General features: G+C 71.2%; 53 protein-coding genes (1 of these 53 only partly in view). 35 read left to right on the forward strand and 18 right to left on the reverse strand.

Going from position 1 to position 56448, the window contains the following annotated elements; genetic code table 11:
* From ACFY1E_RS19550 to ACFY1E_RS19560, 3 genes are all read left to right on the forward strand, one after another.
* Positions 1–867 carry the 3' portion of an alpha/beta hydrolase gene (locus tag ACFY1E_RS19550; protein WP_389077417.1) on the forward strand. It extends 729 nt beyond the left edge of the window, so only the last 867 of its 1596 coding nucleotides appear in the window; the start codon falls outside the window, past its left edge; it ends in the stop codon at positions 865–867.
* 62 nt (positions 868–929) lie between these two features.
* Positions 930–1328, forward strand: a complete 399-nt coding sequence (locus ACFY1E_RS19555) for a RidA family protein (protein WP_389077419.1) — start codon at positions 930–932, stop codon at positions 1326–1328.
* Positions 1329–1348: 20 nt separating this feature from the next.
* Positions 1349–1849 carry a GNAT family N-acetyltransferase gene (locus ACFY1E_RS19560; protein ID WP_389077816.1) on the forward strand — a complete coding sequence of 167 codons (501 nt, stop codon included), beginning with the start codon at positions 1349–1351 and terminating at the stop codon, positions 1847–1849.
* A gap of 7 nt (positions 1850–1856) precedes the next feature.
* Here the strand turns inward: ACFY1E_RS19560 and ACFY1E_RS19565 are convergent, their stop codons facing one another.
* Positions 1857–2432, reverse strand: a complete 576-nt coding sequence (locus ACFY1E_RS19565; RefSeq protein ID WP_389077421.1) for an adenylosuccinate lyase — start codon at positions 2430–2432, stop codon at positions 1857–1859.
* A gap of 402 nt (positions 2433–2834) precedes the next feature.
* Between ACFY1E_RS19565 and ACFY1E_RS19570 the strand changes: the two genes are divergently transcribed.
* The 9 genes from ACFY1E_RS19570 (at position 2835) to pssA (ending at position 13748) form a co-directional block, all read left to right on the forward strand.
* A complete protein-coding gene (locus ACFY1E_RS19570) occupies positions 2835–4640 on the forward strand; it encodes a 3-hydroxyacyl-CoA dehydrogenase family protein (protein ID WP_389077423.1) in 1806 nt (601 codons plus the stop codon).
* 136 nt (positions 4641–4776) lie between these two features.
* A complete protein-coding gene (locus tag ACFY1E_RS19575; protein ID WP_389077426.1) occupies positions 4777–5595 on the forward strand; it encodes a TetR family transcriptional regulator in 819 nt (272 codons plus the stop codon).
* A 390-nt stretch (positions 5596–5985) separates the two neighbouring features.
* Positions 5986–7329 carry a crotonyl-CoA carboxylase/reductase gene (ccrA, locus tag ACFY1E_RS19580; protein ID WP_389077428.1) on the forward strand — a complete coding sequence of 448 codons (1344 nt, stop codon included), beginning with the start codon at positions 5986–5988 and terminating at the stop codon, positions 7327–7329.
* Positions 7330–7346: 17 nt separating this feature from the next.
* Positions 7347–9395: a protein meaA gene (locus tag ACFY1E_RS19585; RefSeq protein ID WP_389077430.1), complete on the forward strand. Its 2049-nt coding sequence runs from the start codon at positions 7347–7349 to the stop codon at positions 9393–9395.
* Entirely contained in the window at positions 9392–10357 is a 966-nt protein-coding gene (locus tag ACFY1E_RS19590) for a CoA ester lyase (RefSeq protein WP_115910143.1), read from the forward strand. Before ACFY1E_RS19585 ends, ACFY1E_RS19590 begins: the two co-directional genes overlap by 4 nt.
* 5 nt (positions 10358–10362) lie before the next feature.
* On the forward strand, positions 10363–10869 hold the full coding sequence (locus ACFY1E_RS19595) for a MaoC family dehydratase (RefSeq protein ID WP_389077432.1): 507 nt from the start codon (positions 10363–10365) through the stop codon (positions 10867–10869).
* Positions 10870–10874: 5 nt separating this feature from the next.
* Positions 10875–12080, forward strand: coding sequence for an acyl-CoA dehydrogenase family protein (locus ACFY1E_RS19600; protein WP_389077434.1), 1206 nt, complete (start codon positions 10875–10877; stop codon positions 12078–12080).
* 170 nt (positions 12081–12250) lie between these two features.
* Entirely contained in the window at positions 12251–12907 is a 657-nt protein-coding gene (locus ACFY1E_RS19605; protein WP_115910141.1) for a phosphatidylserine decarboxylase, read from the forward strand.
* 22 nt (positions 12908–12929) lie between these two features.
* A complete protein-coding gene (gene pssA, locus ACFY1E_RS19610; RefSeq protein WP_389077819.1) occupies positions 12930–13748 on the forward strand; it encodes a CDP-diacylglycerol--serine O-phosphatidyltransferase in 819 nt (272 codons plus the stop codon).
* Between the two features lie 212 nt (positions 13749–13960).
* Here the strand turns inward: pssA and ACFY1E_RS19615 are convergent, their stop codons facing one another.
* Complete coding sequence (locus tag ACFY1E_RS19615; RefSeq protein ID WP_389077821.1) at positions 13961–15079, reverse strand: glycerate kinase; 1119 nt, start codon at positions 15077–15079, stop codon at positions 13961–13963.
* Between the two features lie 204 nt (positions 15080–15283).
* Here ACFY1E_RS19615 and ACFY1E_RS19620 point away from each other — a divergent pair, with 204 nt between their 5' ends.
* Positions 15284–16357 carry an ADP-ribosylglycohydrolase family protein gene (locus tag ACFY1E_RS19620; protein WP_389077436.1) on the forward strand — a complete coding sequence of 358 codons (1074 nt, stop codon included), beginning with the start codon at positions 15284–15286 and terminating at the stop codon, positions 16355–16357.
* A gap of 35 nt (positions 16358–16392) precedes the next feature.
* Positions 16393–16887, forward strand: a complete 495-nt coding sequence (locus tag ACFY1E_RS19625) for an NUDIX hydrolase (RefSeq protein WP_344398031.1) — start codon at positions 16393–16395, stop codon at positions 16885–16887.
* Between the two features lie 12 nt (positions 16888–16899).
* Here ACFY1E_RS19625 and ACFY1E_RS19630 read toward each other — a convergent pair whose 3' ends face one another.
* Positions 16900–17100, reverse strand: a complete 201-nt coding sequence (locus tag ACFY1E_RS19630; RefSeq protein ID WP_389077440.1) for a type II toxin-antitoxin system VapB family antitoxin — start codon at positions 17098–17100, stop codon at positions 16900–16902.
* Between the two features lie 76 nt (positions 17101–17176).
* On the opposite strand from ACFY1E_RS19630, the gene ACFY1E_RS19635 reads away from it, so the two are divergent.
* Positions 17177–17914, forward strand: a complete 738-nt coding sequence (locus ACFY1E_RS19635) for an NAD-dependent deacetylase (RefSeq protein WP_389077442.1) — start codon at positions 17177–17179, stop codon at positions 17912–17914.
* 38 nt (positions 17915–17952) lie between these two features.
* Here ACFY1E_RS19635 and ACFY1E_RS19640 read toward each other — a convergent pair whose 3' ends face one another.
* The 3 genes from ACFY1E_RS19640 to ACFY1E_RS19650 all read right to left on the reverse strand — a co-directional run bounded on the left by ACFY1E_RS19640 (position 17953) and on the right by ACFY1E_RS19650 (position 21333).
* The gene (locus tag ACFY1E_RS19640) at positions 17953–19200 is read right to left on the reverse strand and encodes a serine hydrolase domain-containing protein (protein ID WP_389077443.1); all 1248 of its coding nucleotides are present in this window, start codon (positions 19198–19200) and stop codon (positions 17953–17955) included.
* Between the two features lie 143 nt (positions 19201–19343).
* Positions 19344–19832, reverse strand: a complete 489-nt coding sequence (locus ACFY1E_RS19645) for a methylated-DNA--[protein]-cysteine S-methyltransferase (protein WP_389077823.1) — start codon at positions 19830–19832, stop codon at positions 19344–19346.
* 19 nt (positions 19833–19851) lie between these two features.
* Positions 19852–21333, reverse strand: a complete 1482-nt coding sequence (locus ACFY1E_RS19650) for an AlkA N-terminal domain-containing protein (protein WP_389077446.1) — start codon at positions 21331–21333, stop codon at positions 19852–19854.
* Positions 21334–21480: 147 nt separating this feature from the next.
* Here ACFY1E_RS19650 and ACFY1E_RS19655 point away from each other — a divergent pair, with 147 nt between their 5' ends.
* A complete protein-coding gene (locus ACFY1E_RS19655; RefSeq protein WP_389077826.1) occupies positions 21481–22614 on the forward strand; it encodes an MFS transporter in 1134 nt (377 codons plus the stop codon).
* Between the two features lie 358 nt (positions 22615–22972).
* Here ACFY1E_RS19655 and ACFY1E_RS19660 read toward each other — a convergent pair whose 3' ends face one another.
* Together ACFY1E_RS19660 and ACFY1E_RS19665 are read right to left on the reverse strand one after the other, a co-directional pair.
* Complete coding sequence (locus ACFY1E_RS19660) at positions 22973–23860, reverse strand: M56 family metallopeptidase (RefSeq protein ID WP_389077448.1); 888 nt, start codon at positions 23858–23860, stop codon at positions 22973–22975.
* A 60-nt stretch (positions 23861–23920) separates the two neighbouring features.
* On the reverse strand, positions 23921–24304 hold the full coding sequence (locus tag ACFY1E_RS19665; RefSeq protein WP_351478424.1) for a BlaI/MecI/CopY family transcriptional regulator: 384 nt from the start codon (positions 24302–24304) through the stop codon (positions 23921–23923).
* A gap of 138 nt (positions 24305–24442) precedes the next feature.
* Between ACFY1E_RS19665 and ACFY1E_RS19670 the strand changes: the two genes are divergently transcribed.
* The gene (locus ACFY1E_RS19670) at positions 24443–25951 is read left to right on the forward strand and encodes a hypothetical protein (protein ID WP_389077451.1); all 1509 of its coding nucleotides are present in this window, start codon (positions 24443–24445) and stop codon (positions 25949–25951) included.
* A gap of 197 nt (positions 25952–26148) precedes the next feature.
* Positions 26149–27039: a lysylphosphatidylglycerol synthase domain-containing protein gene (locus tag ACFY1E_RS19675; RefSeq protein ID WP_389077453.1), complete on the forward strand. Its 891-nt coding sequence runs from the start codon at positions 26149–26151 to the stop codon at positions 27037–27039.
* On the opposite strand, the gene ACFY1E_RS19680 is transcribed toward ACFY1E_RS19675, so the two are convergent.
* The 5 genes from ACFY1E_RS19680 to ACFY1E_RS19700 are packed head-to-tail and all read right to left on the reverse strand — an operon-like array spanning position 26958 to position 30165.
* Positions 26958–27875 carry a phosphatase PAP2 family protein gene (locus tag ACFY1E_RS19680; protein WP_389077828.1) on the reverse strand — a complete coding sequence of 306 codons (918 nt, stop codon included), beginning with the start codon at positions 27873–27875 and terminating at the stop codon, positions 26958–26960. The genes ACFY1E_RS19675 and ACFY1E_RS19680 overlap by 82 nt on opposite strands.
* Positions 27778–28470 (reverse strand): DUF4573 domain-containing protein, encoded by a 693-nt coding sequence (locus ACFY1E_RS19685; RefSeq protein WP_389077830.1) that lies wholly within the window; start codon positions 28468–28470, stop codon positions 27778–27780. Before ACFY1E_RS19685 ends, ACFY1E_RS19680 begins: the two co-directional genes overlap by 98 nt.
* Entirely contained in the window at positions 28439–28831 is a 393-nt protein-coding gene (locus ACFY1E_RS19690; RefSeq protein WP_389077455.1) for a hypothetical protein, read from the reverse strand. Before ACFY1E_RS19690 ends, ACFY1E_RS19685 begins: the two co-directional genes overlap by 32 nt.
* Before the next feature lie 48 nt (positions 28832–28879).
* The gene (locus ACFY1E_RS19695; RefSeq protein WP_389077457.1) at positions 28880–29485 is read right to left on the reverse strand and encodes a phosphatase PAP2 family protein; all 606 of its coding nucleotides are present in this window, start codon (positions 29483–29485) and stop codon (positions 28880–28882) included.
* Positions 29482–30165, reverse strand: coding sequence for a DedA family protein (locus ACFY1E_RS19700; RefSeq protein WP_389077459.1), 684 nt, complete (start codon positions 30163–30165; stop codon positions 29482–29484). Before ACFY1E_RS19700 ends, ACFY1E_RS19695 begins: the two co-directional genes overlap by 4 nt.
* Before the next feature lie 96 nt (positions 30166–30261).
* On the opposite strand from ACFY1E_RS19700, the gene ACFY1E_RS19705 reads away from it, so the two are divergent.
* The 7 genes from ACFY1E_RS19705 to ACFY1E_RS19735 all read left to right on the forward strand — a co-directional run bounded on the left by ACFY1E_RS19705 (position 30262) and on the right by ACFY1E_RS19735 (position 37111).
* Positions 30262–30687 carry a BlaI/MecI/CopY family transcriptional regulator gene (locus ACFY1E_RS19705; RefSeq protein WP_389077462.1) on the forward strand — a complete coding sequence of 142 codons (426 nt, stop codon included), beginning with the start codon at positions 30262–30264 and terminating at the stop codon, positions 30685–30687.
* Between the two features lie 79 nt (positions 30688–30766).
* Positions 30767–31699 carry a M56 family metallopeptidase gene (locus tag ACFY1E_RS19710; protein ID WP_389077463.1) on the forward strand — a complete coding sequence of 311 codons (933 nt, stop codon included), beginning with the start codon at positions 30767–30769 and terminating at the stop codon, positions 31697–31699.
* Positions 31700–32200: 501 nt separating this feature from the next.
* Positions 32201–34051: a M1 family aminopeptidase gene (locus ACFY1E_RS19715; RefSeq protein ID WP_389077465.1), complete on the forward strand. Its 1851-nt coding sequence runs from the start codon at positions 32201–32203 to the stop codon at positions 34049–34051.
* A 584-nt stretch (positions 34052–34635) separates the two neighbouring features.
* Entirely contained in the window at positions 34636–35394 is a 759-nt protein-coding gene (locus ACFY1E_RS19720) for a hypothetical protein (RefSeq protein ID WP_389077466.1), read from the forward strand.
* 47 nt (positions 35395–35441) lie between these two features.
* Entirely contained in the window at positions 35442–35726 is a 285-nt protein-coding gene (locus ACFY1E_RS19725) for a hypothetical protein (protein WP_389077468.1), read from the forward strand.
* A gap of 16 nt (positions 35727–35742) precedes the next feature.
* Positions 35743–36285 (forward strand): hypothetical protein, encoded by a 543-nt coding sequence (locus ACFY1E_RS19730; RefSeq protein WP_389077471.1) that lies wholly within the window; start codon positions 35743–35745, stop codon positions 36283–36285.
* Positions 36286–36505: 220 nt separating this feature from the next.
* Positions 36506–37111: a dihydrofolate reductase family protein gene (locus ACFY1E_RS19735; RefSeq protein ID WP_389077473.1), complete on the forward strand. Its 606-nt coding sequence runs from the start codon at positions 36506–36508 to the stop codon at positions 37109–37111.
* A gap of 29 nt (positions 37112–37140) precedes the next feature.
* Here the strand turns inward: ACFY1E_RS19735 and ACFY1E_RS19740 are convergent, their stop codons facing one another.
* From ACFY1E_RS19740 to ACFY1E_RS19755, 4 genes are all read right to left on the reverse strand, one after another.
* A complete protein-coding gene (locus ACFY1E_RS19740) occupies positions 37141–37653 on the reverse strand; it encodes an O-acetyl-ADP-ribose deacetylase (RefSeq protein ID WP_389077475.1) in 513 nt (170 codons plus the stop codon).
* Entirely contained in the window at positions 37650–39059 is a 1410-nt protein-coding gene (locus tag ACFY1E_RS19745; protein ID WP_389077477.1) for a phytoene desaturase family protein, read from the reverse strand. The genes ACFY1E_RS19740 and ACFY1E_RS19745 overlap by 4 nt, the downstream gene beginning before the upstream one ends.
* Positions 39060–39156: 97 nt before the next feature.
* A complete protein-coding gene (locus ACFY1E_RS19750) occupies positions 39157–40002 on the reverse strand; it encodes an inositol monophosphatase family protein (protein ID WP_389077480.1) in 846 nt (281 codons plus the stop codon).
* A 105-nt stretch (positions 40003–40107) separates the two neighbouring features.
* Positions 40108–41958 carry a gamma-glutamyltransferase family protein gene (locus tag ACFY1E_RS19755; RefSeq protein ID WP_389077482.1) on the reverse strand — a complete coding sequence of 617 codons (1851 nt, stop codon included), beginning with the start codon at positions 41956–41958 and terminating at the stop codon, positions 40108–40110.
* Between the two features lie 247 nt (positions 41959–42205).
* Between ACFY1E_RS19755 and ACFY1E_RS19760 the strand changes: the two genes are divergently transcribed.
* The 5 genes from ACFY1E_RS19760 (at position 42206) to efeB (ending at position 49428) form a co-directional block, all read left to right on the forward strand.
* Positions 42206–42835: a DUF6230 family protein gene (locus ACFY1E_RS19760; protein ID WP_389077484.1), complete on the forward strand. Its 630-nt coding sequence runs from the start codon at positions 42206–42208 to the stop codon at positions 42833–42835.
* Between the two features lie 193 nt (positions 42836–43028).
* Positions 43029–43892: a DUF6230 family protein gene (locus ACFY1E_RS19765; protein ID WP_389077486.1), complete on the forward strand. Its 864-nt coding sequence runs from the start codon at positions 43029–43031 to the stop codon at positions 43890–43892.
* Positions 43885–45906 carry a DUF6114 domain-containing protein gene (locus ACFY1E_RS19770; protein WP_389077489.1) on the forward strand — a complete coding sequence of 674 codons (2022 nt, stop codon included), beginning with the start codon at positions 43885–43887 and terminating at the stop codon, positions 45904–45906. The genes ACFY1E_RS19765 and ACFY1E_RS19770 overlap by 8 nt, the downstream gene beginning before the upstream one ends.
* Before the next feature lie 142 nt (positions 45907–46048).
* Positions 46049–48088, forward strand: a complete 2040-nt coding sequence (gene efeU, locus ACFY1E_RS19775) for an iron uptake transporter permease EfeU (RefSeq protein ID WP_389077491.1) — start codon at positions 46049–46051, stop codon at positions 48086–48088.
* 59 nt (positions 48089–48147) lie between these two features.
* A complete protein-coding gene (efeB, locus tag ACFY1E_RS19780; RefSeq protein WP_389077493.1) occupies positions 48148–49428 on the forward strand; it encodes an iron uptake transporter deferrochelatase/peroxidase subunit in 1281 nt (426 codons plus the stop codon).
* An 11-nt stretch (positions 49429–49439) separates the two neighbouring features.
* Here the strand turns inward: efeB and ACFY1E_RS19785 are convergent, their stop codons facing one another.
* On the reverse strand, positions 49440–49763 hold the full coding sequence (locus ACFY1E_RS19785; protein ID WP_389077495.1) for a hypothetical protein: 324 nt from the start codon (positions 49761–49763) through the stop codon (positions 49440–49442).
* Positions 49764–50029: 266 nt separating this feature from the next.
* On the opposite strand from ACFY1E_RS19785, the gene ACFY1E_RS19790 reads away from it, so the two are divergent.
* The 5 genes from ACFY1E_RS19790 (at position 50030) to ACFY1E_RS19810 (ending at position 56321) form a co-directional block, all read left to right on the forward strand.
* On the forward strand, positions 50030–51088 hold the full coding sequence (locus ACFY1E_RS19790; protein ID WP_389077497.1) for a LacI family DNA-binding transcriptional regulator: 1059 nt from the start codon (positions 50030–50032) through the stop codon (positions 51086–51088).
* A gap of 409 nt (positions 51089–51497) precedes the next feature.
* Positions 51498–52964 (forward strand): glycoside hydrolase family 32 protein, encoded by a 1467-nt coding sequence (locus tag ACFY1E_RS19795; protein WP_389077499.1) that lies wholly within the window; start codon positions 51498–51500, stop codon positions 52962–52964.
* Between the two features lie 53 nt (positions 52965–53017).
* Entirely contained in the window at positions 53018–54415 is a 1398-nt protein-coding gene (locus ACFY1E_RS19800) for an ABC transporter substrate-binding protein (RefSeq protein ID WP_389077502.1), read from the forward strand.
* 76 nt (positions 54416–54491) lie between these two features.
* Positions 54492–55481: a carbohydrate ABC transporter permease gene (locus tag ACFY1E_RS19805; protein WP_389077503.1), complete on the forward strand. Its 990-nt coding sequence runs from the start codon at positions 54492–54494 to the stop codon at positions 55479–55481.
* A 3-nt stretch (positions 55482–55484) separates the two neighbouring features.
* Positions 55485–56321: a carbohydrate ABC transporter permease gene (locus ACFY1E_RS19810; RefSeq protein WP_389077505.1), complete on the forward strand. Its 837-nt coding sequence runs from the start codon at positions 55485–55487 to the stop codon at positions 56319–56321.
* Positions 56322–56448 lie beyond the last annotated feature (127 nt).

A 56448-nucleotide genomic window follows, 5' to 3' on the forward strand; every position in this document is an offset into this window, starting at 1 on the left:
TACGACGACAACCTCGCGCAGGACTACGCCTTCGACGCCCGCCACAAGGCCCTGATGGCCTGGATCGCCAAGTACGACTCGACGTACAGACTCGGCACCGATCCGGCCCGGGTCGAGGCCAAGTGGTACGCGATGCGCAAGGCGGTCGCCAAGAAGCCGGCCGGCGGCAAGGTGGGGGCCTCCGAACTGGAGGACACGTTCATCCCGGGCGGCTACTACAACGGCTACTGGCCGTCCCTGGCCGAGGCGTTCGCGGCGTACGTGAACGACAAGAAATCCGACCCCCTGGTCGAGGCTTACCAGAGTCTGGGCGCCGTCGACGCGTCCGGGGACAACGGCTACAGCGTCTACACCTCGGTGCAGTGCCGTGACGCCTCCTGGCCGCGCGACTGGAACCAGTGGCGCAAGGACAACTGGGCGGTCTACGACAAGGCGCCGTTCATGGCCTGGAGCAACGCCTGGTACAACGCGCCGTGCGCGTTCTGGCCGACGGACTCGCTGAAGCCGCTGCACGTCGCCAACGACAAGCTGCCGCCGGTGCTGCTGTTCCAGGCGACCGACGACGCGGCGACCCCGTACGAGGGCGGCGCGACGGTCCACCGTCTGCTGGCCGGCTCGAGCTTCGTGGTCGAGCAGGGCGGCGGGAACCACGGCATCACGCTGAGCGGGAACGCCTGCCTGGACAAGTACCTGGCGGCATACCTGTCCGACGGCACGGTGCCGCGCGGCGGCGGCCCGATCGACGCGGTGTGCCCGAAGACGCCCGACCCCAAACCGCTGAGCGCCAAGGCGCCGATGAGCACCAAGGCGGCGGACACGTCCGACGGCGGCGCCACGCTGCACGAGCTGATCGGCTTCCGTGGCTGAGCACGACCCGAAGGTGAGGTCCCGTCGGGGGCGTTGTCAGACCCATGGTCCACGATGGACGCATGAGTGAGCTGACCAGGATCACCGCCCCCGACGGGGTCTTCCCCGCCGCGCAGTACAGCCACGTCGTCATGGGCACGGGCCGTTTCGTCGCGATCGCCGGCCAGCTCGCGCTGGACGAGGACGGCAGGCTCGTCGGCGAGGGCGACGCCGAGGCCCAGGCCCGCCAGGTGTTCGAGAACCTCCGCCGCTGCCTCGCCGCCGCCGGGGCGACCTTCGACGACGTCGTCAAACTCACCTACTTCGTCACGGACACGGCGCACCTGCCCGCGATCCGCACGGCCCGCGCCGCCCACATACCCGACGACCGCCTCCCCGCCGCCTCCGCGGTACAGGTCGCCGCCCTGGTCCGACCCGAGTTCCTGATGGAGATCGAAGCCTTCGCGGTGGTGGGCGGGTGAGTGCGCTCCTGGTCCGCGAAATGGCCCTGACGGACTGCGAGCGCGTGGCAGAGATCCGCGTCGGCGGCTGGCAGAAGGCCTACCGGGGGATCATCCCGCAGTCCTACCTCGACAGGATGAGCGTGCAGGAGGACGCCGAGCGCCGCCGCACCCACTTCCTGGAGCGCAGCGCCGAGGTGGTGAACCTGGTCGCCGAGCAGGACGGGGAGATCGTCGGCTGGGTCTGCCACGGCCCGTACCGGGCCGGTGAAGTGCGCACCACGGAGCTCGAGTTGTACGCGCTGTACGTGGCCCCCGAGTCGTACGGCGTGGGCGTCGGGCGGGCACTGACCGAGGAGTCGGTACGGCGGTGCACTGCCGCCGGGCACGCGCGCATGTACCTGTGGGTGCTCAAGGAGAACGCGCGCGCCCGCCGCTTCTACGAGCGGTCGGGCTTCCGCCCGGACGGCGCCGAGGAACCCTTCGAAGTGGACGGGGTCGAGGTTCCGGAGGTGCGGTACGTCAGGGAGCTCGCCGGCTGACGCGGCCTCATCTCTGTCTCGGAATCCGTGCCAGTGCCCGCACCGCCGCCTCCGCCAGGGCCGGATGGGCCAGCGCCTCGTTGAGTACGGGTCTGGCGCGGGCGTCCTCCAGGGCGCCGAGCCCCTCCACACAGGCGAGCGCCACCCGGCGGTACGGGTCGTGCGGGCGCAGCCTGCGCTCCAGGGTGGTGATCAGCGCGGGCACGGACTCGGGGGCGCGCAGCTCCGCGAGGAGCCGCACGGGGTGCAGGGCATAGGCGACACGGAGTTCGTTGGTGGCGAGGGCGGCCGCCGCGCGGGCGGTGCGCGGGTCGTCGAGGCGGGCGAGGGCGTGGGCGGCGGAGGCGCAGCGCTGCGGATCGCGGTGGTTCAGAAACAGGACGAGGGACTCGAAGGCACGCCGGTCACCCGCGAGCCCCAGCCGGAACGCGGCCAGCTCCCTGGCCCACAGCGGCTGCCCGGGCTCGGTGAGCACCCGCGCCAGCTCGTCGGGATCCTCGGTGGCCACGAGACGGTCGAATGCGGCCGTCGCCCCCGACTCCGCCCGTAAACGCTCCGTGAGTGATCGCAACTCTTCGTCCATGACACCGAAGATTAGAGGGGACGCCGATCTCTCGGGACGTACATCACAAACACGGGGACTGGCGCGCTCGTTACCCGCCGGTTAAGCTCAGACGAGCGAGTTACCCACTCGCATCTGCTTACGGCGGCCTGGTGACGCAGCTGCCGTAAGAGCAAGTCGGTTCGGTACATCAGGTACCGCAGCACGACCCGGCCACGGGACAGGGCCGGTCGAATTCACCCACCGTTCGCTCCAGGCGTGTGCACGCCCACGGCGACGGCAGGCACCGGGCGTGTGCGCTTGCAGCCCGGCAACACCCGCATCTCTTTCCCGCACCCGGTGCGCCAGGTCCGGCTTCGGCCGACTTCCCTCGGCGCACCCGGGCGCTCTCCCAGTCGTCACCCTCATGCCTGGAGTCCCGCGATGGCCACTCCCCTGTCCCACACCCCTTCCGCTTCGCTCACGACCATTGCCGTCGTCGGCCTCGGCACCATGGGCACCGGTATCACCGAGGTCCTCGCCAAGGCCGGCCGCGAGGTCGTCGGCATCGACATCAGCGAGGCCGCGGCCGCCAAGGCCGTCGCCACCCTGGAGGCGGCCACCGCCCGCGCCGTGGAGAAGGGCCGGCTGACCGAGCAGGAGCGCGCGGACGTCCTCGCCCGCGTGAGCACCTCCACCGATCTGCGGGCCGCGGCCGACGCCGACCTCGTCATCGAGGTGGCTCCGGAGTCGTACGAGATCAAGCACCAGATCTTCCGCGAGCTCGACGGGATCGTCCGCCCGGAGACCATCCTGGCGACCGGCACGAACGCCCTGTCCGTGACCCGTCTCGCCGCCGACTCGGCCCGTCCGGAGCGCGTCCTCGGCCTGCACTTCTTCAACCCGGCGCCGGCGATGAAGCTCGTCGAGGTCGTCTCTTCCGTCCTCACCGCGCCGACCGCCGTCACCGCGGTCACCAACCTCGCCCTCGACCTCGGCAAGGAGCCCGTGGCGGTCGGCGACCGGCCGGGGTTCGTCGCCGACGGGCTGCTGTTCGGCTACCTCAACCAGGCCGCCGCGATGTACGAGGCCAAGTACGCCTCCCGCGAGGACATCGACGCGGCGATGCGGCTCGGCTGCGGTCTGCCGATGGGTCCGCTCGCGCTGCTCGACCTGATCGGTGTCGACACCGCCCGCACGGTCCTGGAGGCCATGTACGCCGAGTCCCACGACCGGCTGCACGCCCCCGCCCCGATCCTCAAGCAGCTCAGCGAGGCGGGTCTGACCGGCCGCAAGTCGGGCCGCGGCTTCTACACCTACGAGGCCCCCGGCAGCGCCACCGTCGTGCGGGACGCGCTGACGCCGCTGGACGGCGCCGCCCTCACCCCGGGCCGCGAGGTCCGCTCCGTCGGCGTCGCCGGCTCCGGCACCATGGCCTCCGGCATCGCGGAGGTCTTCGCCAAGGCCGGGTACGAGGTCGTCCTCGCCGCCCGCAGCGAGGAGAAGGCGCAGGCCGCAAAGGCCCGTATCGGCAAGTCGCTCTCACGCTCCGTCGACAAGGGGCGGATGACCGCCGAGGCCGCCGCGCAGACCCTCGACCGGATCACCGCAGCCGGCTCCTACGAGTCCTTCGCCGACGTCGACCTGGCCGTGGAGGCCGTCGCCGAGGACCTGGAGATCAAGCAGCAGCTGTTCCAGGCGCTGGACAAGGTCTGCAAGCCGGGCGCGGTCCTGGCCACCACGACCTCCTCGCTGCCCGTGGTCGCCTGCGCCCGCGCCACCTCGCGCCCGCAGGACGTGATCGGCATGCACTTCTTCAACCCGGCGCCGGCGATGAAGCTGGTCGAGGTCGTCCGTACGGTGCTGACGGCCGAGGACGTCCACGCGACGGTCCGCGAGGTGTGTGGACGGATCAAGAAGCACGCCGTCGACTGTGGCGACCGTGCAGGTTTCATCGTGAACGCGCTGCTTTTCCCGTACCTCAACAACGCGATCAAGATGGTGCAGGAGCACTATGCATCTCTTGACGACATCGACGCGGCGATGAAGCTGGGCGGCGGCTACCCGATGGGCCCCTTCGAGCTCCTTGACGTCGTCGGGCTCGACGTCTCCCTGGCGATCGAGAAGGTCCTGCACCGCGAGTTCCGCGACCCGGGCCTGGCCCCCGCGCCGCTCCTGGAGCACCTGGTGGCCGCGGGCTGCCTCGGCCGCAAGACGGGCCGTGGCTTCCGCGAATATGCCCGCCGCTGACGGCGCCGGCGACTGGTTCAGAGGCGAGACGGACTGGGGCGGACTGCTCGGCCCCAGCGGAGGGCCCCCGCCCGCACCGGGCGGGGTAACCCCCGTACATGCGCAACAAGCTGCGCACATGCAGTACGTTCGGGTCATGTCCCAGCCCGCCAAGTCCTCACGTACACCAGCCACGCCCGACGCGCCGGAAAGTGCCGCAGGCAGTCGCGCGGCCGCCCAGCGGCTCAAGATGCGCCGCGAACTGGCGGCCGCGGCGATGGAGCTGTTCGCGACCAAGGGGTACGAGGCGACCACCGTCGACGAGATCGCGGCCGCTGCCGGGGTCGCGCGCCGCACCTTCTTCCGCCACTTCCGCTCCAAGGAAGAGGCGATCTTCCCCGACCACGACGACACGTTGATCCGTGCGGAGGCCGTGCTCAACGCGGCTCCCGCGCACGAGCACCCGCTCGACACGGTGTGCCGCGGCATCAAGGAAGTCATGCGGATGTACGCGGCGCGGCCGGAGATCTCGGTCGCCCGCTACAAGCTCACCCGCGAGGTACCCACCCTGCGCGAGGCGGAGATCGCGTCGGTGGCGCGTTACGAGCGCCTCTTCACCCGCTATCTCCTCGGCCACTTCGACGAGCACGCGCACGACGACGACGCCAACGACGACCCGCTGCTCGCGGAGGTCGCCGCGTCCGCCGTGGTCACCGCCCACAACCACGTCCTCAGACGCTGGCTGCGGGCCGGTGGGCAGGGCGACGTGGAGGCCCAGCTGGACCACGCCTTCGCGATCGTGCGCAAGACGTTCGGGACGGGCATCGGGGCGGGGCGCAGCACCACCACGCCGACCCGGCCGACGGCTCCCGCGGCGGTGTCCACCCAGGGCGAGGTCCTGGTCACCGTCGCCCGCACCGACGCTCCGCTGGACGAGGTCATGCGGACCATCGAGCAGGCGCTGAAGGACCGCTGAGGTCTCTTCCGCCCTGTGATGACGGCCACCCTTCGGGGTGGCCGTTTTGGCATGCCAGAGCCCCTTTTCGAGCAGATTTCAAGCGGCATTCGATCGATCATCGCTCATTTGTTACGTAAAGATTTCACCTGAGAGCGATTGCTGGCACTCAGTGCCTTGCCAGGTGACACGCGGTGTCATACGTTGAAGGAGTCCGGGCGGCCGGCGTGCAGAGACCATGCGTACGCCGGCTGTCCCAACAAGTCATCGACTTGCCCCGCCCGGACGCCTGCGTCACAGGCAACCTCCCGCGCCACAAAGCGCTGCCGCACAGCATGACCGCCGAACCGACGGCACCGACGTAACCCTCAGCGTCCCTCCCTCAGGACGCGTATCGCCGGAGGCAACACCGTGACCACCAAGGACATCCTGGACGCGATCCAGTCGCCGGACTCGACGCCGGCCGACTTCGCCGCCCTGCCGCTCCCCGAGTCGTACCGCGCGATCACCGTGCACAAGGACGAGACGGAGATGTTCGCGGGCCTGGAGACCCGCGACAAGGACCCGCGCAAGTCGATCCACCTGGACGAGGTTCCGCTGCCGGAGCTCGGCCCGGGCGAGGCCCTGGTGGCTGTCATGGCCTCCTCGGTCAACTACAACTCCGTGTGGACCTCGATCTTCGAGCCCCTGTCGACCTTCGGGTTCCTGGAGCGCTACGGCCGCACCAGCGAGCTGGCCAAGCGCCACGACCTGCCGTACCACATCATCGGCTCCGACCTCGCGGGCGTCGTGCTGCGCACCGGCCCGGGCGTGAACTCCTGGAAGCCCGGCGACGAGGTCGTCGCGCACTGCCTCTCCGTCGAGCTGGAGTCCTCCGACGGCCACAACGACACGATGCTCGACCCCGAGCAGCGCATCTGGGGCTTCGAGACCAACTTCGGCGGCCTCGCCGAGATCGCGCTCGTCAAGTCCAACCAGCTGATGCCCAAGCCGGGTCACCTCTCGTGGGAGGAGGCCGCGGCCCCGGGCCTCGTCAACTCCACCGCCTACCGCCAGCTGGTCTCCCGCAACGGCGCCGCCATGAAGCAGGGCGACAACGTCCTGATCTGGGGCGCGAGCGGCGGCCTCGGCTCGTACGCCACCCAGTTCGCGCTGGCCGGCGGCGCCAACCCGATCTGTGTCGTCTCCAGCCCGCAGAAGGCGGAGATCTGCCGCTCGATGGGCGCCGAGGCGATCATCGACCGCAACGCCGAGGGCTACAAGTTCTGGAAGGACGAGAACACCCAGGACCCGAAGGAGTGGAAGCGCTTCGGCAAGCGCATCCGCGAACTGACCGGCGGCGAGGACATCGACATCGTCTTCGAGCACCCCGGCCGCGAGACCTTCGGCGCCTCCGTGTTCGTCACCCGCAAGGGCGGCACCATCACCACCTGCGCCTCGACCTCGGGCTACATGCACGAGTACGACAACCGCTACCTGTGGATGTCCCTGAAGCGGATCATCGGCTCGCACTTCGCCAACTACCGCGAGGCCTGGGAGGCCAACCGGCTCATCGCGAAGGGCAAGATCCACCCGACGCTGTCGAAGACCTACTCCCTGGAGGAGACCGGGCAGGCCGCGTACGACGTGCACCGCAACCTCCACCAGGGCAAGGTCGGCGTGCTGTGCCTCGCCCCCGAGGAGGGCCTCGGCGTGCGCGACGAGGAGATGCGTGCCAAGCACATCGACGCCATCAACCGCTTCCGCAACATCTGAGACACCCGAGGTCATAGATGACTGAGCGTCAGCCCGCCGAAGGTGTGCGGGAGAAGGACCGGCCGTGGCTCATGCGCACGTACGCCGGTCACTCCACGGCCGAGGCGTCCAACGAGCTGTACCGGCGCAACCTCGCCAAGGGTCAGACGGGCCTGTCGGTCGCGTTCGACCTGCCGACGCAGACCGGCTACGACTCCGACCACATCCTCGCCCGCGGCGAGGTCGGCCGGGTCGGTGTGCCGGTCGCGCACCTCGGTGACATGCGCCGGCTGTTCCAGGACATCCCCCTGGAGCAGATGAACACCTCGATGACGATCAACGCCACCGCCATGTGGCTGCTGGCGCTCTACCAGGTCGTCGCGGAGGAGCAGGGTGCGGACATCACCAAGCTCCAGGGCACGACCCAGAACGACATCGTCAAGGAGTACCTGTCCCGCGGCACGCACGTCTTCCCGCCGGGGCCGAGCCTCCGTCTGACGACGGACATGATCGCGTACACGGTCTCCCACATGCCGAAGTGGAACCCGATCAACATCTGCAGCTACCACCTGCAGGAGGCGGGCGCCACGCCGGTCCAGGAGATCGCGTACGCGATGTCCACCGCCATCGCCGTCCTCGACGCCGTACGCGACAGCGGCCAGGTGCCGCAGGAGCGCATGGGCGACGTCGTCGGCCGTATCTCCTTCTTCGTGAACGCGGGCGTCCGCTTCATCGAGGAGATGTGCAAGATGCGCGCCTTCGGGCGGATCTGGGACAAGATCACGCTTGAGCGCTACGGCATCCAGAACCCCAAGCACCGCCGCTTCCGGTACGGCGTCCAGGTCAACTCCCTGGGTCTGACCGAGGCGCAGCCGGAGAACAACGTCCAGCGGATCGTGCTGGAGATGCTGGCCGTGACCCTCTCCAAGGACGCACGCGCGCGTGCCGTGCAGCTGCCCGCCTGGAACGAGGCCCTGGGCCTGCCCCGCCCCTGGGACCAGCAGTGGTCGCTGCGCATCCAGCAGGTGCTGGCGCACGAGAGCGACCTGCTGGAGTACGAGGACATCTTCGAGGGCTCGCACGTCATCGAGGCGAAGGTCGCGGGGCTCGTCGAGGAGTCCCTGGCGGAGATCGAGCGGATCCAGGAGATGGGCGGCGCGATGGCCGCCGTCGAGTCCGGCTATCTCAAGTCGCAGCTCGTCTCCTCGCACGCCGAGCGGCGCGCCCGTATCGAGTCCGGTCAAGAGAAGATCGTCGGCGTCAACATCTTCGAGACGACCGAGCCCAATCCACTCACCGCCGACCTCGACACGGCCATCCAGACGGTTGATCCAGCTGTCGAGGCCCGGGTCATCGCCTCGCTGCAGCACTGGCGCGACACCCGCTACCAGCCGCCCTTCAACCACCCGCGCCCCTGCAAGGCGCTGGAGAAGCTGAAGGAGGCCGCCAAGGGCACCGACAACCTCATGGAGGCCACCCTGGAGTGCGCACGCGCCGGAGTCACGACCGGCGAGTGGGCCGGGGCCCTGCGCGAGGTGTTCGGCGAGTTCCGGGCGCCGACGGGCGTCTCGTCCGCCCCGGTCGCGGTCGCCGCGGCGGAGGGCTCGGCACTGAGCGAGGTGCGCCGCAAGGTGGACGCCACCGCCCGCGACCTCGGCGTCGGCAAGCTGCGCTTCCTGGTCGGCAAGCCCGGCCTGGACGGACACTCCAACGGCGCCGAGCAGATCGCCGTGCGGGCCCGCGACGCCGGCTTCGAGGTGGTCTACCAGGGCATCCGGCTCACCCCCGAGCAGATCGTGGACGCGGCCCTCGCCGAGGACGTGCACGCGGTCGGGCTGTCCATCCTCTCCGGCTCACACGCCCAGCTGGTCCCGGACGTGCTGGAGCGCCTCCGTGTGGCCGGTGCCACAGATATACCGGTGATCGCCGGTGGCATCATCCCCAATGGCGACGCCGAACAGCTGCGGGCCGCCGGAGTGGCCGCGGTCTTCACCCCGAAGGACTTCGACATCACCGGAATCATCGGCCGCATCGTCGACGAGATCCGGAAAGCGAACAAGCTCGACCCCCTGGAGGTCCCCGCATGACCACGCCCGTCAACCGTCTGCGTCCGCGACGCTCCTGCCTCGCGGTCCCCGGGAGCAACCCCCGCTTCCTGGAGAAGGCGCAGGGCCTCCCCGCCGACCAGGTCTTCCTCGACCTCGAGGACGCGTGCGCCCCGCTCGCCAAGCCCGAGGCGCGGCACACCATCGTCAAGTTCCTCAACGAGGGCGACTGGACCGGCAAGACGAGGGTCGTGCGCGTCAACGACTGGACGACCGAGTGGACGTACCGCGACGTCGTCACGGTCGTCGAGGGTGCCGGCCAGAACCTCGACTGCATCATGCTGCCGAAGGTCCAGACGGCCCAGCAGATCGTCGCCCTCGACCTCCTGCTGACGCAGATCGAGAAGACCATGGGCTTCGAGGTCGGCAAGATCGGCATCGAGGCGCAGATCGAGAACGCCCAGGGCCTCAACAACGTCAACGAGATCGCGACGGCCTCCCAGCGCGTCGAGACGATCATCTTCGGCCCGGCCGACTTCATGGCCTCCATCAACATGAAGTCCCTGGTCGTGGGCGAGCAGCCGCCCGGCTACCCGGCGGACGCCTACCACTACATCCTGATGAAGATCCTGATGGCCGCCCGCGCCAACAACCTCCAGGCGATCGACGGCCCCTACCTGCAGATCCGCAACATCGACGGCTACCGTGAGGTCGCCCAGCGCGCCGCGGCGCTCGGTTTCGACGGCAAGTGGGTGCTGCACCCGGGCCAGGTCGAGGCGTCCAACGAGATCTTCTCGCCCTCCCAGGAGGACTACGACCACGCCGAGCTGATCCTGGACGCGTACGACTACTACACGTCCGAGGCGGGCGGCAAGAAGGGCTCCGCGATGCTCGGCGACGAGATGATCGACGAGGCCAGCCGCAAGATGGCGCTGGTCATCTCCGGCAAGGGGCGTGCGGCCGGTATGCAGCGCACGTCGAAGTTCGAGATCCCGGAGGCCTGAGCGCGATGCAGTTCGGACGCACCTACGAGGAGTTCGAGGTCGGGGCGACGTACAAGCACTGGCCGGGCAAGACGGTCACGGAGTACGACGACCACCTGTTCTGTCTCCTCACCATGAACCACCACCCGCTCCACATGGACACCAACTATGCGGAGAAGACGACGGACTTCGGCAAGAACGTCGTCGTGGGCAACTACATCTACTCCCTGCTGCTCGGCATGTCCGTCCCGGACATCTCCGGCAAGGCGATCGCCAACCTGGAGATCGAGTCGCTCAGGCACGTGGCGCCGACCTTCCACGGCGACACGATCTACGGCCAGACGACGGTGCTCGACAAGTGGCCGTCGAAGTCGAAGAACGACCGCGGCATCGTCTACGTCGAGACCAAGGGCTACAAGCAGGACGGCACGCTGGTCTGCGTGTTCCGCCGCAAGGTGATGGTGCCCACCGAGACGTACATCAAGGAGCGCGGCGGCGAGCAGCCCGGCCGCCCGGAACTTCAGGAGGGCTGAGCCCGATGGCACGCCTCGCCCAGACCGCCGGTCTGACCGACATCCAGCAGGAGATCCTCTCCACCGTCCGCGACTTCGTGGACAAGGAGATCATCCCGGTCGCCACCGAGCTGGAGCACCGCGACGAGTACCCGCAGCAGATCGTCGACGGCCTCAAGGAACTCGGCCTGTTCGGCCTGATGATCCCCGAGGAGTACGGGGGCCTGGGCGAGTCGCTCCTCACCTACGCCCTGTGCGTCGAGGAGATCGCCCGTGGCTGGATGTCGGTGTCCGGCATCATCAACACCCACTTCATCGTGGCGTACATGCTCAAGCAGCACGGCACGCAGGAGCAGAAGGACCACTTCCTGCCCCGTATGGCGGCCGGCGACATCCGCGGCGCCTTCTCGATGTCGGAGCCGGGCCTCGGCTCGGACGTGTCCGCCATCACCTCCAAGGCGGTCAAGGACGGCGACGAGTACGTCCTCAACGGCCAGAAGATGTGGCTGACCAACGGCGGAACGTCAAGTCTGGTCGCCGTACTGGTCCGAAGTGATGAAGGACACCCCGAGGGCACCGCGCCCCACAAGTCGATGACGACCTTCCTGGTCGAGAAGGAACCCGGCTTCGGAGAGGTCCGCCCCGGCCTCACCATCCCCGGGAAGATCGACAAGATGGGCTACAAGGGCGTCGACACCACCGAACTCATCATGGACGACCTGCGAATTCCGGCCAACCGTGTGCTCGGTGGCGTGACCGGCCGGGGTTTCTATCAAATGATGGACGGCGTGGAGGTCGGCCGCGTGAACGTGGCGGCGCGTGGCTGTGGCGTCGCTCAGCGTGCGTTCGAGCTCGGTGTCCGGTACGCCCAGCAGCGTCACACTTTCGGCAAGGCGATCGCCCAGCACCAGGCCATCCAGTTCAAGCTGGCCGAGATGGCTACCAAGGTCGAGGCCGCGCATGCCATGATGGTCAACGCGGCACGCAAAAAGGACTCAGGGGAGCGAAACGACCTTGAGGCCGGTATGGCGAAGTACCTCGCCTCCGAGTACTGCAAGGAGGTCGTGGAGGACGCGTTCCGGATCCACGGCGGCTACGGCTTCTCCAAGGAGTACGAGATCGAGCGCCTCTACCGTGAGGCCCCGATGTTGCTGATCGGTGAAGGTACGGCCGAGATCCAAAAAATGATCATCGGTCGCAGGCTGCTCGAAGAGTATCGGTTCCAGGGTTAGATGTCCGGATACGGGGTGTTTTCTTGGAGAAGAAGATCACACCCCGTCAGCACTCTTCGGCCGCCGACTCGGCTTCCTGGCTTGCCCAGTTGCGGCCCGCGACCGGTACCATCCCGGGAAAGCCGCCGTCCCCCGTTACTGCGCGGCATCATCCGCTACGAAGGTCATCCATGCCCCACAGCCAAACCTCTGCACCACGCGACAGCCGGGCCGGCGTACGCCTCGCGCGCGGAGCATCGCCGTGGCTTCTGCCGACCGTCGCCACCGCAGCCCTCAGCCTGGCCCGTGCGCGCCGCTCCGGCGTCGCCAAGGCCGTGGCCGTGCCCGCCACCGCGCTCGCGGCGGGCATGCTGTGGTTCTTCCGCGACCCCGAGCGCGAGATCGCCCCTGGCAGGGTCATCTCGCCCGCCGACGGTGTGGTGCAGAGCATCATGCCGTGGAAGGACGGCCGTACCCGCGTCGCGATCTTCATGAGCCCGCTCAACGTCCACGTCAACCGCGCGCCGCTCTCCGGCGAGGTGACGTCGGTCGAGCACATCCCCGGTGGGTTCGTTCCGGCGTTCAACAAGGAGAGCGAGAACAACGAGCGCGTAGTCTGGCATTTCGACACCGAACTCGGCGACATCGAGATGATCCAGATCGCCGGCGCGGTGGCTCGCCGCATCGTGCCGTACATCCCGCAGGGGACGAAGGTCGAGCAGGGTGACCGCATCGGTCTGATCCGCTTCGGCTCGCGCGTCGACATCTACCTGCCCGAGGGCGTGGACGTCGCGGTCGAGGTCGGCCAGAAGACCGTGGCTGGGGTGACTCGCATTGACCGTGATTGATCCTGATACCCAGGCGGGCTGGGTGCCCGAGGCCGACGAGGTGGACGAAGAGGAGGAGATGCCCCTCTCTCTCCGCCTCTCAATAGCGGACACCCTCACCCTGGGCAACGCCACGTGCGGCTTCATGGCGGTGTACTTCACCACCACCGGCATCCTGATCCCGCACCTCACCGGCGACCAGGAGACCGGCATGGCCCGCCACAGCGCGGCCACCGCGGTCATCCTGATGCTGTGCGCGGCGGTCTTCGACCTGTTCGACGGCCTGGTGGCACGCAAGCTGCGCTCCTCCCCCATGGGCGCGGAGCTGGACAACCTGTCGGACCTGATCAGCTTCGGTCTGGCGCCGGCGTACTTCGTCCTCGTCTACGGCATGGTCGCGGACGACGCGCATCAGCGGGTGGCCGCGGTCGGGGCAATCGTGGTGCTCCTGGCCGTGGTGCTGCGGCTGGCGAGATTCTCGTGCGTGACCGTCCCGAACGGCATGTTCCAGGGCATGCCGTCACCGTTCGGCGCACTGACGGTCGTCTCGATCGTCCTGCTGGAGCTGCCCTTCGTGGCGACCCTCCTGGCGATCCTGGGCACGGCCTGGCTGATGGTGAGCCGCGTCGAGTACCCGAAGCCGCGCGGCCGTCTCGCGGTGGCGATGCTGTCCTGGATCGTCGTGTCGATGGGCCTGCTGGCGGCCTGGGCGTTCGACGCCCCGAGCGGCCAGCTGCTCCTCCAGACGGGCTGCGCGCTCCAGCTGGTCACCGGAGCGGTGATCCCCCTGTTCGCCACGGCTCGCCGGGTGAACAACTTCCGCGACAACCGGCGCGAGGCGCGGGCGGCGCAGGTGCCGTAGCCGTAGCGGCGCTTGTACGACGGTGAAGGGCCCCGAACCATTGGTTCGGGGCCCTTCGTGTGCGGCGCCGCCCCGCTTTCGGCCTGAACGGCCTCGTCCTCAAACGCCGGACGGGCTGAAAAACAGCCCCTCCGGCGTTTGAGGAGCGGGGGTCCGGGGGCCGGCCCCCGGTACGGGACGGGTAGGGGCGGCGGGGCGAAAAAAGCCTGGTCTCAGGTCAGGAAGTCCCGCGCGATCTGCTCCGCCACCCGTTCCAGGATCGGCCCCGCGTCCGCGATGCACTTCGCCACGTCGGGTTCGACGGACGTGAGCGGGTACGCGCGGCGGATCCCGGCCCGGCCCAGTGCCTCAGGCTGCAGCGCGAGACGCCCGCACACCGCGACGACCTCCTTGTCCGCGGCACGCGCGGCGGCGGCGACCCCCGCCGGCGCCTTGCCGTGCAGGGTCTGCTCGTCCAGGGACCCCTCCCCGGTGATCACCAGGTCCGCCCACTCCAGCGCCGGCGCGAACCCGAGCACGTCCAGCATCACCTCGATGCCGGGGCGGAAACCGGCGCCGAGGAGCAGGGCGCCGTAGCCGATGCCGCCCGCCGCGCCCGCGCCCGGGGACACGGCGAATTCCGCCGCCTTCGCGCCGACCGCTTCCTCCAGCACCTTCGCGTAGTGCGCGAGGGCCGTGTCCAGGGCCTCCACGTCGTCCGGGGAGGCGCCCTTCTGCGGGCCGTAGACGGCGGGTGCGCCCTTCGGGCCGGTGAGCGGGTTGTCGACGTCGCTGGCCAGGACCAGGTCGACGGAGGCGAGGCGCGGGTCCAGGCCGGACAGGTCGGCGGAGGCCAGCTCGCTCAGTCCGCCGCCGCCCGGGGGAACCGGCTCGCCCTCCGTGTCCAGGAACCGTGCCCCGAGCGCCGACAGCATCCCGGCGCCGCCGTCCGTGGTCGCGCTGCCGCCGACGCCGAAGACGATCGTGCGCGCGCCCGCGTCCAGCGCGGCCCGCAGCAGCTCGCCGGAGCCGTACGTCGACGCCGTGAGCGGTGCGAAGACACCGGCCGGCAGTCGCTGCAGCCCGCTCGCCTCGGCCATCTCCACGACCGCCGTGCCCGCACGCAGTGCGAAGGCCGCCGTCACCTCGTCGCCCAGCGGCCCCGCGACGCGCACCTCGCGCCGCTCGAAACCGGCCGCGACCGCCGCGTCCACGGTCCCGTCGCCGCCGTCGGCCACCGGCAGCGACTCCACCTGGAGCTCCGGCACGACCCGGCGCAGCCCGGCCGTCACCCGCTCGGCGACCTGCACGGCCGTCAGCGACCCCTTGAACTTGTCCGCGGCGATGAGCACGCGCTGTGTCACCTGTTTCCCCTTGCTCTCCGGGCCTCGCGCATGTCAAGGCCAGTCGCGCCGCTGCGACCTTAACCGGGGGAGACCCCCGCCGTCATTCCGTGACCGGAGCCTGGGACGCCGGTCGGGGCCGTCTGAGAGCCCGCTGTGCGTCCCTTGTCGAACACCGCGCAGCACGCGCCCAAATTGGGTAGACCTTCTGCTATGACCCCTGTGGGCACTGAGCCAGAGCTCGCGGACCGCATCCTCGGGGGCTGGCTGGGCCGGATTGCGGGCAACATGCTCGGCAAGCCGGTCGAGCAGGGCGACCTGTGGACGCGGGACCGTATCGACCGCTATCTGCGGCAGGCCGCCGCACTGCCCCTCACCGACTATCTTCCCGAGCCCGCCGACGAGAGCGACGGCTTCGAGCTGCGCCCCGAGTGGCGTCAGTGCGTGCGCGGCCGGATCCACGGCAGCTGCCGCGACGACGACGTCGACTACGCGATCCTCGGCCTGGACCTCCTGGAGACGCACGGCTTCGACTTCAGCACCGAACAGGTGGGCGAGCTGTGGCTGCTGCGGCTGCCGTATCTGCAGACCTTCACGGCGGAGCGGGCCACCTACCGCAATCTCGCCAACGGGCTGAAGCCGCCGCTGACGGCCACGTACGACAACCCGTACCAGGAGTGGATCGGTGCCCTGATCCGCGCCGACATCTACGGCTGGACCTGCCCGGGCGTGCCGCGCCGCGCCGCCTCCCTGGCCCGCCGGGACGCGGTGCTGTCGCACACCGGCAACGGCGTGTACGGCGCAATGTGGGCGGCGGCGCTGATCGCGGCGGCCTTCACCGCGCCCACCGTGCGGCACGCGGTCGACCAGGCCCTCGCCGTCATCCCGGCGAGCAGCCGGCTCGCCCGTACCGTACGGCGGGTCGTGTCCCTCCACGACACGCGGATGACCTGGGAGGACACGCTCACGACGGTGGCCGAGGAGACCGCAGGCCTCGGCTGGATCCACACCATCCCGAACGCCGCCGTACTCACTGCAGGGCTTCTGTACGGCGACGGCGACTTCACCCGCACCATCACGCTGACCGTCCGCGGCGGCCTGGACACCGACTCCAACGGGGCGACGGCCGGCTCGGTGGCGGGCGTGCTGACCGGTGCGGACGCGATTCCGGCGCAGTGGAAGGAGCCGCTGGAGGACACGGTCCGCAGTGCGGTGTTCGGCTTCGACGGGGTGCGGATCAGCGAGCTGGCCGAGCGGACGGTGCAGCTGGCGGAGGCGGAGAGCTAGCCGAAGGCGGAGCCTGGGCTGGTTACCCTTCCTGGATGACCTCCACGCCAGACTTCGCCACGTACCTCGCCGGCCTGCCCCGCATTCTCGCCGGAGCCGCCGCCCTGTTCCGCGACGCCGAGGGCCGGGTGCTGCTCGTCGAGCCCAACTACCGTGAGGGCTGGGCGCTGCCGGGCGGCACGATCGAGTCCGACGACGGCGAGACCCCGCGCCAGGGCGCGCGCCGCGAGACGCTCGAGGAGATCGGTCTCGACCGCGAACTGGGCCGGCTGCTCGCGGTCGACTGGGTGTACAAGCCGAGCTGGCCGCCGCTGGTCGCCTATCTGTACGACGGCGGTGTCCTCGACGAGGACGACCTCAAGGCGATCCGCCTGCAGGAGGAGGAACTGCTCTCCTGGCGCCTCGTCCCCCGCGAGGAGCTCGACGACTATCTGCTGGGCACCCTCGGCCATCGCGTCCGGGTCGCCCTGGACGTCCTGGCGGAGGGCTCGGGCACGGCCGAGCTGGAGAACGGGCAGCGGGTGGCCTGACCGGGCGTCGGCTCACCCTTCGGGGGCGCGGGGCTTGGCGTCCACCTCGCGCAGCCCCTCGTCCCGCGCGGCGACCCGGGCCTCGGTCCGGTGGCCGCGCTCGATGTAGTCGCGGACGACGAGCTCGACGGCGTCCTGCGGGCTGCCGACGCCCGCAAGGACCATGACCTCCACGACGAGTTCGGCATCGAGCGAGACGGTGACCTTGGCCATGGCGGGAACCTAGCACCGAAGAGCGCGCACGAATATCCGTTCGCCCCACCTGGTCCTCCGTCCTACCCTCGGTGCCATGAGCAAGCCCCTCGTCGCGATCCTCAGCGGTGCCGGTATCTCCACGGACTCCGGGATCCCCGACTACCGCGGCCCGAACGGACTGTGGCGGAAGGATCCCGAGGCCGAGAAGCTCGTGACGTACGAGTACTACATGGGCGATCCGGAGATCCGGCGACGGTCCTGGCAGATGCGGCGCAAGAACCGCACGCTGCAGGCCGAGCCCAACGCCGCGCACCGGGCCGTGGCGGAATTGGAGCGGTCCGGGGTGCCCGTGCGGGTGATCACCCAGAACGTCGACGGGCTGCATCAGCTCGCCGGCATGCCCGCCCGCAAGGTGCTCGAACTGCACGGCTCCGCACGGAGCTTCGTGTGCACCGGTTGTCATGCGCGCGGGCCGATGGAGGAGGCGCTCGCCCGGGTCGAGGCCGGGGAGGACGACCCGGCGTGCCTGGAGTGCGGGGGCATTCTCAAGTCGGCGACGGTGATGTTCGGCGAGCGCCTCGACCCGGTGGTCCTCGGTGAGGCTCTCGCCATCACCAAGGCCTGCTCCGTGTTCATCGCCGTCGGCACCAGCCTGCAGGTGCAGCCCGCGGCCGGACTCGCCGGCGTCGCCGCCGACCACGGCGCGCGGCTCGTCATCGTCAACGCCGAGGCGACGCCGTACGACGACCTCGCGGACGAAGTCGTACGGGAGCCCATCGGCACCGCGCTGCCCGAACTCCTGGACCGGCTGAGCGCGGATAGCCGCAGCTAGAGCCCGGACCGCCGTCGTCCGGCGTCCACGACGGCGTGTCAGCTCCCGGCCGGGACGATGGTTCCGAACGAGGCCGCGGCGATCTGCTGGATGTAGCGCATCTCGGTCCCGTCCAGGTTGTTGGGGTTGAGGGAGTACACGATCTTGCGGGAGAGGTCGTTGGTGGCGAAGACACCGCTGGTGTAGCCGGGGCGAGAGCCGGTCTTGCCCCAGACCACGACACCGTTGGAGGCCTTGACCCGCATCAGGCCCATGGTCATGCAGGCCCGGCCGGCGTCCGCCTGGGTGCGGCACTGGCTGCTGTGGTGGCTGGGGACGTCGGGGACCGCGAAGAGCTCGGCCTGCTGGGCGGGCGGAAGGAGACGGCCGCGGAACAGCTGGGTGATGAAGCGGTCGAGGTCGGCGGGGGTGGAGATCATGCCGCCCTCGGCCCCGGGCCAGGGACTCTGCTCGGTGACGTCCACCGGGCGCCTGGTGCCGTCCGCGGACTTGACCAACAGATAGCCGTGCGCGTGCGGGCCGGGCAGCGTCGGGTCGTCCGCGTCGGGGACGTAGGTGTCGTGCAGGCCGAGGGGGCGGGTGATCCGGGCCTGCACCTCGTGGGCGAAGGTGTGCCCGGTGATCTTCTCGATCAGCACGCCGGCGACGTAGTAGTTCATGCCGTTGTACTGCTGCGCGGTGCCGGGCGCGAACTGCATCGGCTGACCGGCCATCAGGTCGATCACCTGCTGCGGCGTGAAGCTCTTCAGACGGTTGGCGGCGAACCATTCGGGGCTGCCGTCGCCGAAGTCCGGGCTGTCGGCCCCACGCGGCAGGCCGCTGGTGTGGTTGAGCAGCTGGCCCACCGTGACCGGCGGCAGCTCCGCGGGCAGAACGCCCGGCAGGTAGTGCTGCACGGGTGTGTCCAGGTCGATCCGGTGCTCGGCGGCGAGTTGGAGCACGACGGTCGCGGTGAAGACCTTGGAGATGCTGCCGATCCGGAAGTGCCCGTTGCGCGGGACGCCCTGGCCGGTCTCCAGGTCGCCCACGCCCGAGGTGCCCCACCAGTGGCCGGCCCTGCCGGTGATCCGCAGCAGCGCGCCGGTGACGTCCGCGCTGGGCAGGCCACCGATGGCCGCCCTGAGCCTGACCGGATCGAGCACGGGCAGCGGCGTGCTGGTCGCCGCAGGCGCCGTGGCCGGGATCGCGGCGGAGGCGGGGGCGGCCACGCTCACGGCCAGGGCGGTCAGCACGGCGCCGGCGGCTGCCACGGCGGACCAACGGGGATGACGCAGGGTGCGGTTCACGGCAGGGCTCTCCCAGGGTGACGGTCGGACCGGCGAACGCCCGGCCCGACCACGAGTCTCATGCGCCCCGGCAGCCCCGATCATCAGGCGCGTCCCCGAGTAACCCCCCACCGCACCCTGAGAACTGATCAGGGGTCAGGTTCCTACCTGATCAGGGTGACCGTTCCGCTCTCGAAGTCCAGCAGGCGCTGCTTGCGGTCCAGGCCGCCGCCGTAGCCCGTCAGGCTGCCGTTCGCGCCGACGACTCGGTGGCAGGGGACGATGATGCCGATCGGGTTCTTGCCGTTGGCGAGGCCGACCGCGCGGGAGGCGGACGGGTTGCCGAGGGCCGCGGCGAGTTCGCCGTAGGAGCGGGTCTCGCCGTAGGGGATCTCGCGGAGCCGACCCCACACCGTGCGCTGGAACGGGGTTCCGTGCAGGCGGAGTTCGAGGGTGAACTCCTTCAAGTCGCCTGCGAAGTAGGCCTCCAGTTGTTCCTCCGCCTCTGCGAAGAGGGTCTCGTCCCGTGTTCCGAAGGACTCCTCAGGTGGGCGGTGACGCTGCTCGGTCATGTAGAGGCCGCACAGGATGCCGTCGTCGGCTACGAGGGTGAGGGGGCCGTACGGGCTGTCGATCACGGTGTGGTGCTTCACGGGGCTCATCCGGGAGTCCTTACACGGGCAGGAAGTTGATGGGGTGGCTGTCGGTCGCCCACAGGTACTGGACGGCGTACGCCCGCCAGGGGCGCCAGGCCGCCGCGCGGGCGGTGAGGGCCGCCGGGGTGGACGGGAGGCCCAGTTCCTGGGCGGCGCGGCGGATGCCGAGGTCGGTGGGGAGGAAGGCGTCAGGGTCGCCGAGGGCGCGCATGGCGATGACGTCGACGGTCCAGGGGCCGAAGCCGGGGAGGGCGAGGAGCTGGGCGCGGGTCTCGGGCCAGTCGCTCTCCGGGCCCAAATGGACGGTCCCGTCGGCGAGTTGGCGTACCAGCGTGGTGAAGGTGGTGCGGCGGGTGCGGGGCATGGCCAGGGACTCGGGGTCGAGTGCGGCGAGCGCCTCCGGGGTGGGGAAGAGGTGGGTGAGGCCGCCTTCCGGGTCGTCGATCGGGTCGCCGTGTGCCGTGACCAGGCGGGAGGCGTGGGTGCGGGCGGCGGCCGTGGACACCTGCTGGCCGAGTACGGCCCGTACGGCGAACTCCGCCTCGTCGACCGTGCGCGGGACGCGTCGGCCGGGGGCCTTGTCCACCAGCGGCGCGAGGAGGGGGTCCGTGCGGAGCTGGTCGTCGATCGCCACCGGGTCGGCGTCCAGGTCGAGCATGCGGCGGCAGCGGCTGATGGCGACGGGCAGGTCGCGCAGGTCGCTGAGGGTGAGGCGGCAGGCGATGTGGTCGGGTTCGGGGGCCAGGGTCGCGATGCCGTGGCCGTACGGGAGGCGGAGGGTGCGGCGGTAGGCGCCCTCGCGCCACTCCTCCACGCCGGGTACGGCCGTCGCGGCGAGGTGGCCGAAGAGGTTGTCGGGGTTGAGGGGGGCGCGGAAGGGCAGGCGGAGGGTGAGGGCGCCGGGGGCCGCGGGGGCGTTCTTCTTCGGCAGCCTCGCCCGCAGTTCGCTCGGGGAGAGCGCGAAGACCTCGCGCACGGTGTCGTTGAAGGTGCGGATCGAGGAGAAGCCGGCGGCGAAGGCGATCTCAGCCATGGGCAGGACGGTCGTCTCGATCAACAGGCGGGCCGTCTGGGCGCGTTGGGCGCGGGCCAGGGCCAGGGGTCCTGCGCCGAGTTCGGCGAGCAGCTGGCGTTCGATCTGGCGGGTGCTGTAGCCGAGGCGGGCGGCGAGGCCGGGGACGCCGTCGCGGTCCACGACGCCGTCGGCGATCAGGCGCATGGCGCGTGCCACCAGGTCGGCGCGCTGGTTCCACTCCGGGGAACCCGGGCTGGTGTCGGGGCGGCAGCGCTTGCAGGCCCGGAATCCGGCCTGCTGGCAGGCGGCCGCGCTCGGGTAGAAGGTCATGTTCTCGGGCTTGGGCGGTACGACCGGGCAGCTGGGCCGGCAGTAGATGCGGGTGGTCAGGACCGCCGTGAAGAACCATCCGTCGAAGCGGGCGTCCTTGGACTGGACGGCGCGTACGCAGCGCTCTCGGTCGGTGTGCATCCCGTTCTGCATGGGTCCAGCATCGGCGATGGGCGGGGCCGGGGCTGGCGAGAATCCGACATCAAGGTGGTGTGGGCTGGAGCGGTCCGGATCGCCCTCTCCTTGGCATGGTGGGTGATGGGTACGCTGCCCTGCATGGACCGTGGACGGCAGCGACCGATGTGGCCGCTGTACGCGGCGGGGTTCACCACCGCGTTCGGGGCGCACGGTATCGCCGCGAACCTGGGGGGTGCCGGAAAGGGCGCGGTCACCTCGCTGCTCGTCCTGGGCGGTCTGCTGGCGCTCTACGACGGGGCGGAGGTCGTCCTGAAGCCGGTGTTCGGCACGGTGGCCGACCGGGTGGGGGCGCGGCCTGTGCTGCTCGGCGGGCTGGTGGCGTTCGCCGCCGCGTCTGCGGTGTACGTGCTCGCGGACAGCCCGGGGTGGCTGTGGGCCGCGCGGCTCGGGCAGGGGGCGGCGGCGTCCGCGTTCTCGCCGGCCGCGTCGGCGCTGGTGGCGCGGCTGAATCCGGCGGCCAAGCACGGGCGGGTCTTCGGGAGTTACGGCTTCTACAAGTCCATCGGCTACACGCTGGGACCGCTGCTCGGCGGGGTGCTGGTGTGGGCGGGCGGGCTGCGGCTGCTGTTCGCCGTGCTGGCGGTGCTCGGTGCCGCCGTCGCGGTGTGGGCGCTGGTCGCCGTGCCCGTAGTGGCGCCGCTCCCCCGCGCCCGGCAGACCCTGCTGGATCTGGCGCGACGGCTGACGGACCCGGCGTTTCTCGTGCCGACGTCCGCGCTCGCGGGGGCCACGGCCGCGCTCTCGGCCGGGGTGGGCTTTCTGCCGGTGTCCGGTGCGGTGGCCGGGCTCGGGACGGTGGCGACGGGCGCCGCGGTGTCGGTGCTGGCGGGGTGCGCGGCGGTCGTACAGCCCCGTGCCGGGCGTGCCTTGGACGCCGGGCGGCTCACCGCGGGCGCCGGGCTCACCGCCGGGCTGCTGCTCGCGGCAACCGGCCTGGCCTGCGCGATGCTGCCCGGCCTGACCGGCATCCTGCTCGCCGCCGCCCTCATCGGCACCGGCACGGGCCTGATCACCCCACTGGGCTTCGCGACCCTGGCCTCGGCGACCCCGCAGGAGCGGCTCGGACAGACGATGGGCGCGGCGGAACTCGGCCGCGAACTCGGGGATGCGGGCGGCCCGTTGCTGGTGGCGGGGGTGGCGGCCGCAGCGACCCTGACCTACGGGTTCGGGGCGTTGGCGATGGTGTTGGGGTGCCTGGCGGCGGGGGTACGCAGAACGACGGCCGGGCCGCGCTGAGGCGAGAGCGGGGGGGACCGGGCGATCGCCCCCCGTTCACGCCTGCTGCAGTGCCCATGCCCACGTCCCGCCGCCTCACGAACAGCCGCCCCATCCACCCCGGGCAAGCACCCCCCGTTCACGCCCGGGCAAGCGCCGGCGCCCCTGTCGATCCGCGCCGCCTCCTTCGCATGCTGCAGTGGCCACGTCTCCCTCCGGCCCGGGCCGGCGCCGGCCCCGTCCGGCCCGGGCGAGCGCACACCCACTCGAGTCCAGGCGAGCGCCGGCGCCCCGTCGCCCACGCCCGGCTCGGGCCACCGCCCTCCGTCCAGTCCAGGCGAGCGCGCGGCCACCATCACCCCCAGGGCAGGCGCCCGCCTTATGTCAGCACGCTGCCCAGCAGATGCAGCAGATCACCCGTCGCGTCCGCCGCGCCGAGGGCGGGTAGGACGCCGAGGGACAGTACCGCCGCGGCAATCAGGCGCAGGTGGGGTGGCGGGGCCGTCTGCAGGGCGGCGACGCGGCGGGTGACGGCTCGGTCGGAGAAGTTCAGTGCGCAGCCGGAGCGGTGGGCCACCAGGGCGGCTCGGGCCAGGGCCCGGGCGGTGGTCCGGCGGTCGCCCACTGCCTCGGCGGCGCATTCGTCGGCCCAGCGCTCCACCAGATAGGTGACCGTCGTACGCACCGGCGCGAGCAGGGGGTTCACCGCTGCGGCGAGGGTGACCACATGGACGAGCCGGCAGTGGCGGTGCGCGAGATGTGCGCGCTCGTGGGCGAACAGGACGCGGCGTTCGGCGGGGCGCAGCGCGGCGAGCATCGCGGAGGTGACCAGGATCCGGCCCGGGGTCCCGGGCACCGCGAACGCCTGCGCGGTCGGTGAGGCCGCGACGACGAGTTCGGTGCCGTCCGGGTGTCCTTCGCACAGGCGGCGCAGGGTGCGGCGGGTGGCGCGTTCGGCGCGGACCGCCCGCAGGACCCGGCAGGCGGCCACAGCGAGAACCGCGAGCGCGGCGAGGGCGACGATCTCCGGGACGGGATCGGGCAGCACCCGGCCGTCCTCACGGGCGTCGGCGACGACCGGCGGTGCCTCGCCGACGAGCGTGACGGTCAGCAGGACCAGCGCCCAGGTGGTGGCGCCCGCGGCGAGGACGGCGGCCGCGGTCAGGGCCCGGGCTGCCGGAGCGGGCGCGAGGCGCAGACCGACCTGCGGACTGACGGAAGCGAGCAGGAGGGACAGCAGCAGCGGGGTGTAGACGTCGATCCTCATGGCCCGCGCCGCCTCCCTCTCCTGGTGTTCCCCGTTGCCACTGCGGCTGCAGCCGCCGCCTCACGCACCGCTCTCGCCGAGGAGTGCCCGCAGCGCGGCCTCCTCCGCCGGGCTCAGGCCCGTGACGAACTGCTGGAGGGCGGCTATCGGGTCGGGGCCGCGGTCCAGGGCCTGGTGCATGGCCTCGGCGGTCATCTGTGCCGCGTTCTTCGCCGGGCGGTAGGCGCCGCGCCGGCCGTCGGCGTCCCGCAGGACGAGGCTCTTGTCGTGCAGTCGCCGAAGGATCGTGTGCACGGTGTTGTAGGCGAGGTCGCCGCCGAGGTCGGTCTGGATCTCGGCCGGGGTGAGAGCCCGGTCCGTCGCCCACAGGGTGGCGAGGACCTCGCTCTCCAGCTCGCCGGGGCTGCGCCGCTCGCCCCTGCCGCGAGGAGTCGTGCCTGCCATGGCCACCACCTTACGGTGCGTAGGGTCCCGCGGTCACCAAGTCGAACCCGCCCCTTACCCGGCTCCGGCTTCACTCCGCCCTACAACCTGTAGGGTGACACCCAACCCTACAACTTGTAGGACCGGATGGGGTGAACGATGACGAGGACCTCCCACGCCGATCCGCCCCGCGCCACCCGGCACGGGCCGCCGGCGACCACCCCGCCGCCGTGGCGCTCCACCGGCGAGTGGTGGCTCGCGGCGGTGGCGGCCGCCTTCACACTGCTCCAACTCGCCCTGGTACGGCCAGGAATGGGCCTGGGCTGGGACGAGACGGTGTACGTCAGCCAGGTCAGCACCCACGCCCCGGCGGCCTTCTTCAGCGCACCGCGCGCCCGCGGCATCACCCTGCTGGTGGCTCCCGTCGCCTCCTGGTCGTCGTCCACCGCGCTGCTGCGGGTGTACTTGGCGGTCCTGTCCGGGCTCGGTCTGTACTGGGCCCTGCGAGCCTGGCGGGGCCTGTTCCCGGTACGGGTGATCGCGGCCGGCGGCGCCCTGTTCGCATCGCTGTGGATCACCCTCTTCTACGGCCCGCAGGCCATGCCCAACTACTGGGTGGCCGTGGGGGGGTCGGCCACCGTGGGCTTCTTCCTGCACGCCCGGTCCGACCGTACCCGGCGCGGCGCCCTGTGGGGCGTGGTCGCGGGCACGGCGCTGATGGCGTGGATGCGGCCCACGGACGCCGTCTGGGTCACCCTCCCGCTGCTCGCGCTCGTGCTGTTCGTCCACCCCCGACGCCATCTGCGGCTGCTCCTGACCCTGGTCACCGGCCTTGCGGCGGGGACCACCGAGTGGATCGTCGAGGCGTACGTCGACTACGGCGGCGTCGGCGCCCGGCTGGCCGCCGGTGCCCGCGTCCAGGGCGGCCTGGGCCTGCACAACGCCGTCGTCGACCAGCTCCGCAGCCTCGGCGGGCGCGCCCTGTGCCGCCCGTGCACGGGGGCGATCGCGAGCCCGACGGTGATCGCCTGGTGGTTCGCCCTGCCGCTGCTCGCCGCCGCCGCGCTGGTCATCGCCGTACGGGCCCGCCGTACGACCCCCACGCTGCTGCCGCTGGCGTGTGCGGGGACCGCGGCCGTGCCGTACCTCTTCCTGATCGGCTATGCCGCACCCCGTTTCCTGCTGCCCGCCTACGCCCTGCTCGCGATCCCGGTCGCGGACGCCCTGGCCCGTCTGGTCACCGCACCGAGCGGGCGCCGGCGAACGCTGGCGGTGACAGCGGTGGCCGTGGGTCTCGCAGGCCATCTGGCCGTGCAGTTCGACGTGTTGGAGCGCGCCGTGTCAAGAAGCACCGCCGACCACCGTGCCTGGGGCCGCACCGCCGCGGACCTGCGCCGTCTCGGCGTACACCCACCGTGCCTGGTCACCGGGGGCGATTCCGTGCCGGTCGCCTTCGCCGCAGGCTGCGGCTCCGCCCACACGGGCGGCCACGACGCCAACACCACCCCTGCGGAACTCGCGCGAACCGGCCGCCGGATGCCGGTCGTCCTTCTCACCACCCATCTCGGCCACCCGCCGTCGTACGCCCGCACCTGGCAGCCACACCGCCTGACGGGCGGTGGTGCGTACCTGTCTCCCGGCGACGCAGGGAAGGGCGGTCAAGGATGACCACGTCCGTGGACGGGACCGCACGCACGAGCGCCGTCGGCGGAGTCCAGGCCGACTCGGCAGCGCCCCGAAGGGGCGCGGGGCTGTCTCGAGCTGCGGCTCCGCCCCGATGGGAGTCCCCCCGCTCGAGCGAAGCCGAGAGCGGGGGAGCGACCAGTCACGGCGGCGCCGCAGACGACAGACACCCCGTCGCGGCCGTGGCCGCACTGGTCCTGACCGCCGCCGCCATCGGCCTCGCCGCACTGCACTGGCCCGTCCTCGACTCGGGCGTCGACCGACTGGCCGTCGCCGACCGCGGCTGGCTGCTGCTGGCAGCCCTGCTCACCCTGCTGACCTGGGCAGCCGCGGCGCTCGCGCAACAGGGCGCGGTGCGCGAGGCGCTGCCCGCAGGCCGGTTGCTGACGGTGCAGTTCGCGGCCTCCGCGGCGAACCATCTGCTGCCTGCCGGGCTTGGCGCGGGCGCGGTCAATCTGCGGTTCCTGATGCGCAGCGGCCTGCCGCCCGGCCGGGCGGCCACGGCCCTCGCGGTCAAGTCCACCGCCGGAGCCGTCGTCCGGATCGCCCTGATGGCGGTGCTCGCTCTCGCCTGTCCCGGCGTGCTGCGGTTGCCGTCGGTGGGCGGATCGAAGCTGCTGGTCGGTGCGCTGGCGGCAGCGGCTGCGGTGCCCGTGGCCGTCCTGCTCGTGCGGCGGACGCGGCTGCGGCGGGTGTTGGCCTGCGCGGCGGCCGACGTACGTGCCGTGCATGAGAACCCCCGGCGCGCGGCGGCCCTGTGGGGTGGCTCGCTGGCCTTCGCGGCCCTGCACACGGCGGTGGTGATCGCCGTCGGCCACGCCCTGGACGTACCGCTGCCCGCGGGGCGCATCGCGCTCGCCTATCTCGCCGCGAGCAGCGCCGCCGTCCTGCTGCCGACGCCCGGCGGCCTCGGCTCCCTGGACGCCGCGCTCGCCTGGGCGCTGACCACGGCCGGCGCCCCGGCCTCGGTGAGCGTGTCGGCCGTGCTCGGCTACCGGTTGCTGACCGTCTGGCTGCCGCTGGTGCCGGGGCTGCTGGTACTGGCCGGACTGATCCGTTCAAGAGCCCTGTGAAGGCTCGTCGGCAGTGCTGCCGGCCGAGAGGACGGGTCAGGGCCGTCCGAAGAGGTGGGCAACCCTGGACCTGACGAAGACGAACGCAGACCGGAGGTCAGCGAACAACGGGGCTTGCCGGGGGACGGGGATCGGCCGGGAGGCTCCGTGGACAAGCGGGGGCCGGAAGCCTCCGACGACGGAGAGGACCCGGGAACGCGCGAAGACGGAGACGAGCCGGGAGCGCCCGAAGACGGCGGCAAGCCGCGAGCTTTCGTGGGCGGACGCGGGCCGGAAGTCTCCGGGGACAGAGGTGCGGTGGGCGTGTCCAGCGCGGTGCCCGTGCCGGGCGACACGGGCCCGTCACGTCCCGTCGACTGCACGGGCAGCCACCGGGGCCCGCCCCACCACCACAGGCTCAGCCATGCGACGGCGAGCAGCCAGCCGCCGATGACGTCGCTCGCCCAGTGCACCCCGAGGTACACCCGGGTCAGGCCGACGGCCACCGCCCAACACACCGCGAGGGTGCAGGTCGTGCGGGCGAGATCCACGCGAGCGCGACGAGTCATCACCCAGCACAGGAGGCCCGCGGTGAGGGCCGAAGTGGTGGCGTGGCCGGAGGGGAACGCGAAGCCGGACGCATGCGTCGCCCAGTCGGCAGGGGCCGGCCGGGCCCGCGCGAGGAGTTCCATCAGTGCGGTGCGGATCAGTTGCCCGGCGACCAGCACGACCAGGAGGACGACGGCGATCCGGAGCCGCTCACGCGCGGTGCGCCCCGCGAGGAACCCGGCGATCACGACGAGTACGTATGGCCAGGGCTCCGTCCCCGTGGCCGTGATCCCGCGGGCGAGGGCCACCGCTTCCGGAGGCCGGTGCGCAAGTCCCCACGCATGCACTGCAGGGTCCCCCGGCAGGGGCGCGCCGTGGCGCAGTCCCACCGCGGTCGCGAGGCCCGCGAACAGCAGCGCGCAGACGACGGCAAGCAGCACCGGCGCCCGTCCGGCCCGGTTCACACCTGGCCCTTGCTCCGTCCGGTTCACATCCGGCCCTTGCCCGGCCCGGTTCACACCCGGACCTTGCCCCGTCCGGTTCACACCTGGACCTTGCCCCGTCCGGTTCACATCCGGCCCTTGCCCTGCCCGGTTCACACCTGGACCTTGCCCCGTCCGGTTCACATCCGGCCCTTGCCCTGCCCGGTTCACATCCGGCCCTTGCCCTGCCCGGTTCACACCCGGACCTTGCCCCGTCCGGTTCACACCCGGCCCTTGCCCGGTTCGCCCCGGCCCTTGCCCGCTCCGGTTGGCGCTCGGCCCTCGTCCGCTCGGATCCCTTCGCGGCCGCCCGGCAGGGTCTCGTGCCCTCGCACCGTGCACCGCCGATCGCCGCCCTTCCTCGGCCGGGTCCCGTGCCGAACGCCGGGCTACCCGCCCAGCCTCTCCGCCTCCACCGGATTCGGCATCACGCCCGCCGCGCTCACCATCACCACCCGGCTCAACAGCACGCCTGCCGGGCCCGGCCCCACCACCGGACCCAGCAGCACGCCCGCCGGGCCCGCCCGCACCACCAGACCCAGCTTCCTTTCCGCCGCTCCGGGCGCCTCCGCCAGACCCAGCAACCTCGCCGCCATTCCCGGCACTTCCGCCAGACCCAGCAACCTCGCCGCCGTTCCCGGCACTTCCGCCAGACCCAGCAACCTCTCCGCCATTCCCGGCACTTCCGCCAGACCCAGCAACCTCTCCGCCGTTCCCGGCACTTCCGCCGGCCCCAGCAGCCTCTCCAGCGCGCCCAGGCGCAGGCCCAGCGCCGCCGTCATCCCCAATCGCACCCCCGCCCCGCTCGTCCCCCTCCCCCTCGCGCCCAGTCATGAAGCCGTCACCAGGGACCTGAGCCGAGTGGCGTCCGCACGTGTGACGAGAGGGGCGGCGCGGTCCGCCAGAAGGGTGAGGGGCCAAGCCAGGGCCGCGCCGAATGCCAGGCCCACGATCACGTCGTGCGGATAGTGCACGCCGATCCAGACCCGGGAGGCGGCCATCAGGGCGGCGGCCGGGACCGCGATCCGGCCCAGGCGCCGGTGTGCGTGCCACAGGGCGACCGCGGCGGCCCCGGCGATCACCGCATGGTTGCTGGGGAACGACCAGTCGCCCGCGGCCGGACACGCCTCGACCGTCACGGTGTGCAGCGTCCGGCACGGTCTGCGCTCGGCGACGGCCGACTTGACCAGCACATCGACCACGTAACAGACCACCACGACCACAGGGGCCGCCAGCGCCCGGACCATCCGCACCTCCCCCGCACTTCGGGCCCACCACCACGCGGCGAGCATCAGCACGCCGAACAGCGCGAGGCCGTAGTCGGACCAGACGGCGATCGCGGTGTTCAGGGCATGCGGGGTGTGGCGGGCGAGGCCGGTGATCCAGGTGTACGCGCCGCCGTCCACCGAGGCGCCGCCGAAGGCGAGGCCGGTCACGAGGAGGCCCCCTCGGAGGCGCGGCGGGCACGGGCGCGCCGGGCCTCGAGAGCGATCGGGGTCAGGGAGACGACGACCACGAGCGCGACCAGCGGCAGCAGGTAGCGGTCGACGTTCGGCACCGAGGAACCCAGCGCGTAACCGCCCAGCACCAGTCCGATCGTCCAGACGAGGCCGCCGATCACCTGCCACAGGGTGAAGATCCGCACCGGCACGTCGAGCGCCCCGGCCAGCGGGTTCAGCACGGTGCGCACGACCGGCACGAAACGGGCCAGGACCACCGCCTTGGCATGCCCGTAGCGCGCGAGCAGTTCCTCCGCCCGCGCCGCGCCCTCGTGCAGCTTCTTGGCACGGCTGCGGGCCAGCAGCGCCCGGCCGCCCCGCCGCCCGAGCCAGTACCCCGCCTGGGCACCGAGCAGCGCGCCGGCCACGGCGGCGGCCAGCACCTGCGGGAGTGACAGGTGCACGGATCCGTGGACGCCGGGGACGCACAGCAGCCCGGCCGTGAACAGCAGCGAGTCGCCGGGCAGGAAGAAACCGACCAGCAGGCCGGTCTCGGCGAACATGACGACCGCGATGCCGAGCGCGCCGAAGGCGGACAGCAGGGATCCGGCATCCAGGACGTTCACCGCTTGGGCGACGGCGAACTGGGCAGCTGCCACGGAGGCGGCCCCTCTCATACTGGGAACGGAGCGGGCACGCACCCGCACCTAGCGACTACAGTCATGTAGACCGTCTACTGAACTGTAGACGAATCAGAGCCGAGGAGTGTTCCCATGCCCCAGGGGCAGATTGACGAGCCGGTCGACGGCCCGGTCGACGGGCGCACGGACCGACGGCCGGCCGGCGAGCTCGAGGCGAGCGTGCTGGCCGCACTGTGGGCCGCGGACGCGCCGCTCACGCCCGGCGCCGTCCAGCTGGAGCTCGGCGGCGGTCTCGCCCGCACCACGGTGACCACGATCCTCACACGCCTGCACGCCAAGGGCGCGGTCACCCGCGCGCGCTCCGGCCGCGGCTACGCCTACGCCCCGGCCCAGGACTCCCCCGGCCTCACGGCCCGCCGTATGCACGCCGAACTCGACAAGGACGAGGACCGCGGCACCGTCCTCGCCCGCTTCGTCTCCGACCTGAGCCCGGAGGACGAACAGCTGCTGCGCACGCTCCTGGAGGGCGGCCCGGAGGGCGGTGAGGACAGCGCGTGAACAGCGCCTTGGGGATCTTGTTGTCGGCTGCGGCGCGTAGGCTGGTCGACCACGGTCCGGCGGCCTCTGGAGGAATCCCGTGATCTACGCCGTGTGGCTTCCGCTGCTCATGCCGTTCCTCGCCGCGCCCGTGGCCCGGCGTGGCGCGGAGCAGCTGCGGCCGCGGACGGCGGCCTGGGCGCTGACGGCTCTCGCGCTGGTCCTCGCCCTCTCCAGTACGGCGGCGCTGGGCATGCTGGCCCTGGACGGCGCCCTGCGCCTGTCCTTCGTCGCCGAGGCGGCACACCTCTCCCCGCATCTGCTGGGTGCCGGCTCGCCCGCCACCGTGCCGGCCGCACTGCCGGCCGCCTTCGCACTGACGGGTCTCGGCGTCCTGGTCCTCGACCGGGCCCGCCGCCACCTGCGCGAACTGCGCGCCGCGCACCGGCAGTTCCACACCGGGGCGAGCGCCGGCGATCTCTGTGTGCGGCACGACGACCGGCCCGAGGCCTACGCCCTGCCCGGGCGGCCCGGCCGCATCGTGGTGACGACGGGAATGCTGCGCGCCCTCAGTGCCGGCGAACGCGAGGTGCTGTTCGCCCATGAGCGCGCCCACCTCACCGGCCGCCACCACGTCTTCCTCGCGGCCGCGGAGTTCGCCGTCGCGTTGCACCCCGCCCTGCGCGGCCTGCGCGCCCCGCTCTCGTACGCCCTGGAGCGCTGGGCCGACGAGTCCGCGGCGCAGGCGACGGGCGACCGCGCGCTCACCGCCCGAGCCGTCGGCCGCGCGGCCCTCGCGGCCCGTGCGGCGGGCTCCTCCGCGCGCCCCCGTCTGTCGCTGACGGCCACGGCGGGCCCGGTCCCCCGCCGCGTCACCGCCCTCCTGAGCGCCCCTGCGCCCGCCACTCGCCTGCTCACCCGCTCCGTGGCCTGTCTGCTCCTGGCCTGCGTGGCCGTATCGGCGACGGCGGTGCTGGACGCGGCCACCGATCTGCACGCGGGCATCGAGGTCGCCCAGGGCGAGCAGGGGTAACACGGGCAACGCGGCCTTCGGCGACGGCGACTGACCCGGCGCAGACCTGACAGCCCCGCGGAGCCGGGTGTCACGGAGACCGGCGGGCCGCCCCTTCGATGAATCCGCTCACGAGTCGATGAACCCGGTCACGAGTCGATGAACCCGGTCACGAGGTCGACCTGATCACCTGGATTGGACCGCGTCCGCCAGCCGCTCCCGCAGCATCCCCATGCCCGGCCGGGCGTTCGCTCCGGCTGTGCCCGTGCCGGTCGTAGCCGAGGAGCCGGCCCAAGGGACCGCCGTTACGCCGTTTCGTAGAAGAGCCACCCTCGACGCCGGTTTCCCGGCGATCACCCCAACCCGCTTTACCCCTTTTTCATGGCATGCCCTCGACAAATCTGCCACGCTACAGCGGTCGCACCACCGATACACGCAGCCCACTGCCGTCCGCAGGCGCACCCCAGCCGACCGGGCGGCACCGAGCAGGCCGGGATCCCGGCCGCCGCAAAGGAGTTTCGCGTGAGAAAGACCCCCCACAGATCCATCGCCGTGCGCGCACTGGCAGTCACCGCGCTGGCCGCCGTCTCCCTCCCCGCCGCCCCTGCCACAGCCGCCCCCTCGGCCGCGGCAGCCTGCACCCCGGCCCAGGTGGTCACCAACGGCGGCTTCGAGAGCGGCACTTCGCCGTGGACCCAGTCCTCGACGAGCGTCATCACCAGCCGTTCCGGCCAGACCGCACACGGCGGCACCAGCTACGCCTGGCTGGACGGAACGGGCGGCACCCACACCGACACCCTCTCCCAGAGCGTCACGATCCCGTCGGGGTGCAGCACCGCCACGCTCTCCTTCTGGCTCCACATCGACACCACCGAGACGACCTCGTCCATCGCGTACGACAAGCTGACGGCGAAGCTCGGCAGCACGACGCTGGCGACGTACTCGAACCTCGACAAGAACACCGGGTACGTGAAGAAGACCCTCGACGTCTCGGCGTTCGCGGGGCAGACCTTGAGCCTCGCCTTCACCGGCAGCGAGGACTCCAGCCTGCAGACCAGCTTCGTCCTCGACGACATCGCCCTCGACACGTCCGGGGGCAGCACCCCGCCGGCGGACTCCACGCGCACGCCCGCCACGCCCTCGTACACGGTCAGCCTCAGCAGCAACACCAGCGGCACGGTGTGGACCGGCCATGAGAGCGCGACCTTCACCAACGCCTCCTCGACCGCGCTGAGCGAGGTGTACCTGAGGCTGTGGGACAACTACCACGGCACCTGCGACGCCATGCCGATCACGGTCACCAACGTCACCGGCGGTACGGCGGGTTCCCTGTCCGTCGCCTGCACGGCTCTGCAGATCACCCTGCCGACGCCGCTGGCGCAGGGGCAGTCCGCCACGATCGGCTTCGATCTGGGCATCACCGTGCCGAGCGGCGCGGACCGGTTCGGCCACGACGGGGCCTTCAACAACATCGGCAACGCACTGCCCGTCCTTGCCGTCAAGGACGGCTCCGGCTGGCACCTGGACCCGTACACCAACAACGGCGAGTCCTTCTACTCCGTGGCCGCCGACTTCAAGGTGACCCTCGACCACCCGAGCACCCTGCTGGTCCCGGCCACCGGCACCTCGACCGACACCCCGGGCTCCAGCGGCCGTACCGTCACCACCGCGACGGCCTCCAAGGTGCGTGACTTCGCCTGGGCGGCCGGTCCGTTCAGCAAGATCTCCGGCACCTCGGCCGCCGGGACCGCGATCAACATCTACTCCGTCTCGGGCATCAGCTCCTCCGACGCCCAGTCGATGCTCTCCACCGCCAAGTCGGCCGTGGACGCCCATGCGGCGCGCTTCGGGGCGTACCCGTACGGCGAGTTGGACGCGGTGATCGACAACAACTACTGGTTCGGCGGCATGGAGTACCCCGGGTTCGTCCTCGACCTGGTCAGCACCACCGCGCTCACCCACGAGATCGGCCACCAGTGGTGGTACGGCATCGTCGGCGACGACGAGTACACCAGCCCCTGGCTGGACGAGGCGTTCACCGACTACGCCACCGACCTGGCCCTCGGCAAGACCGGCAGCAACTGCTGGAACAGCGTCTCCTGGGCCTCCTCCGCTGAGAAGATCACCAACTCCATGGCCTACTGGGACGCCCACTCGTCCCGCTACTCCACCGTCGTCTACGGCTACGGCAAGTGCGCCCTGCACGACCTGCGGCGGTTGCTCGGCGACACGGCGATGACCAAGTTGCTCAAGGACTACGCCACTTCGCACTGGTACGGCGTCTCGACCACGGCCGAGTTCAAGGCGGCCGCGCAGGCCGCCACGAGCACGGACCTGACCTCCTTCTGGAGCACGCACCGCATCGACGGCTGAGCATCCGATCGACGACTGAGCATCCGATCGACGACTGACGGCCCGGCGGGCCTGCGCGGCGAACGCCTCGTGGGCCCGCCGGTCGTTTCACCGCGCGCGGTTGAACTCAGTTGCGCGTCCAGGGAGCCGAGAGGCGCAGGGCGCGAACTGCTGGCCTGGCGCGGGCGCAGGAGCTGCTCGCGCGCCCCTGCATCGGGCGACCTCCCGCGCCCCCAGGACCGCGTCCTCATCGCCACCGGGTAGGGCGGAGAGTTTCGACGCCGACTTACCCGAACTTCCTTGTACCGATGGCGAGTTGGTAGCACGAGCGGTGCATCGGTGGCGGTTCGAGTCGACGGGATCGACTGACTTCACCTGGAATCTCATGACATGCATGGCATATGACTCACGCCTATCTATTCCGTTACATGTCACTCTTACGTAAAGCTCAACAACTTCACCCATCCTCCACATCTTCCGGACCGCTACATTCCTCTCCTTCGGTATGCGCCTTCTGGCCGTTCCGTCCCATGACGGACCGAATGTCTGACGGCCGGCGCACACTCATCGGGGGAAAGGGCTGGGGACCCATGCAGGTGAGCGACATGGCAGCCGAGGCTGTCCGCGTCCTGACGCAGCACATGACATCGGCGGCCGCGGGTGCGGGGCAGGTCGCGCAGGGGGTGGCGACCCGGCTGCTGGCCGATCTGGTCGCGAACCGGCTGCGCCGCGGGGGCAACGGGGGGCAGTGGGACGACTTCGCCCGCGACCCGCGCAACAACTCCCTCGTCGAGTACCTGCTGAGACAGGCGGTCGAGGAGGACGAGGACTTCCGGCGCGCCCTCGCCGAGGCGGTGCGCGGGGCGAAGGCCGAGCGGCCGGGCGGCACGCAGGTGAACTCGATCAGTATCGGCCGTGACGGCGACGCGCGGATCGGCGACCGGCGCGACACCTACGGCGACCACAACCGCGTGGTCAACGGAGCCGGTTCGATCTACGAAGGCGATGTCACCCACCATCAGCAGGGCGACACCTATGAGGGAGACGTCACCCACAACAGCCCGGTCGGGCGCTACGTGGTGATCGCCCTGGTCGTCCTGGCTCTGATCTTCATCGTGTTCAAGGCCGTTCCGGCGGTCCTGGGCGGCGGCGAGGACGCAGGCCTGACCGGCTCCTCGACCTGCAAGGACTTCCTGAACGAGGACCAGGCGACGGAGTCACAGGCCATGGTCGACATCGCCACGTCCAAGGGGCTCGGCGGCTTCGGCAGCCCGCTCGCGCTGCCCGCCATCCGCTACGAGTGCAGCTTTCGTCCGGACGACTCACTGGGCTCGGTGATCGAGAAGCACAAGGGCCAGTTCTGACGTCCGTGCAGTGCAGGTGCCAACGTCTGACAAAGGGGGACCAACCCATGCATTGGGGTGTCTACGAAGTCTTCTCCGTGATCTCGGGGATCGTACTTCTCGTCTGCGGGCTGATGCTGCCCGACATCACCGTGAAGGACCGGTCCTGGTCGGTCCTCGGCGGCGCGTTCCTGCTGGTCTACGGCGTCTACGTCGCCAAGCAGACCTCGGGCACGTACTACTTCCCGGTCACCGTCTTCATCATCCCGGTGGGAGCGGTGCTCTACCTGCTCGCCGCCGCGTTCGGCGCGACGCGGTCCGGGGCCGGCGGCGCCTCGGACGACGGTGAGTAGGGAGAGGGGCACGGCCATGACCGACGACATCGCACACGGACCCACCGACGCCCGGCCCGGACAGCCCACCTGTCTGCGCCCCGGCTGCCGGCAGCACAACAAGCTGGAGCCCGGCCCCCAATGCCGGGGCTGCGGCCACCGTACGTCGATCCGGCCCCGGCCGGACCTGTTCCAGACGCTGGGTTACCACAACCCGCCCGCGCCGGTGCCCCCGATGCCGTCGGGCGCACCGCCGGTGCCCTCCGCGCCGCCGAGGCCGGTGGCATCGCCGTTCGTGTCGGGGGGACCCGCGCCGACGGCACCGGCGGGAGCCTTCGGGCCTCCGGCGATGCCCGTACGGCCGCCCGCGCAGCGGCTGGGCGTGCGGGAGACCGCCTCCCGGGCGGTCTTCGGCGGCTTCTGGTGCCTGGTGACGGTGGGAGGGGCCGTCGCCGCGGTGAAGGGGCTGACGGACGGCGACTTCGGCGGCTTCCTGCTGAGCGTCCTCGTCGCCACGGCGAGCGGCTTCTACGCCCGCTACATCTTCCGCGGCGGCCGCTTCCGCATCCTCTTCTTCTAGGAGACGCGGGGGTAGCCGAGCCTCCAGGGCTTGTGCGGCCGACAGCAGGCTCGGCCCCGGGCACAGCGAGAAGCGGAACGCCCTGCGCAGCGTGCGGCTGCGCAGGGCCGGATCACCGCCCGTGGCCGCCAGGAGTTTTCTCGTTGCTCCACAGCGCGGACGATGAGTTTGTGGCTCCCGGCCGGTCCAAGCTCGTGACACCTCAGGAAAGGACACCGCCATGTCGGAGCTTCTCGTCGACTTCATCACCTCCCTCGACGGCTACGCATCGGGAGAGGGATGGCCCGGGTTCTGGGGCCTCGAGGGCCCGGAGTACCTCGCATGGCTCGGTGAGCAGCCCGAGGCCACCTATCTGATGGGAGCGAACACCTACCGCCTGATGTCGGGCTTCGCCGCAGGCGAGGTGCCGAAGGGCCAAGACGAGTTCAGGCCCGAGGAAGAAGCGTCCGTCGACCAGCTCACGCAAGCGTCCAAGGTCGTGTTCTCCTCTTCACTCGAGGAGCCACTGACCTGGGCCAACTGCACGCTCGTCCGCGACGACGCCGTCGAGGCGGTCCGCGCCATGAAGTCGAGCGGCTCGGGGCTCCTCAGCACGATCGGCAGCCTCAGCCTGTGCCGGTCCCTGCTACGAGCCGGACTCGTCGACCGCTTCCGGGTCGTGATGTTCCCGGTGATCACCGGGGTCACGGGCGAAGAACGCATCTACGACGGCTATCCGGACGTCGCCCTCGAGATGATCGAGCACCGCACTTTCGACGGCCGCATCCAGCTGGTCGAGTACAAACCCCGCGTGCTCGAGCACCCGCCGCTCGGCGCCCCTGCGTGACATCGCCCCGTCCGCCGGTCCGCGGCTTCTCAGCCGTTTTGCTTGGCGAACGCCTCGTACGCCCGGTCGTCGAAGAGGACGAACCGCACCTCTTCGACACCCGTCGGAGTGTCCCGCACCGTCTCCACCGCGATACGAGCCGCATCCTCCATCGGCCACCGGTACACGCCGGTGGAGATCGCCGGGAACGCGACCGTCCGCGCACCCAACTCGTCCGCCACGCGCAGAGACTCCCGGTAGCAGGAGGCGAGCAGTTCGGAGCGGTCCTCGGTGGACGACCAGACCGGGCCCACCGTGTGGATCACCCAGCGTGCGTCCAGGTCACCGGCGGTGGTGGCGACCGCCTGGCCGGTGGGCAGGCCCTTGCCGTACTGGGAGGCGCGGAGTTTGCGGCACTCCTCGAGGATCGTGGGCCCGCCGCGGCGGTGGATGGCGCCGTCGACTCCTCCGCCGCCGAGCAGGGAGGAGTTCGCGGCGTTGACGATCGCGTCGGCGCTCTCGCGGGTGATGTCGCCCTTGGCGAGCGTGATGGTCGGCGTCATGTCTGCCTCAGCCTCCTCCAGACCGCCTTCGCCGCGTTGTGCCCCGACATGCCGTGTACCCCCGGACCGGGTGGGGTGGCCGAGGAGCAGATGAAGACGGCCGGGTGGGGGGTGCTGTACGGGAACAGGGAGAGCTTGGGGCGCAGCAGGATCTGGAGTCCGGAGACCGCGCCGGAGGCGATGTCGCCGCCGATGTAGTTGGCGTTGCGGGCGGCGAGTTCGGGCGGGCCTGCGGTGGCGCGGGCGAGGACGCGGTCGCGGAAACCGGGCGCGAAGCGCTCCAGTTGGCGTTCTATGGCGTCCGTGAGGTCTCCCGTCCAGCCACTGGGGACGTGGCCGTAGGCCCAGAAGACCTGCTTGCCTTCGGGGGCGCGGGTGGCATCGACGACGCTGGGCTGGACCGTGATCATGAAGGGCTTGTCGGGGGCTCTGCCCTCCCGGGAGGCCGCGGTCAGGGCGGCACCGATCTCCGCGCTGTCAGCGCCGATCTGCACGGTGCCGGCGGCGCGGGCCTCCTCGGCGGTCCACGGCACCGGGCCGTCCAGTGCGTAGTCCACCTTGAAGACCCCGGGGCCGTACCTGTAGCCCTCGTAGTAGCGGCCGAGGCCCGCGATACGGGCCAGGGCGGTGGGTGAGGTGTCGAAGACGTAGGCGCGGGCGGGCGGCAGGTCGTCGAGGCGCTTGACCTCGTAGTCCGTGTGGACCAGGCCGCCCAGGTCCTTGAGGTACGCGGTGAGCGCGTCGGAGATGGACTGGGAGCCGCCGCGGGCCACGGGCCAGCCGCGGGCGTGTGCGGCCAGGGCGAAGACCAGGCCGATGGCGCCCGTGGCGAAGCCGTCGAGCGGGGCCATGACGTGTGCGACGAGGCCCGCGAACAGGGTCTTGGCCTTCTCGTCCTGGAAGCGGCGGGTCAGCCAGGTAGACGGGGGCAGGCCGACCAGGCCGAAGCGGGCGAGGGTCACCGGGTCGCGCGGCAGGGCGGTGAGCGGCAGGGACATGAAGTCGCGGGTCAGGGTGTCCCACTTGGGGAGGAAGGGCGCGACCAGCCTGCGGTAGGCGCCCGCGTCCCGTGGGCCGAAGGACGCGGCCGTCTCGGCGACCGAGCGCGAGAGCACGGCGGCGGTACCGTCGGTGAAGGGGTGCGCCATGGGCAGCGCGGCGTGCAGCCACTCCAGGCCGTACCGCTCCAGGGGCATGGTGCGGAACGCCGGGGAGTTGATGGCGAGGGGGTGGGCCGCGGAGCACGGGTCGTGCCGGAAGCCGGGCAGGGTGAGTTCCTCGGTGCGGGCTCCTCCGCCGACGGTGTCACGGGCCTCGAACACCGCCACGGAGAAGCCGCGGCGGGCCAGTTCCACGGCGGCCGTCAGTCCGTTCGGCCCCGCACCCACCACGACAGCATCGAGCATCGACGGCACCTTCGGACCCCTTCGTCAGCCGATGGCCTCTGAGGATCAGGATATGCCGGGGCACCGACAGCCACCGGCGGCAGGTGGTTCCCGCTGATCAGGCCGTGCCCGACAGCAGCCCGTGCACCCTTCGGGCCGTCGCCGTGTCACGTGCGGCCGTGAACGGAAGGGCGTTGCCGCCCGTGATGCGGAAGGGCTCCCCGCTGAGCGTGAGGTGGGCGCCGCCCGCCTCCTCGACCAGCAGGATGCCCGCCGCGTGGTCCCACGCCGCCTCCCAGGAGAAGGCGACGGCGTCCAACTGGCCGCGGGCTATGGCGAGATACTCCAGGCCCGCCGAGCCGCAGGAACGGAACTCGACACCGTCGGTCCGCAGGCCGAGCAGGGCCCGCTTCTGCTCGTCGGTCGTGTAGTCCGGGTGGGAGGTGGCCACTTGGAGGTCCCGGCCGGGGACCGGCGAGCCCGCGGACAGCCGCTCGCCGTCCAGGAAAGCGCCCTGGCCCCTTACGGCGGTTGCCAGTTGGTCGCGGGCGGGTGCGTAGGTCCAGGAGGCGAGCAGAACCCCGCGGTGCGCGAGGGCGACCAGCGTGCAGAAGCCGGGTTCGCCGTGCACGAACTGCCGTGTCCCGTCGACCGGGTCGACGATCCAGACCGGGGCGTCGCCCTGTATCGCCTCGTACGTCACCGGGTCGGCGTGCACCGCCTCCTCGCCGACCACGACCGAACCGGGCAGGAGCGCGCCGAGGGCGTCCGTGAGGTACTGCTCGGCGAGGCGGTCGGCGTCGGTCACCAGGTCGTGCGGTCCGGCCTTCTGGTCGACCTCGTGGGCGGCGAGCCGGCGGAAGCGGGGCATGATCTCGGCCGCGGCGGCCTTGCGGACCGCCTCCTCCACGTCGGCCGAGTGGCGGGCGAGAAACTCGTCGATGGTTTCCTTGTCTTCGATCATGGCTCCATGAGAGCACGCGCCACTGACAATCCCCACCGTGCCGGTGGACCCCCGGTGGAATCGGCGTGAACTCGGCGTGCTCGGTCAGCGGCCCGGTGTGCGCGATCAGCGACCCACCGCGTACCCCTGCATGCCCCGCGGGTTCGCGGCCGCGGACAGGATGCCGGTCTCCGGGTCCCGGGCGACCGCGCACAGCCGGCCTTCCGACCAGGGGTCACCGACCGTGACGTCGTGCCCGCGACGCCGCAGCTCCTCGACGACACCGGGATCCATGCGGGACTCGACCGTCACGCTTCCCGGCCGCATGCCGCGCGGATAGAACGACCCCGGGAAGCCGTCGTTGTGCCAGTTCGGGGCGTCGATGGCGCCCTGCAGGTCGAGACCGCCACGGACCTGGGCGCGCAGGGCGACGGCCAGGAAGAAGTGCAGCTGCCACTGGTCCTGCTGGTCCCCGCCGGGCGTGCCGAACGCCATGACCGGCATGCCGTCGCGCAGGGCGATCGAGGGCGTGAGGGTGGTGCGGGGGCGGCGGCCGGGCGTCAGCGAGTTCGGCAGGCCCTCCTCCAGCCAGGTCATCTGCAGCCGGGTGCCGAGCGGGAACCCCAGCTCGGGCACGACGGGGTTGGACTGCAGCCAGCCACCGCTGGGCGTGGCCGCTACCAGGTTGCCCCAGCGGTCGACGACATCGAGGTGGCAGGTGTCCCCGCGGGTGGCGCCGTCGGCGCGCACCTCGGGTTCCCCGGCACGCGCGCGTGGCTCCCCCGGCACCGGGGACGTGGTCGGCTTGGCGACCGTCGGCTCGCCTGCGCCCATCGGGTTGAACCCGGGGTCGTCGGTGACGACCACGCGCGCGTGCCCGCTCAGCCGCGGGGTCCGCCCGCCGGGACCGCCGGGACGAAGCTCGTACGAGGCCTTGTCGCCGACGAGTCCGCGCCGGGCCGCGTTGTAGTCCGCCGACAGCAGCTCGTCGAGCGGGACCTCGACGGCGTCCCCGTACCAGGCCTCACGGTCGGCCATGGCGAGCTTGCAGCCCTCGATCAGCAGATGGACGTAGTCGGCGGACCCGTACTCGGGCAGCTCCGGCGGGAGCAGGGCGAGCTGCTGGAGGAAGGCCGGGCCCTGGCTCCACGGGCCGGCCTTGCACAGGGTCCAGCCGTTCCAGTCGTACGTCGCCGGCGCCTCGTAGGTCGCGGACCAGCCGGCGAGGTCGGCGGCCGTGAGGGTGCCGGTGTGGCGTTCGCCGCTGGTGTCCATGGTGGGCCGCTGTGCCTGCCGTACCAGGGCCTCGGCGATGAACCCGGACCGCCAGACCTCCCGCGCCGACTCGATCTGCGCGACCCGGTCCCCCGCCCCGGCGACCTCGGCGAGCAGTCGCTTCCAGGTGGCGGCGAGGGCGGGGTTGCGCAGCAGCTCACCGGGGCGCGGGGCCCTGCCGCCCGGCAGGTACACCTCCGCCGACGAGATCCACTCCGTCTCGAAGAGCTGCCGTACCGACTCGACGGTCGCGCCGATGTTCTCCACGGGCGCGTGGCCGTGTTCGGCGTACCCGATGGCGTACTTGAGGACGTCGGCGAGGGGCTTGGTGCCGTGATCGCGCAGCAGGAGCATCCAGGCGTCGAACGCGCCGGGCACGGCGGCGGCGAGCGGTCCGGTGCCGGGGACGAGTTCCAGCCCGAGTCCGCGGTAGTGCGCGACCGTCGCCGCGGCGGGTGCGACGCCCTGGCCACACAGCACCCGCACCTCGCCGCCCGCCGGGGCGAGCAGGATCGGCACCTCGCCGGCCGGCCCGTTGAGGTGCGGCTCGACGACATGCAGCACGAAGGCCCCCGCCACGGCGGCGTCGTACGCGTTGCCGCCGTCCTCCAGGACGGCCATCGCCGACTGCGAGGCGAGCCAGTGGGTGGAGGACACCATCCCGAAGGTGCCCCGGAGGGTGGGACGAGTGGTGAAGTGCATGTCTGACCTCGATGTCTGCGGGCATGGGCCGACCCATCCAACCTCAGGTGAAACCTGAGGAGAAAGAGCACGTGGGACGCACTGCCCCTCCCCGGCCTCCGCCGACCCCGGGTTGATCGCTGCGTACCGGTTCCGGTTGCCGACCTCCACACCGCAGGTTGCAATGAGGCTGCGGCCCGACGGCCGCAGCCGACGGCGCAGGTGGTTCCCGCCCCCGCTCGGCCCCGCTCGAGCCGGGGAGGCAGCGATGACGTTCCCTGAGCCCGGTGCCCGCCCCGAGGGGCACACCCGGTGGAGTCGGCTCGCTTGGGTGATGGTGCCGACGCTGGTGGTGTCCGCGCTGCTCCTGGTGGGGATCGGCAGCGGGATCCTCCCCGTCTCGCTCGCGGTCACGGCACAGTCCATGACGATCTCCGGACAGAACCTCGAGATCACCGCCGACCGGCTGGAAGGCACCGGGTTCACCCAGTACGTCGCGACGGACCAGTCGAAGTCCCGGACCTACCCGGAAGCCATCGCCGGAATCGACTCGGCCGACCTGTACAACCTGTGCCAGTCGATGGTCGTCAAGCTCCCCGTCGTCGGCGAGACCACCCTGCGGATCGGCGCCGGCGGGGGCGGCAAGCCCGCGCACGCGGACCATCTCGTCGTCCACACCGACGACCTCGGCGGCGACGCGGTGTTCCACAACATCGTCATCGGCCAGGATGCCTCGACCTTCAAGAACGGCTCCGGTGACCTGGCGGGACTCTTCGGGCAGTCGGCCGACACCGTCCGCATCGATCACCTACGGCAGTCGACCCGAGAGGTGAAGGCGGCGACCTTCCGGCTCACGGGCCTGCACCTCAGCGTGAAGGCCGGAGACAAGCCCTGTTAGTCGACCACCTCTATTCCCCTCCCTTTGCCTGAGCCACGCGGGTGAATGCATCCGTCCATTGGGGTCCCCCGCTGATTCTCTGAGTCACCCGCGGGTCCCGTCGCAGTTGGCGATGCGTACCGCCCGAGACTCGGGAATTTGGGGCTTCTCGGCCCGTTGAAGGGCCGGCCCGGATTGTCTGACGGGGAGAGGGATGACGAGCAACGCCGACAGTGCCACCCAGACCACCGTGAGCACACGTCTCACGGGCCACACCCGATGGAGGCGCCTGGCCGTGGCCATGGTGCCCACTTTGCTGGCGTCCGCAGGGCTGTGCACGGCGATGGCGCGCGGCGCCCTGGCCGCGTCCTTCGGGGTGTCGCCCAACTCGTTCACGGTTTCCGGCGAAAGCTTCCAGATCTCGGCCAGCACGCTCGACGGGCAGGGGTTCGTTCAGTTCGGTGTGCTGGACCGCGGCGCTCACGCCTCGTACCCGGAAGCCCTTTCCGGCATCCGGTCCGCGGACCTGTACGACCTGTGCCAGTCCGTCGTACAGGACGTGCCCCTCCTCGGGCCCGTCACCCTGCGGCTGACCTCGGGCAGCGGCGGAACTCCCGCGCACGCGGACCGGCTCGTCGCCGACAGCCACGACCTGAAGGGCGACGCGCTCTTCCACAACATCAACATCGGTCAGGACGCCGCAACGGTGCAGGGTGTGCCGGGCGTGCACGGCGAGCCCGGCGGCTTCGGCGAGCAGGCCGACACCGTACGCATCGACAACCTGCGGCAGCAGACCCGTTCGGTGAGTGCGGCGACGTTCCGGTTGCCGGGGCTCCACCTGAGCGTCCAGGTCGGCTCGAACCCGTGCTTCGACGCTGATGCGGACGAGGGGGACGACGACTCTTCCGGTGCGGATCACGACGGTCACGGCTCTTCCGGCGGGGATCACGACGGTCACGGCTCTTCCGATCACGGAGGTCACCACTCCTCGGACGAGGATCATGCAGGTCACCACTCCTCGGACGAGGACGATGCGGACCACGGACACCACCGCACTCCGGAGGATCGAAGTGAGTAGTGCGTGGCTGCATCTCGGAGGCAGGAGGAAGGGAGAGGCCGGCGGAGAGCGGCACGGATGGTGGAGCGCTTTCCGCGACTGGCGGCGCAGCCGTCCGTTCTGGGCCGGGGTGTGGACGCTGCTGGCCGGGGTCGAGATCCTCTCCATCCCGTTCGCGCCGTTGCCGGTCATGATGCATGAAGGCGTCGCCGGTGTGGCGGGGTCGCTCATGGGGATCTTCCTGGTGGTCCTCGCGCTCAGCCTGTGGCTGTCGCCCGCGCACCGGGTGTTCGCGGGCATCGCGACGCTGGTGCTCGCGGTCGCCTCGCTGGTGCTCTCCAATTTCGGCGGCTTCCTGATCGGTTTTCTGCTGGGCATCACCGGCGGCGCGATGGCGGTGAGCTGGGTGCCGTACGCGAGGCCTCCGGTCCGGCCGCCGATCTGGCCGGACTGGCGGCGCGGGAACGGCTCGGACCGCTCCGGAGGTCCGGACAGCCCGGAGGATCCGGACGGTCCGGGCGGCCCCGGCGGTCCGGGCGGCCCCGGTGGTTCGGGCGGTTCCGGCGGTTCGGGCGGCGGTGGGGCCGGTGGCTCCGGTGAACCGGACGGCTGGGGAGGCGGCGGAGGACATGCGGTCGGCGGCGGACAGGCCGGCGGCACCCCGCGCCCGAACGGTCTGACCTGGCGCACCAGCCGTATGCGGGCGCTCGGTGTGCTGCCGATCGGGGCGCTGCTGACCGGCGGGCTGCAACCGGCCCCGGCGCACCTCCCGCGGGTGCTGCCGAGCCGTGCCGATCCGCCCAGCGTGCTCGGGAGCACCGTCGACGACAGGACTGCGCCGCGCCTGACCGTCTGCTCTCTGCTCGACGGCCTGCTGGGCGGGGCGGTTCCTCCCGCGCGCGGCCCCGGGGGCCGTGTCCCCGGCTCGGGCTCCGCAGGGGACGGCGGCCCGCACGCACCCCTCGTCCCTCTTGTACCGAAGCCGCGTACAAAGACGCACGCCAAACAGAGGCCCGGACGCGGACCCGCCTCCGTCAAGCCCGCTCCCGCTCCCGCTCCTTCATCGGGAGCGAGCCTTCTCGGCTCGGTCTCCGACCTGCTCGGCCTGCACGGTTCGGACGACGCTCGCGAACACGACAAGGGCTCGGCTGCCCGGCACGACGGTGAGACCTCAGCGCCGACCCGCCCCGCAGACCGGCAGCAGCGCAGTAGGCCCGACCACGCCGCCGGGCCGGGCGCGTCGGACAAGAAGTCGAGCGGGTCCAGCGGCAAGGTCCCGCCGTCCGTGCTGCGTCTGGACATTCCGCCGCTGCCTGCCGACGGGCGGATGGAAGGGCCGCTGTCTCTGCTGCCGCTGCACATCGGTCTGGGCGCGGGCTCCGACAGGGGTGAGCGCTCGCGCTGGTGCCTTCCGCAGCCCTTGATCTCCCTCAGGCTGGGTGTCGATGCCGCCGCGTACCGCGTGCGCACCGCCGCCCAGCCCTTCCGGGTCGTCACCCCGCTGCTGGTGCTCACCGGCCTGACCTATCACGGCATCACCGAGGTGCCGACGGCGTACGGCCCGCAGGAAGTCCTTGTCTTCACCGCGTACCGGGTCGACATTGCGAGCCTGCGCCAGACGGCCCCGCTGCTCGCCCCCGGATGCGGCCGCCACCAGCCCCCGCCTCCCGCTCCGCCCTTCCACGGCCTGCCCGGCCTCCGGCTGCCCCTGCTCGACATGGGCATCCCCGGCATCGGCCGCGTGGACCCGTCCGCCCCCGGCCCCTGGTATCCCTGCCAGGGCACGCTGGAGACGGACGCGCCCTCCAGCACGACGGTGGCCACCGGGCGGCCCGTGGTCCTGCTGACGAAGGTCCTCAGCGGGAACCTCCTCGGCCTGCTCCCCGTCACGTTCACGCCGAGCATGCCGCCCCCGCTGCCACCGGGGCTCACCCTTCCCATCCCGATCTTCTTCACGAACGTCACCGCGTACAACCAGTTCCTCAGCGCCGACGAACTGGACGTCCCCGGTATCCACCTGACGGCATCCCGCTGACCTCGTTGTTGCCAGCGGCAGTGCGGCTGTGCGGCAGATCAGGATTTTGGCCTCGCAATTACCCTTTCGCGGCTGACTGATTACATCCCCGCAGTCATGATGGTCGGCGTTTGGTTAGGCATGCCTACGCTAAGAGGACCGCATGTGGGATGACGCGTTTCCGAGCTTCTTGATCGGGCTGCGGGAAGGACTCGAAGCCGGGCTCATCGTCTCCATCCTCGTCGCGACCCTGGTGCGGGCCGACGCCCGCTCCCGTTTGCCGCAGGTGTGGACGGGCGTCCTCGCGGCGATCGCGCTCGCCATGAGCTTCGGGGCCGTCCTCACCTTCACCGCCGCGTCCCTGTCCGCGACCGCCCAGGAGGCCTTCGGCGGCACGCTCAGCCTGATCGCGGTCGCGTTCGTCACCGCGATGGTCTTCTGGATGCGCCGCTCGGCCCGCAGCCTCTCCGGCGAGATCAAGGAGAAGGTCACCAGCGCGCTCGGCATGGGCGCGGGTGTCCTGGTGGTCACCTCCTTCCTCGCCGTGGGCCGTGAGGGCCTGGAGACCGCGCTGTTCCTGTGGACCACCGCCCAGGCGGCCGGCGAGTCCGCGGGCCCGCTGACGGGCGCCGCCGTCGGCCTGCTGCTGTCGGCCGTCCTGTGCTGGGGCCTGTACCGGCGGGTGCTGAAGATCAACCTGACGAGGTTCTTCACCGCGACCGGCGTCGTCCTGATCGTCATCGCCTCCGGTGTCCTCGGCTACGGCCTGCGCGACCTGCAGGAGGGCGGTGTGCTGCCCGGGAGCACGGCGTACGCGTTCGACCTGAGCGGCAGCATCGACGCCGGTTCCTGGTACGGCACCCTGCTCCAGGGCGTGTTCAATCTGACGCCGGCCATGACCTGGCTGCAGGTCATCGGCTACGGCGGCTACCTCGCCGTAGTGATGACGCTGTTCGTGCGCGGTGTCCGGGCCACGGCACCGAAGCAGCCCGCTCCCGCCAAGCCGACCTCCGACCGGGAAGAGGAGGCCGCCCGGCCCGCACGGCGCCGTCCCGCCTGGGTGGTCCCCGTGGCCGTGGTCACCGTGCCCGCTGTCATCGCGGGTCTCGCCGTGGCCCTCGGCCGTCCCAAGTCGGCCACCGGGCAGACCATCGCCGTGTCGGAGAAGGACTGCGGCAAGGGCTTCAGCGCGCCCGAGCCCGGCCGGCGGACCTTCCAGATGCACAACACCGGTGACAAGACGTCCGAGGTGTATCTCGTCGATCCGGCCACCAACGCCGTCTACGGAGAGGTCGAGGGCCTGGCGCCCGGCACCACCCGCGCGCTGGTCGCCACCGTCGCGGGCGGCACGTACGCGTGGCGGTGCGTGCCGAGCAGCGGTACGGCGGTGACCTCCAGGGCGGTCCGTGTCACCGGCGGGGGCGCTGCGCAGGCGGTCGTGCCCGTCTCGGAGAAGGATCTCGCAGGCCCGCTCTCCCAGTACAAGGCGTACGTCGACCAGGGCTTGGCAGCCCTCGGCGGGCAGACACACGCTCTCGCCGCCGACATCCAGGGCAACCACCTCGGTCGGGCCCGCGCCGACTGGCTCGTCGCGCACCGTACTTATGCCTCACTCGGCGCCGCCTACGGCACCTTCGAGGACTTCGACCAGAAGATCAACGGCAGGGCCGACGGACTGCCGGACGGCGTGCACGACACGGGTTTCACCGGCTTCCACCGCCTTGAGTACGGCCTGTGGCACGGCGAGTCGGCGGCCTCGCTCACCGGTCCGGCCCAACAGCTGGCCGCCGACACCGTCGGGCTGCGCAGTGCTTTCCCGCACCAGGACTTCGACCCCTCGGACCTGCCGCTGCGCGCCCACGAGATCCTCGAGAACACCTTGCAGTTCGAGCTGACCGGGGACACCGACGAGGGCAGCGGCACCAACCTCGCCACCGCCGACGCCAACCTGGCCGGCACCCGCGAACTGCTCACCGTACTCAGGCCCCTGCTCACCAGCCGCTCCCCGCATCTGCTGCCGACCGTCGACGCGGACATCACCCGTCTGCAGGAGCTCCTCGACGCGGCTCACCACGGCAGCTCCTGGACACCCGTGGACCGGCTCGACGCGAGCGCCCGGGCCCGCCTGAACGGAGCCACCGGCCAACTCCTGGAGGGCCTCGCCCCGGTTCCCGACCTGCTGGAGATCCGGAAGTCCGCCTGATGACCGCCCCGCACCGCAATCCCCGTCACGACCCTGTACGCAGCGAAGGGAACGCCCCCATGCCGTCCGCCGAATCTCCCGCCCCTCAGGGCGGCTGCCCCGCCGGTGCCGGCCGCCGTTCCTTCGTGAAGACCGCCCTCGGCGCCGGGGCCGCCGGAGCGGTCCTGGCCGGCGGCGGCCTCACGCTCGCAGAGAGCAGCGGCAGCGCACAGGCGGCCACACAGACGGAGAACGGCCCCGAGGTCCCCTTCCACGGCCCCCACCAGGCCGGCATCCTCACTCCCGCCCCCGCGGCCGCCACCTTCGTGTCCCTCGAGGTCATCGCCGAGGACCGCAAGGAACTGGCCGACCTGCTGCGGACCGTCACCGACCGCGCCCGCTTCCTCACCTCCGGCGGCACCCCGGCCGACCTGGGCGTGGGCGCGCCGCCCTCCGACAACGGCATCCTCGGCCCGACCGTCCCCGCCGACGGCCTCACCGTCACCGTGGGCGTCGGCGCCTCCCTCTTCGACGACCGCTACGGTCTTGCCAAGGCCAGGCCCCGCCGTCTGACCGCGATGCGGACCTTCCCCAACGACAATCTGAACCCCGCCGAGTGCCACGGCGACCTGTCCCTGCAGATCTGCGCCGACCGTCAGGACACCGTGCTGCACGCCCTGCGTGACATCGCCAAGCACACGCGCGGCGGCATGCAGATCAAATGGCGCATCGACGGCTTCCAGAACACGCCCCGTCCCAGCGGCGCGCAGCGCAATCTGCTCGGCTTCAAGGACGGCATAGCCAACCCGGACGTCACCTCCAGGCGGGAGACCGACCGTCTGATCTGGGTGGGCGACGGTCAGGGCGAACCCGCCTGGGCGACCGGCGGCAGCTACCAGGTGATCCGCATCATCCGCATGCTGGTGGAGTTCTGGGACCGGGTCTCGCTCAGCGAACAGGAGCTGATGTTCGGCCGCCGCAAGGACACCGGCGCCCCGCTCGACGGCGCCACGGAGACCGACATCCCCAACTACGCCAAGGACCCGCACGGCACCGCGATCCCACTGGACGCCCACATCCGCCGGGCCAACCCGCGCACCTCCAGGACCGACAACTCCCGTATCCTGCGCCGCGGTTACAACTACGACCGCGGCATCGACAGCGTCGGCAACCTCGACATGGGCCTGGTCTTCTGCTGCTACCAGCAGGACGTCAAGCGCCAGTTCGAAGCCACCCAGACCCGCTTGATCGACGAACCCCTCGTCGACTACATCTCCCCCACCGGCGGCGGCTACTTCTACGCCCTGCCCGGTGTCCGCGACACCAAGGACTGGTACGGCCGCGGGCTGCTCGCGACCTGACGCCGGTCCGCTCATGTCCCCCCGACGAGCGCCGTGACCAGTGTCGCCACCCCGCCCTGCACGGCTGCCGGCACCGCGTCCGAGGCGCCGCCCGCGATCGCACGGGCGAGCTTCCGCAGACGCTCGGGCCGGGAACGCACCGCCGTGACGACCGTCCCGGCGTCGGTGACGCTGCCGTCCGCCGCCACGACCCCCTCCCGGGTCAACTGGGCGACGAAGGCACGCAGTTCACCGACGGCTGCGTCCAGCTCGGCGGACGAGACTCCTGGGGAGTTGTCGATCCTGAAGGTGTTGCCGCTGCCTCCGCTCTGGACGCGCGCTGACGACCAGCACATACGCCCCGAACGCGAGCCCGCCCACGGCCGGCCCGACCGCCTGCGCCTCTGGCGCGAGCCGCAGCCGCCCGCCTGGGACTCCCCAGCGCCCGGTCGGCCCGGCCACTTCCGCCGCCGCTCTTCCTGCCGCCCTCCCTCCGGGACATGTCGCGGCCACGAGTTCGTAACGAGCCATTGACAGTGGCTTCCGGGTGGGGGCACTCTCATGTCCACACGGTTGGCTAAACGATTAGGCAACCCGGTATCCACCACTTTGGGCAGGGGCAATGGCGCGCCGGATCGGGATCAAGGACGTGGCTGCGGCGGCAGGTGTGTCGACCGCGACCGTGTCACACGTCCTGAACCGGGTCGAGGGCAAGCGGATCAGCGAGGAGACGCGCCGGCGCGTCTGGAAGGCCGCCGACGAGCTCGGGTACGCGCCGAACGGACTGGCCCGCGGGCTGCGGACGCAGCGCTCGCAGACCATCGGCTTCGTCAGCGACCAGATCGCCACCACCCCGCACGCGGGCCGCATGATCCTGGGTGCCCAGGAGGCCGCCGCGGCCGAGGGCCTGGTCCTGCTGCTGGTCAACACCAGCGGCGATCCCGAACTGGAGCGCACCAGCATCGAGATGCTGCTGCAGCGGCAGGTGGACGGCATCGTGTATGCGGCCATGTACCACCGCATCGTGGAACTGCCGGAGGCCCTTCGCTCGACGCCCACCGTGCTGCTCGACGCGGGCTCGGCCGACCCCGCCGTCCCGTCCGTGGTGCCCGACGAGGTCCAGGGCGGTTACGCGGCGGTGCGCGAGCTGCTCGACCACGGCCACCGCCGGATCGGCGTGACCGTGCAGACCGTCGATCTGCCCGCACGGCAGGGCCGGTTGGAGGGCTACCGCAAGGCGCTGGCCGAGGCCGGTGTCGTCTACGACCCGTCGCTGGTCGCCGCGGAGACGGCGGTGCCGTTCAACACGGTAGGCGGTGACGTGGACACGGGCTACCGGGCCGCGCGCCGGCTGCTGACGGCCGAGCGGCGCCCCACGGCGTTGTTCTGCTTCAACGACCGGATGGCCGCCGGTGCCTATCGGGCCGCCGCCGAGCTGGGACTGTCCATCCCCGGCGATCTGTCGGTCATCGGGTTCGACAACCAGGAGCTGGTCTGCGAGTCGGTGCACCCGCAGCTGAGCACGGTTCAGCTTCCGCACTACGAGATGGGGGCACGGGCCGTCGCCCAGTTGCTCGCACTCACCAAGACGCCGGGCCGGCCACCGGGCCCGGACACCAAGGAATTGCTGCCTTGCCCGCTGGTGGCGCGGGCATCGGTCACTTCGCCGCCCCGACTCTGACCCCGGGACGGCGAAGCAATCGCACCGTGACAGGCGACCGTCGCAACCGGTCGTCGGTCCTGCCAGTACGTGGAACACAGTGAGGGTACACATATGTCCCCCGAGCTTTTCAATGAGCGGTTTTTCAGTGAGCGGTCGAGGCGGCATTCCCGTCTGACGTCCGACAGCGCCTCGGAGTACTGAGCCGCGCATTCCCCGCCGACGAGCCGTCGGCGCCTCAGACAGCCTTCCCGCACCCCCTCGCCGTCGGCCGCACTCCGGACCCGGCTTCCCTCGCCATGCCCGAGGGCCGGCAGCGAGTGCAGGGTGCAAGGCGCCTTCATCAAGTCCCACGAGGCGATCGTGGCCGGCCGTGTCCGGTGACCGTCCGTCCTCGCATGCTCCGCTGCACATACCGAAAGGCACGCGTGTGTCCACCGCGCCCCGCGATCCGTACCGGCCCGTCGCGCATCTGCGCCCGCCCCGGAACTGGATCAACGACCCCAACGGACTGGTCTTCCATGACGGCCATTACCACGTCTTCCACCAGTACAACCCCTCCGGCGCGACGCACGCGAACATGCATTGGGGGCACTTCCGCAGCCCCGACCTGCTGAGCTGGGAACAACTGCCGATCGCCCTGTCCCCCACCCCGGGTGGTGTGGACGCCGACGGCTGCTTCTCCGGCAACGCCGTCTCCGACGGCGACCGGCTGGTCGCCTTCTACTCCGCGAACCGCTGGGACCGCTCGCCCCAGCACCAGCCGGTCGCCACCGCCGTCTCCCACGACGGCGGCCGGACCTTCGGCCGGGGCCAACTGGCCGTCCCCGCCTGGCCCGAGGACTGCACCATGTACCGCGACCCCTATGTGTGGCGGGACGGCGAGCGTTGGCGGATGCTGGTCGGCGCCGCCCTCGCGGACGGCCGCGGCGCGGCCCTGCTGTACGAGTCGCCCGACCTGGAGACCTGGACCTGCCTCGGCCCCTTCGACGCCCGCGCCCAGGAACCGGTGGCCGGCACCGACCTGCACACCGGCGAGGGCTGGGAGTGCCCCCAGTACCTGCCGCCGCGCTCCGGACGGCCCGGTGCCCTGATCCTCAGCGCCTGGAACCACCACGACGGCGCACGCTGCGTCGCGGCCCTGGTCGGCGAGGAACACGGCAACGCCTTCGAGGCCGGCGCGCCCGTCTTCGTAGACCACGGCCCGGAGTGCTACGCCCCCGCCCTGCTGCGCGCACCGGGTGACCGATGGCTGCTGTGGGGCTGGTCCCCGGAGGCCCGCGAGGGAGACTGGGCGGTCGCGGACGGATGGTCCGGCGTACTGACTCTTCCGCGTGAGGTCTCGGTCGCCGCCGACGGCACACTGCACCAGCAGCCGGCTTCCGAACTCCTCGCCCTGCGTGGCGAGTCGGCGTTTCACGCGGAAGGCGTGGCGCACGGCCCGCAACCCGTCGAACTGGGCGGTGTGGGCCGGGCCTTCGACCTGACGGCCCGTCTGGAGACGACCGGCACGGCGAGCCTGCGGCTGCTCACCGGACCCGACGAGTACCTCGACTTCCGCCTCGACGCCGACACGGGCGAGCTGGTCGTCGACCGCGACCACGCCTCGCTGGACCCCCGCGCCCACGGCGGTTCGTACCGAATGCCCTGCCCCACCGGGCAGCCGGTCGAACTGCGCCTGGTCGTCGACCACTCCCTCGCCGAAGTCTTCCTGACCACCACCGGCCAGGTGCTCACCCTGCGCTTCTACCCGACCGGGGACGGCCCCTGGCGCCTTGAGGCCCACACCGCGCCGGGGGCGCGTCTGAGCCACGCGGTCGACGCCTGGGAGCTGCTGCCCCTGGTGGTCAAGGAGCCGAGCGCCGGTCCCGAACTGCCGCAGGGGCAGCCCACATGACGGAGTCGTCGCCCATGTCGCCGTACCGGCGCGTGCCGATCCCGAATCCCCCCATGCACCTGAGCACCACCCACCCTCGCCCGCACCACACACCGGAGGCACCCACGATGAACGCCGGTACCACAAGAGCCCGCCGGACGGCCTCTACGGCCCTGGCCCTCGCCCTTCCCCTGGCCGCGCTCGCCGCCTGCGGCGGGGGCAGCGGCACCGGCACCTCCGCCGAGCAGGGCAGCGGCACAGGCACCATCACCGTCTGGGCCCACCAGGGTCAGGCGAGTGAGGCGGCCGCCCTGCAGAGCGCGGTGAAGACCTTCAACTCCTCGCAGAAGAAGGTCAAGGTCAAGCTGACGCTGATCCCCGACAACGACTACACCAAGACCATCACCGCCACCGAGGCGTCCAAGCTGCCGGACGTGATGGAGTTCGACGGTCCGACGATGGCCAACTTCGTCTACAACAAGAAGCTCACCGCGATCGACAGCTACGTCTCCGCCAGGACCCTGGCCAACGCCACTCCGGCGATCAAGGCGGAGGGCCGGTTCGAGGGCAAGCAGTACGGGCTCGGCATGTACGACTCCGGGCTCGGCATCTACGGCAACAAGAAGCTGCTGGACGCGGCCGGCGTCAAGTACCCCACCGGTCTGTCGGACGACTGGACCGCGGCCGAGTTCACCGCCGCCGTGAAGAAGCTGGCCGCCAAGGACTCCGACGGCAAGAGCCTGGACCTCCAGGAGAGCAACGGCTTCGCCAACGAGTGGGGCACCTACGGCTTCGCCCCCGTCGTCTGGTCGGCGGGCGGCTCCCTGCTGAAGAACGGCAAGGCCGCAGGCGCCCTGGACACCCCGGCCGTGGTCTCGGCGCTGAAGACCTTCCAGTCCTGGAAGAAGTACGTCGACCCCAACACCGACGGCAACGCCTTCACCAAGGGCCGTGTCGCCCTCAGCTGGGTCGGCCACTGGATGTACCCCGCCTACGGCAAGGCCCTCGGCAAGGACCTGGTCGTGCTGCCGCTGCCCGACTTCGGCAACGGCCCCAAGACCGGGCAGGGTTCGTGGGCGTGGGGCATCGGCGCCGACACCAAGAACGGCAAGGCCGCCGGCGCCTTCCTCGACTCCCTGCTGAACGACACCAACGTCACCGCGATGACCACGGCCAACGGTGCCCCTCCCGGCACGAAGACCGCGCTCGCCAAGAGCAGCCTGTACAAGCAGGGCGGCCCGCTGCGGCTCTTCGCCGACCAGCTCGCCAAGGCCTGCGGTGACACGAGCACCGACAAGTCCTGCGTCGCCGTGACCCGCCCGGTCACCGCCGGATACCCCACGGTCACCGCCAAGTTCAGCCAGGCGCTGAGTGACGTCTACGGCGGCGCCGACCCGAAGTCCGCCCTGGACAAGGCCGCCCGCGCCATCGACCAGGACTTCTCGGACAACGACGGCTACAAGCTGCAGTAGCGGCATCCAGCAGCCGGGAGGGACGGACCCACTCCGACAGCGCCCGTCCCTCCCGGCCCGGAAGAGGACACCCATCGTGACCACCGTGAACCCCGCACCCGCCGCACCCGGCCGGCAGAAGCCGAGCCCACCACCGCCGTCCGTCAAGCCCGTACGGCCTGGTCGCGCGAACCGCGACCGGCTGCACGGACTGCTGATGTCCGCACCCGCGCTCGGCGGGCTGATCGCCTTCGTCGCCGTGCCGTTCGTGTACGCCGTCGTCCTGTCCTTCTACAACGTCCGGCTCGGTTCCCCGCTCCCGCCGCGCTTCTTCGGCATCGAGCAGTACCGGCGGATCTTCACCGACCCGGACATGTCCGGCCCGTTCCTGCGGGCCCTGCTGAACAACCTGACCTTCGCCGTGGTCGTCGTACCCCTGCAGACGGGCCTCGCGCTGGCCTTGGCGATCCTGCTCAACCGCAAGCTGAAGGCGATCGGCGTCTTCCGGTCTCTGTTCTTCCTGCCGGTCGTCTTCCCCATGGCCCTCGTCGCGGTCATCTGGCGGCTCATCCTCGCCCGCAGCGGCGACGGCCTGCTCAACTCGGCGCTGCACGCGGTGAGTTTCGGCAACTGGGGCGCCTTCGACTGGCTCGGCGACGGGTTCACCGCGATGGCCTCGATCATCGTGCTGTCCGTGTGGCAGGGCGTCGGCTTCCAGATGGTCATCCTGCTCGCCGGCCTCCAGCAGATCCCGGGCGAGCTCTACGAGGCCGCCCAGCTCGACCGCGCCTCGCGCTGGCAGCAGTTCCGGAACGTCACCCTGCCCGGCATCCGCGGCACCCTCGTCTTCGTCGCCATGCTCACCTCGGTGCTCTCCTTCCGCGTCTTCGACCAGGTCTACGTCCTCATTCATGGCGGCGGACTCGACGAGGACGCCACCCGCACCGTGATGTACCAGGCCGTCACCACCGCCTTCGACCAGAACAACATCGGCCAGGCGTCCGCGATCACCGTCGTCTTCTTCCTGATCGTCGTCGTCCTGACCCTCGTCCAGCGCCGCGTCGTCCGCCCCGGCAACGAGGACTGAATCATGACCAGCACACCCCTGCGCCGCTTCTTCGACTACGCCGTCCTCAGCGTCCTGGCGTTCGTCTTCGTCCTGCCGGTCCTCTACCTGGTCCTCGGCAGCTTCAAGCCGTCCGACCAGGTGCTCAGCGGCCTGACCGGCTTCCTGCCCACCCACCTGTCCTTCGACAACTACCGCGCCGTCCTCAACAGCTTCGACTCGGACGCCACCGGCTACTTCTGGCGCTTCATGGGCGTCTCCCTGCTGGTTGCCACGGTCGTGGTGCTCGGCAACCTGATCGTCAACTCCATGGCCGCGTACGGCCTCACCCGACTGCGCTGGCGCGGCCAGCGCGCCGTCTTCACCCTTGTGCTGCTGCTGATGCTGGTGCCGTTCGAAGCGGTCGCCGTCCCGCTGTTCTACATGTTCAACGAGCAGCGCAACACCCTCTACATCCAGGCCGTCCCCTTCATCGCCAACGCCTTCTCGATCTACCAGTTCGCCACGTTCTTCCGCGCGATCCCGCCGAGCATCGAGGAGGCCGCCCGTATCGACGGCGCCGGCCCCTGGCGCACCTTCTTCGCGATCATCGTCCCCATGTCGAAGCCGGTGTTCGCCTCGGTCGCGATCCTGACCTTCCTCACCCAGTGGGGAGCCTTCCTGTGGCCGGTCCTGATGATCTCCGACCCGTCGGTGCGCCCGCTGCCGCTGGAGATGAGCGTCTTCCAGGGCCAGATGCCCGTCGACTGGGGCCAGGTCCTCGCCTTCGGCGTCCTCCTCGTCCTGCCCGTCCTGATCGTCTTCGCGTTCTTCCAGCGCTGGTTCGTGCAGGGCGTGGCGAGCTCGGCCGTCAAGGGCTGAGTCGCCGGGTGCGGCTCGCACGGCGTTCTGCAGGATCTCCTGCCGGCGACGCCATGCGCGCCGCATTCCGCTGCGGGGCACCCTACGAAGATTTTGCGAACTCGCGGGGACCGCATGAACCGCCTCC

Origin of the sequence: Streptomyces sp. NPDC001604, from assembly GCF_042893475.1 — a bacterium.
GTDB lineage: Bacteria > Actinomycetota > Actinomycetes > Streptomycetales > Streptomycetaceae > Streptomyces.

Bases quoted from the DNA above. Each gene is read 5' to 3' on its own strand.
- ACFY1E_RS19555 (WP_389077419.1), top strand. From the start codon at position 930: ATGAGTGAGCTGACCAGGATCACCGCCCCCGACGGGGTCTTCCCCGCC.
- ACFY1E_RS19560 (WP_389077816.1), top strand. From the start codon at position 1,349: ATGGCCCTGACGGACTGCGAGCGCGTGGCAGAGATCCGCGTCGGCGGC.
- ACFY1E_RS19565 (WP_389077421.1), bottom strand. From the start codon at position 2,432: ATGGACGAAGAGTTGCGATCACTCACGGAGCGTTTACGGGCGGAGTCG.
- ACFY1E_RS19570 (WP_389077423.1), top strand. From the start codon at position 2,835: ATGGCCACTCCCCTGTCCCACACCCCTTCCGCTTCGCTCACGACCATT.
- ACFY1E_RS19575 (WP_389077426.1), top strand. From the start codon at position 4,777: ATGTCCCAGCCCGCCAAGTCCTCACGTACACCAGCCACGCCCGACGCG.
- ACFY1E_RS19585 (WP_389077430.1), top strand. From the start codon at position 7,347: ATGACTGAGCGTCAGCCCGCCGAAGGTGTGCGGGAGAAGGACCGGCCG.
- ACFY1E_RS19590 (WP_115910143.1), top strand. From the start codon at position 9,392: ATGACCACGCCCGTCAACCGTCTGCGTCCGCGACGCTCCTGCCTCGCG.
- ACFY1E_RS19595 (WP_389077432.1), top strand. From the start codon at position 10,363: ATGCAGTTCGGACGCACCTACGAGGAGTTCGAGGTCGGGGCGACGTAC.
- ACFY1E_RS19600 (WP_389077434.1), top strand. From the start codon at position 10,875: ATGGCACGCCTCGCCCAGACCGCCGGTCTGACCGACATCCAGCAGGAG.
- ACFY1E_RS19605 (WP_115910141.1), top strand. From the start codon at position 12,251: ATGCCCCACAGCCAAACCTCTGCACCACGCGACAGCCGGGCCGGCGTA.
- ACFY1E_RS19620 (WP_389077436.1), top strand. From the start codon at position 15,284: ATGACCCCTGTGGGCACTGAGCCAGAGCTCGCGGACCGCATCCTCGGG.
- ACFY1E_RS19625 (WP_344398031.1), top strand. From the start codon at position 16,393: ATGACCTCCACGCCAGACTTCGCCACGTACCTCGCCGGCCTGCCCCGC.
- ACFY1E_RS19630 (WP_389077440.1), bottom strand. From the start codon at position 17,100: ATGGCCAAGGTCACCGTCTCGCTCGATGCCGAACTCGTCGTGGAGGTC.
- ACFY1E_RS19635 (WP_389077442.1), top strand. From the start codon at position 17,177: ATGAGCAAGCCCCTCGTCGCGATCCTCAGCGGTGCCGGTATCTCCACG.
- ACFY1E_RS19650 (WP_389077446.1), bottom strand. From the start codon at position 21,333: ATGCAGAACGGGATGCACACCGACCGAGAGCGCTGCGTACGCGCCGTC.
- ACFY1E_RS19655 (WP_389077826.1), top strand. From the start codon at position 21,481: ATGTGGCCGCTGTACGCGGCGGGGTTCACCACCGCGTTCGGGGCGCAC.
- ACFY1E_RS19660 (WP_389077448.1), bottom strand. From the start codon at position 23,860: ATGAGGATCGACGTCTACACCCCGCTGCTGCTGTCCCTCCTGCTCGCT.
- ACFY1E_RS19665 (WP_351478424.1), bottom strand. From the start codon at position 24,304: ATGGCAGGCACGACTCCTCGCGGCAGGGGCGAGCGGCGCAGCCCCGGC.
- ACFY1E_RS19670 (WP_389077451.1), top strand. From the start codon at position 24,443: ATGACGAGGACCTCCCACGCCGATCCGCCCCGCGCCACCCGGCACGGG.
- ACFY1E_RS19690 (WP_389077455.1), bottom strand. From the start codon at position 28,831: ATGACGGCGGCGCTGGGCCTGCGCCTGGGCGCGCTGGAGAGGCTGCTG.
- ACFY1E_RS19700 (WP_389077459.1), bottom strand. From the start codon at position 30,165: ATGAGAGGGGCCGCCTCCGTGGCAGCTGCCCAGTTCGCCGTCGCCCAA.
- ACFY1E_RS19705 (WP_389077462.1), top strand. From the start codon at position 30,262: ATGCCCCAGGGGCAGATTGACGAGCCGGTCGACGGCCCGGTCGACGGG.
- ACFY1E_RS19720 (WP_389077466.1), top strand. From the start codon at position 34,636: ATGGCAGCCGAGGCTGTCCGCGTCCTGACGCAGCACATGACATCGGCG.
- ACFY1E_RS19725 (WP_389077468.1), top strand. From the start codon at position 35,442: ATGCATTGGGGTGTCTACGAAGTCTTCTCCGTGATCTCGGGGATCGTA.
- ACFY1E_RS19730 (WP_389077471.1), top strand. From the start codon at position 35,743: ATGACCGACGACATCGCACACGGACCCACCGACGCCCGGCCCGGACAG.
- ACFY1E_RS19735 (WP_389077473.1), top strand. From the start codon at position 36,506: ATGTCGGAGCTTCTCGTCGACTTCATCACCTCCCTCGACGGCTACGCA.
- ACFY1E_RS19740 (WP_389077475.1), bottom strand. From the start codon at position 37,653: ATGACGCCGACCATCACGCTCGCCAAGGGCGACATCACCCGCGAGAGC.
- ACFY1E_RS19745 (WP_389077477.1), bottom strand. From the start codon at position 39,059: ATGCTCGATGCTGTCGTGGTGGGTGCGGGGCCGAACGGACTGACGGCC.
- ACFY1E_RS19750 (WP_389077480.1), bottom strand. From the start codon at position 40,002: ATGATCGAAGACAAGGAAACCATCGACGAGTTTCTCGCCCGCCACTCG.
- ACFY1E_RS19755 (WP_389077482.1), bottom strand. From the start codon at position 41,958: ATGCACTTCACCACTCGTCCCACCCTCCGGGGCACCTTCGGGATGGTG.
- ACFY1E_RS19760 (WP_389077484.1), top strand. From the start codon at position 42,206: ATGACGTTCCCTGAGCCCGGTGCCCGCCCCGAGGGGCACACCCGGTGG.
- ACFY1E_RS19765 (WP_389077486.1), top strand. From the start codon at position 43,029: ATGACGAGCAACGCCGACAGTGCCACCCAGACCACCGTGAGCACACGT.
- efeU (WP_389077491.1), top strand. From the start codon at position 46,049: ATGTGGGATGACGCGTTTCCGAGCTTCTTGATCGGGCTGCGGGAAGGA.
- efeB (WP_389077493.1), top strand. From the start codon at position 48,148: ATGCCGTCCGCCGAATCTCCCGCCCCTCAGGGCGGCTGCCCCGCCGGT.
- ACFY1E_RS19785 (WP_389077495.1), bottom strand. From the start codon at position 49,763: ATGTGCTGGTCGTCAGCGCGCGTCCAGAGCGGAGGCAGCGGCAACACC.
- ACFY1E_RS19790 (WP_389077497.1), top strand. From the start codon at position 50,030: ATGGCGCGCCGGATCGGGATCAAGGACGTGGCTGCGGCGGCAGGTGTG.
- ACFY1E_RS19800 (WP_389077502.1), top strand. From the start codon at position 53,018: ATGCACCTGAGCACCACCCACCCTCGCCCGCACCACACACCGGAGGCA.
- ACFY1E_RS19810 (WP_389077505.1), top strand. From the start codon at position 55,485: ATGACCAGCACACCCCTGCGCCGCTTCTTCGACTACGCCGTCCTCAGC.